This is a genomic window from Streptomyces sp. NPDC000594, from assembly GCF_040299965.1.
Taxonomy (GTDB): domain Bacteria; phylum Actinomycetota; class Actinomycetes; order Streptomycetales; family Streptomycetaceae; genus Streptomyces.
The window spans coordinates 57,672-115,073 of sequence record NZ_JBEPCY010000025.1 but is presented as its reverse complement, the minus strand read 5'-3'; the positions used below and the strand labels follow the sequence as shown (position 1 = coordinate 115,073).

Genomic DNA, 57,402 nt, shown 5'->3' with positions numbered 1-57,402 from the left:
TCCCGCCCCCCGGTCTCCCGGGATTCGGACCTTTCGGATCCAGCGGCCAGTTGGACCGGCCTTTTGCCTTTCGGCTGCTCCGACTTTATCAGAAGTTCTGAGTCGGAATTTCCCGCCCGTTCGGTTCTTTGGTTCCGATGCTGGAAAGCTTCGGGTTCCCCGTGGGCGGAGCCGTAAACCTACTGGGCCGGGCGCCCCGATGCAAATCGAGGCGCCCGGCTCCAGGAAGGGCCACGTCAGACGGGTCGTGAGGTCAGACCTCGACCACAACCGGAAGGATCATCGGGCGTCGCCGATAGGTGTCGGAGACCCACTTGCCCACCGTGCGGCGGACCAGCTGCTGGAGCTGGTGGGGCTCGCCGACCCCGTCGGCGGCGGACTTGGCGAGGACCTCCTCAAGACGGGGGATGACCCCGACGAAGTCCGCGTCGTCGATACCCGAGCCCCGTGCCTGGACATGGGGGCCGGCGGTGATCTTGCCGGTCGAGGAGTCGACCACGATGAAGATCGAGATGATGCCCTCGTCGCCGAGGATGCGCCGGTCCTTCAGGGAGGCGTCGGTGACGTCGCCGACCGAGAGGCCGTCCACATACACATAGCCGGCCTGCACCTTGCCGGTGATCCTGGCCTTGCCGTCCACCAGGTCGACCACGACACCGTCCTCGGCGATGACGATGTGGTCCTTGGGGACCCCGGTCAGCGCGCCCAGCTCGGCGTTGGCCCGCAGGTGGCGCCATTCGCCGTGGACCGGCATCAGGTTCTTCGGGCGGCAGATGTTGTAGAAGTACAGCAGCTCGCCCGCCGAGGCATGGCCCGAGACATGCACCTTGGCATTGCCCTTGTGCACGACATTCGCACCCCAGCGGGTGAGGCCGTTGATGACGCGGTAGACCGCGTTCTCGTTCCCCGGGATGAGGGACGAGGCCAGGATGACGGTGTCGCCCTGGACGATCCGGATCTGGTGGTCGCGGTTGGCCATCCGGGAGAGCGCGGCCATCGGCTCGCCCTGGGACCCCGTGCAGACCAGGACGACCTTCTCGTCCGGCAGATCGTCGAGGGTCTTGACGTCCACGACCAGCCCGGCGGGGACGCGGAGGTAGCCCAGGTCCCGGGCGATGCCCATATTGCGGACCATGGAGCGGCCGACGAAGGCCACCCGGCGCCCGTACTCATGGGCGGCGTCCAGGATCTGCTGGATGCGGTGGACATGGCTGGCGAAGCTCGCCACGATGATCCGCTTCTGGGCGCCGGCGAAGACCTGCCGCAGGACATTGGAGATGTCGCGCTCGGGCGGGACGAACCCCGGTACCTCGGCATTGGTCGAGTCGGAGAGCAGCAGATCGATGCCCTCCTCGCTGAGCCGTGCGAAGGCGTGCAGATCGGTCAGCCGGCCGTCGAGCGGCAGCTGGTCCATCTTGAAGTCGCCGGTGTGCACGACCATGCCCGCGGGGGTGCGGATGGCGACGGCCAGGGCGTCCGGGATGGAGTGGTTGACCGCGATGAACTCGCAGTCGAAGGGGCCGATCCGCTCCCGGTTGCCCTCGGCGACTTCCAGGGTGTACGGGCGGATGCGGTGCTCCTGGAGCTTCGCCTCGATCAGGGCGAGGGTCAGCTTGGAGCCGATCAGCGGGATGTCCGACTTGAGCCGGAGCAGATAGGGGACACCGCCGATGTGGTCCTCGTGGCCATGGGTGAGGACGATGCCCTCGATGTCGTCCAGCCGGTCCCGGAGGATGGTGAAGTCCGGCAGGATCAGATCGATGCCGGGCTGCTCCTCCTCCGGGAAGAGGACGCCGCAGTCGACGATGAGCAGGCGGCCTCCGTACTCGAAGACCGTCATATTGCGGCCGATCTCTCCGAGACCGCCGAGGGGTGTGACGCGCAGGCCGCCCTTGGCGAGCTTCGGAGGGGCGCCGAGTTCAGGATGCGGATGGCTCAAAAGACTCTCCTCACGACGTACGCCACGTGCCGCGGGGGCACGTGGCGTACGTGACATTCGTGCACTTGCTGGTGTGGTCCCTGTCCGGCCGTCCTCCGGTGGACAGGGTCAGGTATTCAGTTGGTGGGGATGTTCAGTTGGTCGGGATATTCAGTTGTGAAGTCTCGGTCAGAGCTGGATGCCGCCGGCCGCCAGATCGATCTTGAGCTGCTCGGTCTCCGCCGGGGACAGCTCGATCAGCGGCAGCCGCAGCGGGCCCGCCGGGAGCCCCTGGAGGGCGAGGGCGGCCTTGGTGGTCATGACGCCCTGGGTGCGGAACATGCCGGTGAAGACGGGGAGGAGCCGCTGATGGATCTCGGCCGCCTTCTCCATGTCGCCGTTGAGGTGGGCGTCGAGCAGGGCCCGCAGCTCGGGGGCGGCGACATGGCCGACGACGGAGACAAAGCCGACGGCGCCGATGGAGAGCAGCGGGAGGTTGAGCATGTCGTCGCCGGAGTACCAGGCGAGGCCGGTGCGGGCGATGGCCCAGCCGGCCCGGCCGAGGTCGCCCTTGGCGTCCTTGTTGGCGACGATACGGGGGTGCTCGGCGAGCCGGACAAGGGTCTCGGTGTCGATCGGGACGCCGCTGCGGCCGGGGATGTCGTAGAGCATCACCGGGAGGCCGGTGGCATCGGCGACGGCCGTGAAGTGGCGGCGCAGGCCCTCCTGGGGGGGCTTGTTGTAGTACGGGGTCACCACGAGCAGGCCGTGCGCTCCGGCGCTTTCGGCCGCGCGGGCGAGTTCCAGGGTGTGGCGGGTGTCGTTGGTGCCGACACCGGCGACGATGTGGGCCCGGTCTCCGACCGCCTCCAGCACGGCTCGGACGAGCCGGTCCTTCTCCGCGTCGCTGGTGGTCGGGGACTCGCCGGTGGTGCCGTTGACGATCAGGCCGTCATTGCCCGCGTCCACAAGGTGGGTGGCGAGGCGCTGGGCGCCGTCGAGGTCGAGTGCGCCGTCCGCCGTGAAGGGCGTGACCATCGCGGTGAGGACCCGTCCGAAAGGGGTCTGCGGGGTGGAGATCGGAGCCATGGGTTACACGCTACTCGTTGCTCAGCACGCTGTGTCCCCTCCCGGACGTGACGTACGTCGTGGGATGAGCGGATGCGGAGCCCGGCGCTGTCTGCTCGGGGGTTCAAACAGCGCCGGGTCCGTTTGATCAGCCTAGATGAACATCGTGAAATACCGCAATGCGGACACTTCCGGTGTTATTGGGTGATCTCGGGACCGCCACTTGGGTGGTCGGCGGCCGGTGGGGATCCGGCCGGTGCCCGGGGGGGATCAGGGGGCGACCCGGCCGTTCGCGTTGAAGGCGCTGTGGGTGAGCGGCATGAGCCCGGCCCACTCCCGCTCCATCAGCTCGCCGACCATCTCGATCTCGCGCTGCGGGAAGGAGGGCACCTTGGCCAGCTCGTGCTGGGTGCGCAGCCCCAGGAAGTGCATCAGCGAGCGGGCGTTGCAGGTCGCGTACATGGAGGAGAAGAGGCCGACGGGCAGCACCGCGCGGGCCACCTCCCGGGCGATCCCGGCGCCCAGCATCTCCTGGTAGATCTCGTACGAGCGGCGATAGGAGTCGATCATCGCATCGGAGACGACCTTGTGCTGCTCCGGGCTGCCGTCGACGAAGACGTACTTGCCGGGGCGGCCCTCCTGGACCAGCTTGCGGTCCTGGCCGGGGACGTAGAAGACCGGCTGGAGCTCCCGGTAGCGGCCCGACTCCTCGTTGTAGGACCAGCCGACGCGGTGCCGCATGAACTCCCGGAAGACAAAGATCGGGGCGCTGATGAAGAAGGTCATCGAGTTGTGCTCGAAGGGGCTGCCGTGGCGGTCCCGCATCAGGAAGTTGATCAGGCCCTTGGAGCGCTCCGGGTCCTTGGTCAGCTCCTCCAGGGACTGCTCACCGGCGGTGGAGACCCGGGCGGCCCAGAGCACATCGCTGTCGGAGGCGGAGTGCTTCACCAGCTCGACGGTGACATCGCTGCGGAAACTGGGTGTCACGGCCTCGGCGGGGGTGTCGGTCACCGGGTGGGTCCTTCCATGGCTGCTGGCGGGGCGGTCCGGCGGACCACTCTAGTCCACCCCTTCTGTCCGTTCCCCGCGCTCCCGCCTCAGTCGTTTCATGGGTTTGGCGCCGTATACCCTTCTTGTCGGATATCCCGTGTATTCCCCTGCCCCCTCCTCGGGGGAGATCGGCCGGATCGCGGGGAAGATCGGCCCGATACCGGCGGAGAGTGCACCGAAACGGCGTTCCCCGCGTCTGTACGGGTAGCAGCGCCACCGATACCGATGGCGCCACCCGGACGCGGCGGAGGCCGCCTCCCGGGACCGAGCACCCTGACGCGCAGAGGAGAGTGCCCCCATGTTCCGCCGGCGAGAAGCCGTCCCCTTCGCCTTCGTCGCACGGGCGGAGGCCGACCGCTTTGAGAGCAATGTCGCCCCTCCGCCACGGCAGCGTCCTTCGTTCTCCCAGCTCACGGGCCGTACGCTGATCGGGCTCACGGTCGTGGCCGGACTCGTCGGCTCGCTGCTCCTCGGGGTGCCCGCCCTGGAGTCCGGAAACACGCCGGAGAAGGCCCAGCAGTCCGAGGCGACCGAGCGCCACTGAACTCGTACGGCCCCCTGGGGTGGTCGGCCGGGAACCACCTCGGTAGCCTCACCCGTCACAGCAACCGATCGAGTGTGCTGGTGAGTGAGGATCAAGTCGTGCCCCTGCCCTTTTTGACGGCCGACCGTACGTTTGACGCCACCGCGGATGATGCGGCCCTTCCCTATGACGATCACGATCAGTGGCGTCGCCCCTATCGGCCGGGCCCCTGGCGGGTGGGGGCCGCGGCGATCCTGCTGCTGCTCGCCGCGTTCGTCCTGCTCGCCGCGATGGTCATCGTCTTCGCCGGGGCGTTCTCCGGGGCGATGGCCTGCCTGGCCGTGGCGGGCGCCGCGATCGGCGGCGCCCTGCGGCTGCTGCGGATGGGAGTCTGGGTGAGCCGCCACGGGCTGCGCCGGGTCGGCTTTCTGACCACCTCGACCGTGCCCTGGGGGCAGGTCGCCTCGGTACGGACGGTGCAGCAGCCGGTGCGCTGGCTGGGGCTGCCCCGCACGGTGCAGGGCCAGGCGCTGCTCCTGGTGCGCCGGGGGCGGAACGAGCCGCTGCCGCTGCTGACCGACCACAACGCGGACTTCCTGGGCCGGCTGGAGGGCTTCGACCGGGCCACGGACATGGTGGAGGCCTGGACCTCGGAGTACGGCTCCGCCTGACGGCGCGACCCGCACCGGCACCCGCCCCCGTACACGTACACGTACACGTACACGTACACGTACACGTACAGGAAAACGGCCCGGATCGCTCAGGGTGAGCGGTCCGGGCCGTTCTCTGTGCGCGTCCGTCTCAGCGGGCGCTCTCGCGGAGTCTGATCGCGCGCTGCATCGCGTGCCGGGCGCGCGGGGTGTCCCGGGCGTCGTGGTAGGCGACCGCCAGCCGGAACCAGCAGCGCCAGTCGTCCGGGGAGTCCTCGGCCTCGGCCCGGCGGCGGGCGAAGACCTCGTCGGCGGCGTCCCGGTCGATCCGGCCGCTGGGGGTGCGGGCGAGATCGTCCACCGGAAGTCCGCCCTCCGCCTCCAGCTCCGCCGCGAGCCGGTTGGCCCGGGTGACGAACTGGGTGTTCTTCCAGAGGAACCAGATACCGATCACCGGCAGGATCAGGACCGCGATCCCGAAGGTGACGGTGAGCAGGGTGCCCTGCTGGAGGAGCATCACTCCGCGGCTGCCGACCAGGACGAAGTAGACGACGAGGACGGCGGCCGTGATCAGATAGGTGATTTTCGCGCGCATGCGATCAGCCCAGGTCGAGGAAGTGTTCCAGCCCGAAGGTGAGGCCGGGGGTGTCCACCACGCGGCGGACGCCGAGCAGCACACCGGGCATGAAGCTGCTGTGGTGCAGCGAGTCGTGCCGGATGGTGAGGGTCTCGCCCTCGCCGCCGAGGAGCACCTCCTGGTGGGCGAGGAGCCCGCGCAGCCGGACGGAGTGCACCGGCACCCCGTCGACATCGGCGCCGCGGGCGCCGTCCAGGGCGGTGACCGTGGCATCGGGCTGGGCGCCGAGCCCGGCCTCGGCACGGGCGGCGGCGATCAGCTGTGCGGTACGGGTGGCGGTGCCGCTCGGGGCGTCGGCCTTGTTCGGGTGGTGCAACTCCACCACCTCGGCGGACTCGAACCAGCGGGCCGCCTGGCGGGCGAAGACCATGGTCAGCACGGCGCCGATGGAGAAGTTCGGGGCGATGAGCACGCCCGTCCCCGGGGAGGCGTCGAGAGCGGACCGCAGTCGCGCGAGCCGGTCGTCGGTCCAGCCGGTGGTGCCGACGACGGCGTGGATGCCGTTGCGTACGCAGAAGTCCACGTTGGCCATCACCGAGTCGGGGTGGGTCAGCTCGACGACGACCTGGGCCCCGGCCTCGGTGAGGGACTCCAGCCGGTCGCCGCGCCCGAGGGCGGCGACCAGCTCCAGGTCCCCGGCGGCCGTCACGGCCCGTACCGCCTCGGAGCCGATCCGGCCCTGGGCGCCGATGACCGCCACGCGCAACTTGCTCATCAGTTCTTCCTTCGGGGTGGGAACTCTCGGGGGGATCGGCCGGCCGCCTCGGGGAGCGGGGTCAGGAGACCGTCTCGTGGAGCCGGTCGGCCTGGCGGTCCTTGAGCGGGCCGATCACCGCGAGCGAGGGGCGGCGGCCGAGGATCTCGCCCGCGACCTCCCGTACCTCGTCGGGGGTGACGGCCGCTATCCGGGCGAGCATGTCGTCCACGGACATCTGCGTGCCCCAGCACAGCTCGCTCTTGCCGATACGGTTCATCAGCGCGCCGGTGTCCTCCAGGCCGAGCACCGTCGAGCCGGAGAGCTGGCCGATCGCGCGGCCGATCTCGTCGTCGTCGAGCCCTTCGGAGGCGACCCGGTCCAGTTCGTCCCGGCAGATCTTGAGGACGTCGTGGACCTGGTTGGGGCGGCAGCCCGCGTAGACGCCGAAGAGGCCGCAGTCGGCGAAGCCGGAGGTGTACGAGTAGACGCTGTAGGCGAGGCCGCGCTTCTCCCGTACCTCCTGGAACAGCCGGGACGACATGCCGCCGCCGAGGGCGGTGTTCAGCACGCCCAGCGCCCAGCGGCGTTCGTCGGTACGGGCGAGACCGGGCATCCCGAGGACCACATGGGCCTGCTCGGTCTTCCGGTTGACCAGCTCGACCCGGCCCGCGGTGCGCACGGTGCGCAGGCCGTCCCGGGGCGCCAGCGGGGTGGCGTCGGTACGGGTGAGGGCGTCCGCGCGTTCGAAGGCGCGGCGGACCTGGCGGACGACGGTCGCATGGTCCACATTGCCCGCCGCGGCCACGACCAGATGGGTCGGGTCGTAGTGCTTGCGGTAGAAGCGGCGGATGCGGTCGGCGGTGAGGGCGTTGACGGTGTCGACGGTGCCGAGGACCGGGCGGCCCAGCGGGGTGTCGCCGAACATCGTCTGCGCGAAGAGGTCGTGCACACAGTCGCCGGGGTCGTCCTCGGTCATGGCGATCTCTTCGAGGATCACCCCGCGCTCGGCGTCCACGTCCTCCTGGCGGATCAGTGAACCGGTGAGCATGTCGCAGACCACGTCGATGGCGAGCGGCAGATCGGTGTCGAGCACCCGGGCGTAGTAGCAGGTGTACTCCTTCGCCGTGAAGGCGTTCATCTCGCCGCCGACCGCGTCGATCGCGGAGGAGATGTCGAGGGCGGAGCGGCGCTCGGTGCCCTTGAAGAGGAGGTGCTCCAGGTAGTGGGTGGCTCCGTTGAGGGACGGGGTCTCGTCCCGGGAGCCCACATGGGCCCAGATGCCGAAGGTGGCGGAGCGTACGGACGGCAGGGTCTCGGTGACCACGCGCAGCCCACCGGGGAGGGTGGTGCGGCGGACGGTGCCGATGCCGTCGTCGCCCTTCAGAAGTGTTTGGGTACGGGCGACGGCCCGCGCCTGGGAAGAGGCGCGGGCCGTCGCACGGGAACTACGCGACGTCACTTGTCGGTGTCGTCCTTCTTGTCGGCATCGGCGTCCTCGCCCTCGATCACGGGGATCAGGGAGAGCTTGCCGCGGGAGTCGATCTCGGCGATCTCGACCTGGACCTTGGAGCCCACACCGAGCACGTCCTCGACGTTCTCCACGCGCTTGCCGCCGGCGAGCTTGCGGATCTGCGAGATGTGCAGCAGGCCGTCCTTGCCGGGGAGCAGGGAGACGAAGGCACCGAAGGTGGTGGTCTTGACGACCGTACCCAGGTACCGCTCGCCGACCTCGGGCATGGTCGGGTTGGCGATGCTGTTGATCGTGGCGCGGGCGGCCTCGGCGGCCGGGCCGTCGGCGGCACCGATGTAGATGGTGCCGTCGTCCTCGATCGTGATCTCGGCGCCGGTGTCCTCCTGGATCTGGTTGATCATCTTGCCCTTGGGGCCGATGACCTCACCGATCTTGTCCACGGGGATCTTGACGGTGATGATCCGCGGGGCGTTGGGGGACATCTCGTCCGGGGTGTCGATCGCTTCCATCATCACGTCGAGGATGTGGAGGCGGGCGTCACGGGCCTGCTTCAGCGCGGCGGCCAGGACGGAGGCGGGGATGCCGTCCAGCTTGGTGTCGAGCTGGAGGGCGGTCACGAACTCCTTGGTGCCGGCGACCTTGAAGTCCATGTCACCGAAGGCGTCCTCCGCACCGAGGATGTCGGTGAGGGCGACGTAGTGCGTCTGGCCGTCGATCTCCTGGGAGATCAGACCCATGGCGATACCGGCGACGGGGGCCTTCAGCGGCACACCGGCGTTCAGCAGCGACATGGTGGAGGCGCAGACCGCGCCCATGGAGGTGGAGCCGTTGGAGCCGAGCGCCTCGGAGACCTGGCGGATGGCGTACGGGAACTCCTCGCGCGTCGGCAGCACCGGCACGATGGCGCGCTCGGCGAGAGCGCCATGGCCGATCTCACGGCGCTTGGGCGAGCCCACGCGGCCGGTCTCACCGACGGAGTACGGCGGGAAGTTGTAGTTGTGCATGTAGCGCTTGCGGGTCACCGGGGAGAGGGTGTCCAGCTGCTGCTCCATGCGGAGCATGTTGAGGGTGGTGACGCCCAGGATCTGGGTCTCGCCACGCTCGAACAGGGCGGAGCCGTGGACCCGCGGCAGGGCCTCGACCTCGGCGGCCAGCGTACGGATGTCCGTGACGCCGCGGCCGTCGATGCGGACCTTGTCCTTGATGACGCGCTCGCGCACCAGGGCCTTGGTCAGGCTGCGGTAGGCGGCGGAGATCTCCTTCTCGCGGCCCTCGAAGGCCGGGAGGAGCTTCTCGGCGGCCAGCTCCTTGACGCGGTCCAGCTCGCGCTCGCGGTCCTGCTTGCCCGCGATGGTGAGGGCCTGGGCCAGCTCGTCGCGGACGGCGGCGGAGAGCGCCTCGAAGACGTCGTCCTGGTGGTCCAGGAAGACCGGGAACTCGCCGACCGGCTTGGCGGCCTTGGCGGCGAGGTCGGCCTGGGCCTTGCAGAGCACCTTGATGAAGGGCTTCGCGGCGTCCAGACCGGCGGCGACGATCTCCTCGGTCGGCGCCTCGGCACCGTCCTTGACCAGCTGGATGGTCTTGTCGGTGGCCTCGGCCTCGACCATCATGATCGCGACGTCGCCGTCGTCCAGGACACGGCCGGCGACGACCATGTCGAAGACGGCGTCCTCCAGCTCGCTGTGGGTCGGGAAGGCGACCCACTGGCCCTTGATCAGCGCGACGCGGACGCCGCCGATCGGGCCGGAGAAGGGCAGGCCGGCCAGCTGCGTCGAGGCCGAGGCGGCGTTGATCGCCACGACGTCGTACAGGTGGTCGGGGTTGAGCGCCATGATCGTGGCGACGACCTGGATCTCGTTGCGCAGGCCCTTCTTGAAGGAGGGGCGCAGCGGGCGGTCGATCAGGCGGCAGGTGAGGATGGCGTCCTCGGAGGGACGGCCCTCACGCCGGAAGAAGGAGCCGGGGATCTTCCCGGCGGCGTACATCCGCTCCTCGACGTCGACCGTGAGGGGGAAGAAGTCCAGCTGGTCCTTGGGCTTCTTCGAGGCGGTGGTCGCCGACAGCACCATGGTGTCGTCGTCCAGGTAGGCCACGGCGGAGCCGGCGGCCTGCTTGGCGAGGCGGCCCGTCTCGAAGCGGATGGTGCGGGTGCCGAAGGAGCCGTTGTCGATGACGGCCTCGGCGTAGTGGGTCTCGTTCTCCACCAGTGTTTTCTCCGTTACGTTGCGTCTTTGTGTCCCCGGCGCCCGTGTGGCGGGGGGACCTGCGGAGAAGCTCTCGTGCGGGGCCGGTCTTCGATCGAAGCACCCGGGGACGGCTGGTCTCCGGGGGCCACTACCGAGGACCGGCGGGCGAGTCTGCTTCCCAGGTCTAGGGGTGTGACGGTATTGCGTTGTGCGACCAGACTAAATGGCGTCCGGTGGCTCGCGCACGTACAGCGGGTCAGGCATGTACGGCGTGTACAGCCTGTACGGGGTGGTGCCGCGGGTGCGGTGCCGTCCGTACGGGCCGGTCCGCTGCGGCGCCGGCGGGGTGGCCGGTGCGGCAACAGCAAAAGGGAGCGGTCCCCGCTGGGTGGGAACCGCTCCCTTCACGGCGTCTTACTTGGCGCCGCCGGCCGCACCGCGGCGGATGCCGAGGCGGTCGACCAGCGTACGGAAGCGCTGGATGTCCTTCTTGGCCAGGTACTGGAGAAGGCGGCGGCGCTGGCCCACGAGGATCAGCAGACCACGACGGGAGTGGTGGTCGTGCTTGTGGGTCTTGAGGTGCTCGGTGAGGTCCGAGATGCGGCGGGAGAGCATCGCGACCTGGACCTCGGGGGAGCCGGTGTCGCCCTCCTTGGTGCCGAAGTCGGCCATGATCTGCTTCTTCGTGGCGGCGTCGAGAGACACTGGTACTCCTCTTGGGTGTTCGAAGCGCCTGCGAGTGCCCCTGGTCTCGATCTCAGGTGGCTTCCATGACTCGGAGGCGGAGGTCCGATGGGCGCGGCTCCCAGGGAGTCCGGGAGAGCGTACACAAACGGCCGTCACACAGCGTACCAGCCCCGGCCGGCTCCCCGGGTCCGGGGTCCGCTGTCCGGAGGCTGATGTCCGGGGTCCGAGGTCCGGTCGGGGGTTCCGGGCCAGGTCGGGGTTCCGCGTCAGGTCGGGGGTCCCGGGTCAGGAGGTCGTCGCGCGGATGGCGTGGTAGACGTCGAAGACGGCCAGGCTCAGCGGGATCAGGGTGAGCAGGACACAGGTCTCGGCGATCTCCAGGAAGCGGCCCCAGAAGGGGGTGACCCCGGCGCGCGGGACGATCAGCCCGATGGCGGTGACCAGCGCGGCGACGCCCGCGACGGCGGCGGCGAGCCAGATGGTGCGCAGGTCGAGCGCGCCGCTGTCGCCCCGGAGGGCGTCGCGCAGGAGCGCGGCGGGCGGGTTGAGGCTGAGTCCGAGGCCGAGCAGGACCAGGGAGGCGAGGCCCGCCGCGAGCGCGCAGCCGACCTGTGCGGTGTAGCGGAAGAGGTGGGCCCGCATCAGCAGGGCGATCCCGGTGGCGAGGGCGAGGAGCTGGGCCCAGGGGTTGTCGGAGAAGCCGAGGACGGCGACGGCGCCGACGGCGACCAGGGCGCAGCCGCCGACGAGGCCGACGAGGAGTTCATGGCCGCGGCGGGCCTGGGCGGCGATGCGGGTGGAGTCGACGGGGCCCGGCTCGGTGTCGCTGTCGTGGCCGCTGCCGATGGCGGTACGGGGCGGGTCGAAGCCGATGGGGAGCCGGGCGAAGCGGGTGGCGAGGCCGGGGAGGAAGGCGAGGGTGCCCACGGCGAGCGGGGCGCAGATCGCGGCGGTCTCGATGGGCTCCAGCCGGAAGGAGAGGGCGGCGAAGGTGGCCAGGGCGCCGAGGGCGGAGGCGAGGACGAAGGCGACGAAGGGGCCGTCGCCGCCGGGGGAGACGATGGTGAGGACGACGGCGACGACGAGGACGGCGGCGCAGGCGAGCAGGAAGTGCAGCCGTCCGATGCCCTGTCCGTCGGCGGGGGGCAGCAGTCCGGAGCCGGCGACGGCCGCGTTGGCCATGGCGCCGAGGCCGAGGGCGACGGCGGCGGCGCGGTCGTCGTAGACCCTGGCCCGGACGCAGGCGAGGGCGAGCAGCAGGACGGCGGCGACGGCGGCGAGGATGCCCTGGAGGCCGTTCATGTCGTGGCCGGGCTCGGAGGACCAGAGGACGAAGGCGAGCAGCAGCAGGAGGACGGAGCCGGCGAGGAGTCCGGCGCCGCGCATCAGGGCGTCGCTCCAGAGGCTGCGGTCGCGGACGACGGCGGTGGCGACGGCGTCGGTGACATCGTCGAAGACGGCGGGCGGCAGGGATTCGGCGAAGGGGCGCAGGGAGAGGAGTTCGCCGTCGAGGATCCGCTGGGTGCCGAGGGAGCGGGCGCTGTCGAGGACGGTGCCGTCGCGGCGGACCAGGTGGTAGCCGACGGGTGCGCCGGGGGTGGGGCTCTGGCCGGAGAGCCGCAGGATCTCCGGGTAGAGGTCGGCGACGGGGATGTCCTCGGGCAGGGCGACGTCGACCCGTCCGTCGGGGGCGACGACGGTGACCCGGCAGAAGCCGGTCGCGCTGGGCGACGGGGTGGTCTGGCCGGGGTGGCCGCTGCCGCCGGCCGTTGCCCGCGCTGTCGCTGAGGCCGTCATGCTCACCTGCTGCATCCCCTCGTGATTCGGTGGGCGTGGCCGTTCCGGTGGGCGCGGCCGGGGGCCGTGCGGGTGGTGACCGGACGGTCCGTCACGCCGGTGTGCCCGGTCATGGCCGGGGCCCTGGCGGGTCCGTGGTCCTGGCGGGTCCATGGTCCTTGGCGGGTCCGTGGTCCCGGCCCGGGGGCCGGGCGGTGCGGGGCGGGCCGCTGTGCCCTCGTACCCCCTCCGCGGACTCCGCGTCACCCTACCGCCCGTGTCCGCCGGGTGCCGCAAGTAGGATCCGTCCCCGCGGACGGATCCGTCGCCACGGGGGCGCCGATAGGAACATTTCCGTCCGGCAAGGGAATTGGTGAGCTGGTGAGTCAGATCGTCGTCAAGCGCCCGCCCCGGGCGCTGCCTGCCGAGGTGCCCAGCGAGCAGATGCGGCTGCAACCCCCTCCCGAGCTGCCGCGCGGGCAGCAGGAGGGCGCGCTGATGCAGTTGCTGCCCATGCTGGGCATGGGTGGTTCGGTGGTCTTCTTCTTCATCACGCCGAACCCGGTGATGCGGATCATGGGCATGGTCATGATCGCGTCGACGGTGGCGATGGCCATCGCGATGCTGGTCCGCTACCGCAGAGGCACCCAGGGCGAACTGGCCGATCTGCGCCGGGACTATCTCAAGTATCTGACCCAGACCCGTAAGGGCGTGCTGCGCACCGCCCGGCTCCAGCGGGACTCGGCGTACTATCTGCACCCCTCGCCGGAGCAGCTGTGGGCGCTGGTCGCCGAGGGCAGCCGGCTGTGGGAACGGCGGATCGGGGACGCGGACTTCGCGCAGGTACGGATCGGTCTGGGCAGTCAGCGGCTGGCGACCGAGCTGGTGGCGCCGGAGACCGCGCCGGTGGACGAGCTGGAGCCGTTGACGGCGGGGGCGATGCGGCAGTTCCTCGCCGCCCACGGCACGGTCGAGGGGCTGCCGCTCGCGGTGTCGCTGCGGGCTTTCTACCACGTGACGGTGGGCGGTGAGGCGGGGGCGGTACGGGCCACGGCCCGGACGGTGGTGGGTTCGCTCGCCGCGCTCCACTCCCCCGAGGATGTGGTGATCGCCGTGGCGGTGGCGCCGGAGACGGCGGAGCACTGGGAGTGGGCCAAGTGGCTGCCGCACGCGCAGGCGTCGGGGCCGGGGGACGGTGCGGGCAGCCGTCGGCTGATCACCACCGACGCGCGGGAGCTGGACGAGCTGCTGACGGAGCTGCTGGAGGGCCGTCCCCGGTTCCAGGGCGGCGGGCAGCCGCTGTTGGACCGGCCGCATGTGGTGGTGGTCCTGGACGGCCGTTCGGTCCCCGGGGATTCGGTGCTGGCGGCGGCCGAGGGGATCCAGGGGGTGACCGTCGTGGAGGTGCTGTCCTCCGGGGCGGGCGGGCCGCTCGGGGATCTCTCGGTCACCGTCACCCCGGACGGCCTGCGGCTGGAGTCGGGGCACGGGCTGGTCTACGACGGGGTGCCGGACCGGCTGAGCCCGGCCGCCGCGGAGGCGCTGGCCCGGCAGCTGGCCCCGATGCGGGTGGGTACGGGCGGCGACGACGATCAGCCGCTGCTGGCCAATCTGGACTTCACGGACCTGCTCGGCCTGGGCGATCCCGCCTCGATCGATGTGGCGCGGACCTGGCGTCCCCGGTCCCTGTCGGAGCGGCTGCGGGTGCCCATCGGGGTCGGTGTGGACGGCGCCCCGGTGATGCTGGACCTGAAGGAGGCGGCGCAGGAGGGCATGGGTCCGCACGGTCTCTGTGTCGGCGCGACGGGTTCCGGCAAGTCGGAGCTGCTGCGGACGCTGGTCCTGGGCCTGGCGGTCACCCACTCCTCCCAGACGCTGAATTTTGTCCTCGCGGACTTCAAGGGCGGCGCGACCTTCGCGGGGATGTCGCAGATGCCGCATGTGGCGGCGGTCATCACCAACCTCGCGGACGATCTGACGCTGGTGGACCGCATGGGCGACTCCATCCGCGGTGAGCTGAACCGCCGCCAGGAGATGCTGCGCGACGCGGGCAACTACGCCAATATTCATGACTACGAGAAGGCCCGGGCGGCGGGCGCGGCGCTCCAGCCGATCCCCTCACTGGTGCTGGTCATCGACGAGTTCAGTGAGTTGCTGACGGCGAAGCCGGACTTCATCGAGATGTTCGTCCAGATCGGGCGGATCGGCCGGTCGCTCGGGGTCCATCTGCTGCTGGCCTCGCAGCGGCTGGAGGAGGGGCGGCTGCGCGGTCTGGAGACCTATCTGTCGTACCGGGTGGGGCTGCGGACCTTCTCGGCGGCGGAGTCCCGGGCCGCGCTGGGTGTCCCGGACGCCTACTCGCTGCCGAATGTGCCGGGTTCGGGGTATCTGAAGTTCGGCACGGACGAGATGGTGCGTTTCAAGGCCGCCTATGTCTCCGGCACCTATCGGGCCGAGGGCCACCGGCCGGTGTCGGGCGGGCCGCTCCCGGTGGACCGCCGGCCGGTGCCGTTCACGGCGGCGCCGGTACCGGTGCGCTATGTCCGGCCGGCGGGCGGCCCGGCCGTCCCGGACGCGCGGACCCCGGAGGACGACGCGCTCGCCGACTCCGTCCTCGATGTGGTCGTACGGCGGCTGGAGGGGCGCGGCGCGGAGGCCCACCAGGTGTGGCTGCCGCCGCTGGACAACCCGCCCGCGCTGGACGAGCTGCTGCCGGGGCTGACCCCGGTGGAGGGCCGGGGCCTGACCCGGCCCGGGTTCGAGGGGGCGGGCCGGCTGGTCGTCCCGCTGGGCGTCGTGGACAAGCCCTTCGAGCAGCGCCGCGACACCCTCTACCGGGACTTCTCCGGGGCGGCGGGCCATATGCAGATCGTGGGCGGCCCCCAGTCGGGCAAGTCGACCCTGCTGCGCACCCTGGTCGCGGGCTTCGCGCTCACCCACACCCCGCAGGAGGTGCAGTTCTTCGCCCTGGACTTCGGCGGCGGCGGACTGTCGGCCATAGCGGGGCTGCCGCATGTCGGCGGGGTGGCCTCCCGGCTCGACCCGGAGCGGGTCCGGCGTACGGTCGCGGAGGTGTACGGGGTCCTCTCCCGGCGGGAGGAGTACTTCCGCACCTCCGGCGTCGACTCCATCGCCACCTATCGCCGGATGCGGGCGAGTGGCGCGATATCGGCGCTGGAGCAGCCGTTCGGTGATGTGTTCCTGCTGATCGACGGGTGGGGGAACTTCCGTACCGACTACGAGGGCCTGGAGCCCGCGGTCCTGGACATCGCGGCCCGGGGTCTCGGCTACGGCATCCATCTGGTGCTGACGGCCTCCCGGTCGATGGAGGTCCGGGCCAATCTCAAGGACCATCTGATGAACCGTCTTGAGCTGCGGCTCGGTGACACGATGGACTCGGAGCTGGACCGCAAGGCGGCGGTCAATGTGCCGCAGAACGTCCCCGGGCGCGGGCTGACCCCGGAGAAGCTGCACTTCATGGCGGCGGTGCCGAGGATCGACGGCATCAGCTCCAGCAGCGAGCTGCTGGAGGCGACCTCGGCGATGAACGACGAGGTCACCCGTCACTGGCGGGGGCCCGCCGCCCCGCAGGTCCGGCTGCTGCCGCGCGAGCTGCCCGCCGCGGACCTCCCCGCCGGGCTCGCCGCGCCGGAGCGGGGGGTCGCCTTCGCCATCGACGAGAACAATCTGGAGCCGGTCTTCGTCAACTTCGACCGGGATCCGTTCCTGCTGGTCTTCGGTGACAGCGAGTCGGGCAAGTCGAATCTGCTGCGGCTCCTGATCAAGCAGCTGAGCGAGCGGTACGACGGCGACTCCTGCAAGTTCTTCGTCATCGACAACCGGCGGGCGCTGCTGGATGTCACCCCGGCGTCGCACCTGGCCGAATATGTGCCCATGTCCAATGCCATGGAGCACCATGTGGACGCGCTCACGGATCTGATGCAGCGGCGTACCCCGTCGGCGGATGTCACGGCGCAGCAGCTGCGGGACCGCAGCTGGTGGCGCGGGCCCTCGGTGTTCGTGGTGGTGGACGACTACGACCTGGTGTCGACGTCGAGCGGCAATCCGCTGTCGCGGCTGACGGAGCTGCTGCCGTTCTCCCGCGATGTGGGGGTGCGGTTCATCATCGCGCGCAGCTCGGCGGGGGCGAGCAGGGCGTCGTACGAGGGTTTCCTCCAGCGGATGATGGAGCTGGGCGCGCAGGGGGTGCTGCTCTCCGGCGACCCGCAGGAGGGCGATGTCCTGGGCGGGGTACGGATGCGGCCGATGCCGCCGGGGCGGGGCGTCTTCGTCTCCCGGCAGCGCGGGAACCCGCTGGTGCAGACGGGGCTGCTGCCCGAAGTGTACTGAGCGCCGGCCGCCTCGGGGCGCAGGACACAGGGCGAGGGCCCGCCGTACTCGTACGGCGGGCCCTCGCCCTGTGTGCGCTGTGCCGGGCCGGGGCGGCGGACGGTCGCTCCGCCGGGCCGTGCCCGGGTGGGCATCTCCCGCGCATGCCCACCCCTGTGCCGGTCCGGCGGGCCCGTTGGATCCGCCGGTGCTCCTAGAAGAAGCCGGCCGCCCTGCGGTCACCGGCCTGGTAGGCGGGGGCCGCCTCGCGCACGGCCCGGGCGATGCCCTTGAGGGACTCGTGGATCATGCGCGTCTCCTTGTCCCACTGCTTGTGGTAGGTGTCCGCGGCGGTGGCCGCCTCACCCTCGAACCCGTCCGAGATGCTGCGCAGCTTGGTCTGGATCGCGTCCAGTGACTCGGAGAGCTTCTGTGCCTGCTTCTCGATCGTGCCCGCCGCCTGGTCCAGCGAGGCGTATGTGACGACGAGCTGTCCCGCGCTGTCCGACATGAGTCCTCCGACTGCTGTGGTGCTGAGTGGTGTGGTGGTACGTGGTGTGTCCGGTGCGTGGTGCACCCGGTGCACCTGGTGTGCTCTGTGCCTGGTGTGCTCGTGCCTGGTGCGGTGGCGCGTCGGCGAACGGCCCGGCGAGGGCCGGTGGACGCGCCGCCGGGCTCAGTAGCTGCTCAGGTTGGAGGTGGCCCGCTGGGTGGCCCCGGCGTCGCCGGAGTACCCCGGGGTGACATCGACGCCCTGGAGCGCGGCGCGCACCTCGTCGTCGGTGTTGCCCGCGGTCACCCGGGTGACCTGGACGGCCTCCTGGAAGTGGAGCAGCATCTTCGCGACGCGCACCATGCCCTGGTTGATCTCGGCCTGCTTGACGTCGAAGGCGCCGTGGCCGATGCCCTTCCAGTTGCCCTCCAGGCTGTCGATGACGCCCTGGAGCTGCTGGAGCTGGCCCTTCACGCTCTCGAAGTTCTCGGTGATCTCCCGCTGGAATTGGTCGAGGTACTCGTCTGTGACCTTCTGCACGGCCATGCCGGTCGTTCCTTCCCTGTGGCCCCGTTCGAGGGGGCGATGGTGACTGTGGTGGCTGTGGTGCGGTGGTGTGCGGCTCGGTGGTGGCGTCAGGCGGAGCGGCGGCGTACGAGGAAGAAGGCGACGGCCCCGACGATGGCGACGGCGGCGACACCGCCGATGACGAGGCCGGTGTTCCCGCCGTCGTCCTCGGCCTTGCCGGCGGCCTCGGTCGCCCCGGGCTTCTCTCCGGATCCGCCGGTGGAGGACTTGTCCTCGCCCTTGTCCTCGCCCTTGTCCTCGCCCTTGTCCTCGCCCTGCTTCGGCTCCGGGGACGCGCCGGAGTCACCGCCGGATTCGCCGCCGGGAGCGGCGGAGGCGGCGGAACCGTCGGTGCGCTTGTTGGTCAGCGGGCTGATGTCCGGGTCGCCGGGCTTCCCGATCCCCCGGTTGAGGTGCGCCCCGGGCCGGACGACGCCATAGCCGGAGTAGCGGCTCATGCCCTTGGCCTTGCCGTCCTTGCCCTTGGCTGCGCTCTCGAACATGACCCTCAGGACCTGGTTCGCGGTCCAGTCAGGGTTCGCGGACCAGATCAGCGCGGCGGTGGCGGAGGCGACGGCGGAAGCACTGCTCGTTCCGTCCCGGTCGCAGTAGCGGGTGAACGTGGTGTCGCACCAGCCGGGGATGTCACTACCGGGAGCGGTGAGATCGACGACGTTCCCGTGCTGGGAGTAGTCATCGACCTTTCCCTCAGGGGAGGATCCCGAGACTCCGACCACTTCTGGATACATTGCCGGGTAGCCGGGCTTGTTGTCCTTGTCGCCCGTGTTGCCGACTGCGGCGAAAAGTAGCTTGCCCTTGCTCATCGCGTACTTGACCGCCCTGTCCTCCTTGGCCTCTGGGAATTCGCTGCCGTAAGACAAGTTGATGATCTGTGCGTCGCTGTCGGCGGCAGCCCGGATCGCGTCGGCACTGTCCCAGACGTTGGTCTTGTGGCGCTCCTGGAACTCGTCTAGAGCGATCCGGTAGGGAATGATCTTGGACTCAGGTGCAAGTCCCTGAAGGCCGCCGCCCTTGCCGGTGCCCGCGATCAACTCCGCCATGCTGGTCCCATGGCCCCTGTAGTCATCGGTCTCGTCTCCAGGCGCACCCGAGGTATCGAGGCCCTTGAGGACCTGCCCTTTCAGGGAAGGAGTCGACGGATTGACACCGGTATCGATGACCGCGACCGTGATGCCCTTCCCGGTGGCCTTCTCCCAGATCCTGTCCACCTTCATGGCGTCCAGATACCACTGCTTGGCCCGTACGTCCTCGGCCGCGACGGCCATCGGCGCGGTACCGACGACACCCACGGCCCAGGCACCGGCCGCAGCGACCGCGCAGACCAGCCCACGCCTGACGGCGTACTTTCCCGACGACATCCTGGCTTCCGAACCTTCCGCTGTCCCTAATCGATCACCGGTGGGACGACCCGTCGCCGAACCACCCATGTCTCTTCGTCTTCCGTCAGATAGTCCGGCCGTGTGGATCCGTTCTGCTCCTGCTCCTCGGGACGGGCCTGCTGCCGACGGCCACCGGCCAGCCCGGCGCCGCCCGTCGTGAACCCGCCCGCGCCGGAGCCCCGGCCAGCCGCTCCACCGGTCGGGGTTCCGACGATGCCATGGCTCCCGGGCGTACCCCGGAAGGCTCCCGGCGCACCGCTCGCTCCCCTTCCGGCCGTGGCTCCGGACTCGGCGCCGACGACCCCCCGGGCGAAGCGGGAGGCCGCCGAGCCACCCGCCGCACGCTGTGGCGTACCGCCGACGATGCCTCCGGCACCACCGGCCGCCCTGCCCGCCGCAGGCCCCTGGGACATCGGGCCCATGGGCCCCGTACCACCCGGGCGCCCGGCGGCGGGAGAGCCGCCGCCCGGGCCCATGGGGCCCATGGGACCGGTGGCTCCGGCACGACCCGCCTGACCCGCGCCCATGCCTCCGGCGGAGGGTGCTCCCCCGCCCATGACACCCGGCCGGGCGGCCGAGTCGACGGGACGGACCGTCGGGGCACCACCACTGACCGGACCGGGCCGGCCCACGGTCGGAGCGGTGGGCGTACTACCGCCGCCGGCCTTCGGTGCGAGGGGCGGAGTCCTGGTGGGGACGGTCTTCGCGGGCGTCGCCTTGTTCTGGCCGAGCCCGGGTCCCGGGGCCATGGGGGGAACCGGACTGATGGCGGGTCCGCCAGGGCCGGAGCCCGGCGGAGCCGACGGAGTGACGGGTGCGGTGGGCGGAGCCGGTGGTGCCGTGACGCTGTCGATCTGCATCGAGGTGTCGGGAGCCGACGGAAGGACAGGGGCCATCGGAGCCGTCGTCCCCAGATCAACAGAGCTCACCGGCCTTGTCGGCGCGGGTGCCCCCATGACATCGCCGGTCGGGTCGGGCCCGGAAGTCGGCTGCTGGGGAAGACCGCTCGACCGACTGGCCGGAGAGGCATCACCACCTGTCGGGTCCCACTTTCCCCCTTTGGGCCGAGGAACCTCCGCACCCAGCCTCGACGGAAGCTTCGGCGCCTCCCGCCCCGCCAGCGACTGCTCCGACACCGCGTAGAACGACGCCAGCCGGTTCATCTGGTTGATGGCCTCCTGGCGGTTCTTCTCCGCCTTCACCGCCGCCACATAATCCGGATTGTCCTGCTTACGCTCGTCCGGCGGGAACTCCTCCGCCTTGCGCGGATCGGCGCGGCCGTCGCGCGGGGGCTTGGAGTTGCGGACGGAGGTCAGGCCCTCACTGGCGACCTTCATCTGGCTGCCGACGGCATTGGCGTAGGTGGCCAGGTCGGAGGTGTACCGCACGAGTTCCTGGCCGTAGCGCTGGAACTCGGAGGCGCCGACACCCTTCCACTCGGTGCGGTCGACCTGCTTACGCAGCTCCTCCGCCGCGTTGTTGAGCGCCGTGGTCGCCCGCTCCAGGGCGTTGCCCGCGTTCTCCAGGTCGGCCGGGTTGGAGCTCTCCAGGAGGTCCAACATGTCGTTGAGCCGGGCGCTCTCGAAGTCCGTACGGCCGAAGAGGCCACCGGGGCCACGGGTGTTGAAGCCCATGCGGTCGAGGACCGAGGTGACCTTCTCGGCGACATTGACGGCGGTCTGCCGGTTCTCGATGTCGGTGGTGTCCGCCGCTTGCTGCTGCTGAGGCGTCAGGCTCTTGTTCTTCTCGTCGCTCATAAGGGTTACCCCAGATCCGTCGGAACGTAGGACTCGTCCGTGGCCTTGGGCTGCTGGACCGCCGTCTTGTCGTGTTCCCGTTGCAGTTCGGCCTGGATGGAGTGGAAGCGCTGACGCATCTCCTCCTCCACATTGTCGTAGCCGACATCAGCCGCGTGGACGCCGATGGTCAGGGCCTCGATCTGGCGGCCGAGGGACTGCGACAGCTCGATCAGGGTCGTGTGCACCCGCTCGTACTGGCTGAAGAATCCGTCCGCCTCGGCGAAGGGCAGGTTGGCGCCGCTGAAAGAGCCGCGTGGCACCCGGTGTTCGGCGACTTTGGAACTGCCGCCCTCTCCGCTCTCGAATTCCGACAGGAGCTTGGTGACCTGCTGATGAAAAGTCTTCAGAGCGCCGATACCGCGCTGAAGGTCACCGCCGGCCCCTCCGACCGCACCGCTCTCCGCATCGAGCACGATGCCCGTTCCTCCCCGTTTGTTACTGCCGTTCCTACTGTTCCCGCTGTTACCGCTGATCCTGGTGTTACCGCTGATCTGCGCCCAGTTCAGGGGAATCAGCCCGCGAATCATCGGGTAAGCACACTCTATCGACTGCCTATGACAGCCCCAAGCAGGTTGCCGGAGCGGGCGCTCAGCGGTGCCCCCATCCGGCCGCCGGGGGTCATCCCCCGGTGATACGGGCGCGTCTGCGGCGGGCGTCGCGCACGGCGACGGCGCCGCCGCCGATGGCCGCGACCAGGACCGCGCCGCCGACGACGACATAGGTGGCGAGGCGGGCGTCGCGTTCGTCGGCGGACTCGCCGAGGTGTACCTCGGCCGGGGTGGGCGCCTTGGCCCGGGTCAGCCCCTCGCGGGCGACGGGCCGTTCGAGGGGCCGGTCGTCCTCGGTGAGGGCGCGGACCGGGTCCACCACACCCCAGCCGACCAGCCGGTCGTACCCCGGCGTCGAGCGCTCGGCCGTCTGCTGGATCTGGGCCACGATCTGGCGCGCGGTCCACTTGGGGTGCTTGGCCTTGATGAGCGCGGCCACGGCGGCAACATAGGGGGCGGAGAAGCTGGTGCCGTTGTCGGCGCAGTGCCCGCCGCCGGGCACGGTGGTGACGATGTCGACCCCGGGCGCGGCGACCCCGACGAAGTCCCCGGACTGGGAGAACGCGGCGCGCTCGTTGTCGCGGTCGGATGAGGCCACCGCCAGCACCCCCGGGTAGGAGGCGGGGTAGGTCTTCTTGACGTTGCCGCCGAGGCCGTCGTTCCCGGCGGAGGCGACCACCACGACCCCGGCGGCGAGGGCCCGCTTCACGGCGTCGCCCAGCAGCTGGGTGGGTTCCTCCGCGTTGGCGGTGTCCTGGGAGATGTTGATGACTCCGGCGCCCTGTTCCACGGCGTGGTCGATGGCCTCGGCGAGGGTGACCGCGGTGCCGTTGCCCTCGGCGTCGTTCTGCTGGATGGGGATGATGGTGGCGCCGGGGGCGAGGCCGGTGAAGCCGGTGCCCGGCCGGGGGCGGGCGGCGATGATGCCGGCGACCTTGGTGCCGTGGCCCACGGTGTCGGTGGTGCCGTCCTCCTTGCCGCGCTCGGTCGTGCGGCCGTTCTCGTCCTTGATGTCCCGGGGCATCAGATTGATGCCCCGGGAGGTGTCCACGGCGCCTTTGAGCTGGGGGTGGCGGACATCGACCCCGGTGTCCACGACGGCGACGCGGACCCCTTTCCCGGTGGACTGCTTCCACACCTCGTCCAGCAGGACCCGCTGGAGCGCCCAGGGTTTGCCCGGGTAGGTCTCACCGGGGTAGCTGCACTGGACGGGGGAGTCGGCGGCGGCCTGCGGCAGGGGCAGGCCGAGGCCGGTGAGCGAGGTGGCGGCGGAGACCGCGGTGAGGGCGGTCAGGAGGGCCACTCGTCGGGTCCGTGCGTCGGCCGACGCACTTCCCACAGGAACGGTACGAGGGGTCATGGCCGCGCTCACGACCCCTGCGGCTGGCTCGCGGACCCGGTGGAGAGCCGGGGCCCGGTCGGCAGGAAGGTCGACCACGCGGCGGGCACCGGGTGGGGGTCGACGCCCTTGTACCCGAGGCGGTTCTGCGCGATCTGGACCTCCTGGAGGTCCGCCCGGCGCTCCTCGGCGCTGCCGGACGAGCCGATGCCGGAGGGGTCCGCCCCGCTGTCGCTGTTGGACTGCATGGCGTACCGCAGTCCGGTGTCGGTGACGAGGAAGAGGAATCCGGTGTCGGTCCTGGTCCCCTTGAACTGCCGGTAGAGCTGTCCGGATCCGGGGGTCACATAGGCGCTGGAGGACCCGGCGGGCAACTGCTCCGGGAAGTCGGTCCCCGCCCAGGTGCTCAGGGTGGTCCGGCCGCCGTCCCGGTCGACGTCACGGAGCACATTGCAGATGGCGTTCCGGGGGCTCCCGCCGCCGGTGGAGTTGACGGCCTCGGGGAGCCGCTGGGGCCACCGCTTGTCCTGGTGGAAGGGCTTGCCCGGGGTGAAGGCGCCGCCGCTGATGCGCTGGGCCCGGCCACCCTGGTCGAGGGTGACCAGGGCCTCGCTGTTGAGCAGGAGGTGGGCGGTGAAGTCGGAGACGGGGGCGACCCGGCCGGGGAGGACCACGTACCGGCGCTGGCTGGAGCCCGCGCTGGCCTCCAGGACCATGCCGACCTTGTTGAACTCGGCGGGGAGGTCGGCGGCGGGGATGCCCGCGTCGCTGCCGGGGATCCCGTCGATCCCCGGGAAGTCGACCCGTTCACCCGGGTGGAGGGTGGCCAGCCAGGACTGGGAGACCCGCTGGGGCGCCCGGTTGTCGCCGATGACCACCCGGCGCAGCACTTCGCTGTCGGCGATGGGGTAGGCGGTGCCGGTGGCGTCGACGATGTGGCGGGTCCGGTCGGGGCCCTCGACATAGAGGAGTTCGCCGCCCCGGAGGCGGTTGGAGCCGTCGGTCTTCCCCTTCTCGCGGTCGGCGAAGAGGAAGGAGGCCTTCTGGATGGTGCGGCCGCCGTCGCCGGGGCTTTCGCACACCGCCCAGCGCTTGGTGGCGCCCGCTTCCTCCGCGGAGGGCAGCCGGTCGGGGGCATAGGGAATACCGAGGGTGGCGCCCCGGGGAATGTCCCCCTTGTCGAGAACGGATTCGGCCACCTTGATGATCTTTCCCTTGTCCGGGTCGAGGAGCAATTTCGCCGAGGACATGTTCAGAACGGGGTGGAGTCTTTTCTCGCCGTCGGTCTCCAATACCACATAACGGGTGGTGGACTTGCTGGCGATGATGACATTCTCGGCGGGCTTGTCCCAGCCCTTGGGGGCGACCGGCCGGAACATTCCCCAGGCGGCGAATCCGGCGAGAATGACGACGCCGACAATGGCACCGGGGACGACCGCGCGAAGGGGACGCGGGGCGCCCTCTTCCGACCCTGTCGTACTCGGCTGGAGGAACTGCGCGATCAGCCTTCGTTTCGCGAAGGTGTAGGCGTTGAGTTCGTCCCGGCGTGATGCCATCTGTCTGTTGTCCCTCTCCCCGCTGGGCGGTCAGCCCTCGTACCGCGGGCCCCTACTATGCCTGCTGGGATCGGGGGGTCATCGCTCAGGTAGGGTGATCGCCCGGTCAACGCCCATATGAATTTGGTGATTACGGACAGAGGGGGCAACGCGGGGATGGGTACGGCGACGCGTGCGCGCGATGGGCGGACTTCCGAGCGGCGCCGTGGAGCCCCCCGCGGGCGCGCCGGGAGAGGGGCGGTGCCGTCGGGGCCGCCCGCCTCGACCACGCTGCGGCCGTTGGCCCGCACCCGGCGGATCGGCCCGCTCCAGCTGCGTCAGCTGGCACTGGTGGAGATCGCGCTGGCCCTGGTGGTGATCGGGGCGGCGCTCGGGGAGCTGTGGCTGGTGCCCGCGGCGGCGGTCGGCGCGCTCCTGGTGCTGCTGGCCTTTGTCCGCCGGCGCGGTCAGGCCGTGCAGGACTGGGTGTCGACGGCGCTGGCGCTGCGGTCGCGCGGCCGGGCCACCGACGCGGCGCCCGCCGGATGCGATCCCACCCTGGCGCCGGTCGCGGAGGGTGTCCCGGGCTTCGGCCCGTATCCCTATGTGGACCGCCGCCGCCGTACGGTCGGCATGGTCGGTGACGGAACGTTTCTGACGGCGGTGGTACGGGTCGAGGCGAGCGGCGACGGGCTGCGTCCCGCGTTCGGCGCGCGGGCCTTCCCGCTGGCGGTGCTGGGCGACGCGCTCACCGTGGACGACATCGTGGTGGAGTCGGTGCAGCTGGTGCAGCAGGTGCGCCCGGCGCCCGCGCCCCATCTGCCGCAGCAGGCCCCGGCCCGGCTCTCGTACGCGCCGCTCCAGGAGCGGACGGGCGCCCCCGCCCTCCGGCTGACCTGGGTGGCGGTGAAGCTGGACGCCGAGCTGTGCCGGGACGCGGTCCAGGCGCGCGGCGGCGGTCTGGAGGGGGCGCAGCGGGCGCTGGTGCGGGTGGCGGACCATGTGGCGAGCCGGGTCACCGGCGCCGGGTTCCAGGCCGTGGTCCTGGACCAGGAAGAGCTGAACACCGCGCTGGCGACGGCGGTCTGCGCCCATCCGGGGCTCACCGCGCGCGCGGGGCGGCCGGACGCGACGCCCCAGCGGCGGACGGCGGAGACCTCGCGGGTGTGGCGCTGTGACGACCGCTGGCACACGACGTACGCGGTGGCGCGCTGGCCCGAGCTGGGCCGGGGGTCGGCGCCGCTGCCGAAGGTGGTGTCGCTGCTGATGTCGGTTCCGGCGTACGCGACGACGTTCAGTCTGACGCTGCGGCGGGGCACCCACCGGGGGGACACGGCGGTCTCGGGGCATGTACGGGTGACGGGCCGTTCGGACACGGAGCTGGTGGGGGTGCGGCGGGTGCTGGAGGCGGCGTCACGGACGGCCGGGGTGGGGCTGGTGCGCCTGGACCGTGAGCAGCTGCCGGGTGCGCTGGCGACGCTGCCCCTGGGGGGTACGCGATGAGGCGCGCGGTACGGGCGGCGCGCGGGCTGCTGGGTCCGCGGCATCCGGGCCATGTCGTGCCCACCGCCGAGCTGGGCGCGCTGTCGCTGCCGGTGGGGGACGACGGTGTGGTGATCGGCGACGATGCCGAGGGGCGTTCGCTGACGCTGGGTCTGCACCGGGCGACGCGGTACGACGTGGTGCTGATCGGCGGTCTGTGGACGGCGCAGGTGCTGGCGCTGCGGGCGGCGGGCACCGGGGCCAGGGTGGCGGTGGAGACGGGCCGGGTCGAGGCGTGGACGACGCTGGCGCAGTCGGCGGGCGCGGGCCTGGAGTGTGTGACGCTGCACCAGGTGGGGCGGGTGCCGCCGATGGGGGCGATCGTCTCGGATCCGGTGGTGGTGGTGCGGGACTGCGGGATGCGTCCGCCGCGCGGCCGGGTGGTGTCCTCGCCGTGGCAGTCGGTGGTGACCCTGCTGCCCTATCTGAGCCCGGTGGCGCCGCGGCTGCTGCGGGACGCCACGCTGGTGGGGGTGCAGCAGGTGTCGCCGCAGGAGGCGGAGCAGATCGGCAGGATCCTGGGGCTGTCGCGGGACGAGGTGGCGACGCTGCCGACGCTGACGGACGGCGTCACCCTCTGGTGTTCGGGGCGGGAGCGGCACTGGGTGCGGACCGCGCCCACCGATCCCGAGGTGGGGCTGCTGGGGTCGCCGCGCCGGATGGACTGACCGCCGCCCGGCGGCCGTTCCGCTGTTTTCGTATGTTTGTCCACCGGTCCGTTCGTACGGTTGATTTTCCCTCGGGTGGCCGGGTGCGGTCGGCATAGGATGCGCCGTGATGCGGCCCGACGCCGGGCCCGGGTGCCCGATGGGCGCGGGGCGGGGCGGCGGGGCCGGCCGTCTCGACCGGAAAGGGAACAGGACGATGGGCAGCGCGCAGGAGAGGGACGAGCTGTACTCCCTCGACATCTCGGACGTGGAATGGCTCAGTGCGCCGGGTACGGAGGAGCACGAGGAACGGGTCGAGATCGCCCATCTGCCGGGCGGCGGGGTCGCGATGCGGTCGTCGCTCGACCCGGAGACCGTGCTGCGGTACACGGAGGCGGAGTGGCGGGCCTTTGTGCTCGGGGCGCGGGACGGCGAGTTCGATCTGACCTGAGCGGCCTCCGGCGCGGGTGAGCGGGGGCCGGGGCGCGGCTGACACGCCGTCCGGCCCCCGCGACGGGGGTACGGGAGGACGGCACCCCGGTGGTCGGCCTGCCGGGTGGGGTGTGTCGGCGACTAGGGTCTGTCTGACGGATCAGGCTGGATCAGGGAGCGGGGTCTGGTGCCGTGCATCGCAAGGCGGAGGATTGAGTCCATGCGGAGCATCGGCGATTGACGAGAACGCAGCGAGGTGCGGTGCCAGGGCACGTGAGCCCGGCAAGTTCCGTCAGACAGGCTCTAGGCTGGTGCGAGCAGCGGCACGAGAACCGCGGGAAGGCACCACCGCGCTGACCCGGGTGGCCGGTGGACCGGAGGGACCGCAGGGATGCGGTCGCCCGTTCCGCCGTGGCGCCAGGGTGTTCAACCATTCCAGGAGGCACAGTGAACAGCGATCGGGACGAGTTCCGCGGGGAGTGGGACCTTTCCGCCGACGAGTCCGACGCGGAGCCCGCCGAGCTGACGGGTGAGTTCACCATCGACTACACCCCGCCGGCCTGGTACACGCAGAACGCCTCGGGCGAGACCCCGGCGACCCGGCCGGCCGCGCAGGTACCGCCGGTGCCGCAGCCCGCGCCGCCCCAGGTTCCGGTGGCACCGCCGGTGCCGATGGAGCCGCAGGCCCCGGTGACCCCGGCGCCCGCTCCCCCGCCGACGACCGGTGCACCCGCGCCGAGCGCGCCCGCGGCCGAGCCGCTGGGCGGGGGCGATGGGGAGCCGGGGGCGACGATGCGTTTCTCGCCCAGTGCGCTGAAGCGCGAGTTCGCGGCGCTGGACGCGGCGAAGAAGGCGATGGAGGCCAAGGAGGCGGCGAAGACGGCCGAGTCCGGCCCTGCGGAGGCGCCCGCCGCGTCCGACGCCCCCGCCGAGCAGCGGGAGGCCACCCCGGACACCGGCACCGGCACCGACCCGGTGGAGGCCCCGGCGCCCGACGCCGCCGCGCCGCAGCCGCCCGTACCGCAGCAGGCAGTGCCCGCCGTGCCCCAGCAGCCCGGCCCCGACGTACCGGTCCCGGACGCGGCGCCGCACGGCGGGATGCCCTGGGCCCCGCAGCCGGGCCCCGGCGTATCGTCACCGGAAGTGCCGCCGCTGCCGCCCGCCTTCCAGCCCGCCGCTCCCCCGCCGGTCCAGGGGTGGCCCGCGCAACCGCCCGTACAGCCACCCGTACAGCCGACCGCGCAGGAGGGGCCGGGGGCCTTTCCTCCCGTACCGCCGGTGCCGCACCAGGCCGGGCCGCCCCCCGGGCCGTTCGGTCCGCCGCAGCCCGGTCCGCACGCGGGTCCGCACTCCGGCGGGTACGGCTTCCCTCCGCCGCACGGCGACGGCGGTGCGGCCTACCCCCTGCCGCCGCAGCAGCAGGGCGCCCCGCAGCCCCCGCCCGGCTACGGCTATCCGCAGCAGTCGCCGCACGGCGCGGTGCCGCCGCCCCCGTACCAGCAGCAGTACCCCGCCCAGGGGCAGCAGTTCGACCCGCAGACCGGGGCGCAGTGGCCCACGCCCGTCGCCCATGACCCGCGCGAGCGCGCGGTGCCGGGGGCGCCGCTCGGCTACACCGCCGCCGTGGAGCTCTCCTCGGACCGGCTGCTGCGCAACAACCGGCAGAAGCCGCGCTCCAGCCGCAACCCCTCCGGGGCGTCCCGCTTCCGGCTGGGCGGCAAGCGGGAGGAGGCGGAGCGCCAGCGCAAGCTGGAGCTGATCCGTACGCCGGTCCTCTCCTGCTACCGGATCGCCGTGATCAGCCTCAAGGGCGGGGTCGGCAAGACCACCACGACCACCGCACTGGGCTCGACCCTGGCCACCGAGCGGCAGGACAAGATCCTGGCGATCGACGCCAACCCGGACGCGGGCACCCTCGGGCGCCGGGTGCGCCGGGAGACCGGTGCCACCATCCGCGATCTGGTGCAGGCGATCCCGTACCTCAACTCGTACATGGACATCCGGCGGTTCACCTCCCAGGCGCCGTCCGGCCTGGAGATCATCGCCAATGATGTCGACCCGGCGGTCTCCACGACCTTCAACGACGAGGACTACCGGCGGGCGATCGAGATGCTGGGCCGCCAGTACCCGATCATCCTCACCGACTCGGGCACCGGGCTGCTCTACAGCGCGATGCGCGGGGTGCTGGACCTCGCCGATCAGCTGATCATCGTCTCCACCCCCTCGGTGGACGGCGCGAGCAGCGCGTCGACCACGCTGGACTGGCTCTCCGCGCATGGGTACGCGGAGCTGGTGCAGCGGTCGGTCACCGTGGTCTCCGGGGTGCGCGAGACCGGCAAGATGATCAAGATCGAGGACATCGTGGCGCACTTCCAGACCCGTTGCCGCGGGGTGGTGGTGGTGCCGTTCGACGAGCATCTGTCGGCGGGCGCCGAGGTCGATCTGGATCTGATGCGGCCGAAGACCCGGGAGGCGTACTTCAATCTGTCGGCGCTGATCGCGGAGGACTTCATCCGCGCCCAGCAGCAGCAGGGGCTGTGGACGGCCAATGGCAATCCGCCGCCGACGATGGCGCCGCCGATGCCGGGGTATCCGCAGCCGCAGCAGGGGGTTCCGCCGCAGGCCGCCTATCCCCCGGCCCCCGGACCGGGACCGGGACCGGGACCGGCCCAGGGTCAGCCGCCGGGGCCGTACGGGCCGCCGCCCACCGACCGGCCGGGAGTGCCACAGCAAGGGGTGCCGCAGCAGGGGGTACCGCACCAGCCCATGCCGCCGCAGATGCCGCCCGCGCCGCCCCAGACCGGGATGCCCCAGACCGGGGTGCCGTATCCGCCGTCGGCCCCGTACGGCGCTCCGGCGCCCTACCCGGGCCCGGTCCCGCAGCAGCCCGAGCCGGGCGACCCCCGGGCGCAGCAGCAGGTACCGCAGCCGCCACAGGCACCGCAGTCACCGGCCGGCTGGCCCTTCCAGCCGCCGCCCGTGCCACCGGGCCGGCCGCCCGCCCCGGAACAGCGGGAACAACAGGAACAGCGGGATCAGCCGGAGCAGCAGCCCCCCGCCGGTTCCTGACCCTCCCGGTATCACCCGGTATCACCGATGCCGCCCTCACCTCCGGGTGCGGGCGGCATCGGCGGTACGGGCCGTGCACGCCCCCTCCCGCGCTCCGTTGACGGGGCCGGACCGGCCCTGGTACATCTCGCAGTCACCCTTCCGTGAAGGACGACACGAGGTCACCGTCATGGTCATTGAGGTCTCGTCCCGCACCCGCGTCCTGTCGATCCTCCTCTGCGGGGTCGCCCTGCTGACGGCCGTCCCCCAGGCAGCGGCGGGGGCGGACAGATCCGCGGACGGCGGGAAGAGCGGGGACGGCGGGCGCAAGGTCCTGACGATCGCGCTCTCGCAGAGTGTGGACTCGCTCAGCCCCTTTCTCGCCCAGCGGCTGGTCTCCACCTCCGTCCACCGGCTGACCTACGAGAATCTGACCAACTACGACGCCGGGGACGGGCGGACGATCCCCGGGCTCGCCACCGGCTGGAGATCGTCGCCGTCCAAGCTGACCTGGACGTACACCATCCGCGCCAACTCCACCTGGTCGGACGGGAAGCCGGTCACGGCCCATGACGCGGCCTGGACGTTCACCAGGATGATGAAGGACGAGAAGGCGGCCACGGCCAACGGGAACTTCACCGCCAACTTCCGGAAGGTGACCGCCCCCGACGCCCGGACCCTGGTGGTCGAGCTGCGGAAGCCCCAGGCGACGATGGTCGCGCTGGATGTCCCGATCGTGCCGCGCCATGTCTGGGAGAAGGTCGGCGACCTCGGTTCCTTCAACAACGACAAGGAGTTCCCGATCGTCGGGAACGGCCCCTTCGTCATCACCGACTTCAAGGTGGACCAGTACATCCGGCTGAAGGCGAACACCTCCTTCTGGCGGGGGGCGCCCCGCTTCGACGAGCTGCTGCTGAAGTTCTACAAGGACGGTGACGCGGCGGTCGCGGCGCTGCGCAAGGGCGAGGTCTCCTTTGTGCAGGGGCTGGTCCCGGCGCAGGCGGCGGCGTTGCGGAAGGCCGGGAGGATCAAGGTGAACGACGCTCCCGGGCGGCGGTTCCTGGCACTCGCGGTCAACCCGGGGGCGCGCTCCCGGGACGGCCGGGGCTTCGGTACGGGGCATCCGGCGCTGCGGGACCCCGCGGTGCGTTCGGCGCTCTTCCGGGCGGTGGACCGGCGGGAGATCGTGGACACCGTGTACCGGGGTCACGCGGTCGAGGGCGAGGGGTATGTGCCGCCGAGGTTCGGCGCCTACCACTGGCGCCCCGGCGCGGAGCAGAAGCGGGCGTACGACCCCCGGCGGGCCGCCGCGCTGCTGGACGGGGCGGGCTATCGCCGCAGCGGTGGCGGGCCGCGCCTCGGCAAGGACGGGAAGCCGCTCTCCTTCCGGCTGCTGTGCCATGCGACGGATCCGCTGGAGACCCATATCGGGAAGTACCTCGGCAGCGTCTGGGACGATCTGGGGATCGATACCCGGCTGGAGTGTCTGGACAATGTCACCGACCCCTGGCTCAAGGGGGACTACGACCTCGCGTTCGACGGCTGGTCGGTCAACCCGGACCCGGACTATGTCCTCGCCATCCACACCTGTGCCGCGCTGCCCGCCACCCCCCGGGCCACCGGCTCCACGGACAACTTCATCTGCGACCGGGTCTACGACCGGCTCTACGCCCGGCAGATAGCCGAGTACGACCCGGTGAAACGGGCGGATCTGGTGCGCCGGATGCAGTCCCGGCTCTATGACACGGGGCTGATGAACATCCTGCTGTATCCGAACGCGGTGGAGGCGTACCGCACCGACCACATCGCCTCGATGACCACGATGCCGGCCGCGGCGGGGAATCTCTGGGGCCAGGACGGCTACTGGAGCTGGTGGTCGGCGGTGCCCGCCGAGGGGCACGGCGAGGACACGGACGGCGGCTCGGCGACCGGGGTCGTGGTGGGCGTCGGGGCGGCCCTCGCGGTCGCGGTCCTGGTGGGGGTGGCGGTGGTGCTCCGCAGGCGGGCCACGGCCGATGCCCGTGAGTAGCCCCGGCGCGGCACGGCGGGATCACCCCGGAGGCACACGGCGGGATCACCCCGCAGGCCGGCACCCCGCAGGCCGGCACTCCGGAGGCCGGAACTCCGGAGGCGTACGGCGGCGGCGCGGCGGACCGGGCCGGCGCGCGCGGTGACCGCCGGGGGGAGCACGGGATCCCCGGTGGTACGGGGTGGTGTGCCGCGCGCCTATCCCCGGTACGCGGCGGGCAGGCTCGGCGGGGCCGCGGTCTCCCTTCTCGCGGTGCTCGTCACCGGCTTCTTCCTCTTCCGGATCATCCCGGGGGACCCGGTGAAGGTGCTCACCCAGGGCACCCCCACCACGGCGGAGGAGCTGGCCTCGCTGCGCCGCCAGTTCGGCCTGGACCAGCCCCTGTGGCGGCAGTTCACGGAGTACGCGGGGCAGGCGCTCACCGGGGATCTGGGGATGTCGTACCAGTTCCGGGCGCCGGTCGGGGAGCTGATCGCCCAGCGGCTCCCGGCGACGCTGCTGCTGACCGGGGTGGCCGTGGTGCTCTACTCGGCGCTCGGACTCTGGCTGGGCGCGCGGAGCGCCTGGCGGCACGGCGGCCGTGCGGACCGGGTGCACACCGGGATCGCCCTGGTCCTGTGGTCCGTCCCCTCCTTCTGGCTGGGGCTGCTGCTGATCGTGGTCCTCGGGGTGGGGGCCGGGCCCGTCCCGGGACTCTTCCCCACCGGCGGGATGGAGTCCGGCGACACCGCCGGGGCCGCCCGCGTGGTCGATGTGGCCCACCACATGGTGCTGCCGGTGCTGACCCTGGTGGCGGTGGGGTACGCACAGACCCTGCTGGTGATGCGGTCGTCGCTGCTGGACGAGCGGGGCGCCGACTATCTGACCACCGCACGGGCGAAGGGGCTGCGGGACGCCGTGGTACGGCGCCGGCACGCGGTGCCCAACGCGCTGCTGCCCACAGTGACGATGGTCTTCATCAATCTGGGCCATGTGGCCGCCGGGTCCATCCTGGTGGAGACGGTGTTCTCCTGGCCGGGCCTGGGCGGGCTCTTCTACCAGGCCCTGAGGGTGCCCGATCTGCCCCTGGTGCAGGGGCTGTTCATGGTCTTCGCGGGGGCGATGATCCTGATGAACCTCCTGGCCGATCTGGTCTATCCGTTCCTGGACCCCCGGGTGGCCCGATGAGCGGGTCGTCCCTGGTGTGGCGGCGGCGCCGGGCGACGGCGGCGCGGCTGGGGCGGGCCTATCTGGCGCAGCGCGCCGGGCTGTTCGGGCTGGCCGCGCTGGTCCTGACGGGGGTGCTGGCGCTGACGGCGCCGCTGCTGGTCGACCCGGACATCCGGGAGGTGACCGGGGCACCGGGCGAACCGCTCCAGCCGCCGGGCGGGCGCTTCTGGCTGGGCACCGACCAGTTCGGGCGGTCGCTGCTGGAGCTGCTGCTCATCGGGGCGCGGGTCTCCCTGGCGGTGGGGCTGCTGGCGGCGGCGCTCTCGGTGGCGATCGGCACCCTCGTCGGGATCGTCGCGGGGCACTACGGCGGCTGGTGCGCCACCGTGCTGATGCGGGTCACGGACTGGTTCCTGGTGATGCCGACGCTGGTCCTGGCGATCGTGCTCGCCACCGTGCTGGACCGGGGCCTGGGGACGGTGGTCCTGGCGATCGGGGTGACCAGCTGGCCCACGACGGCACGGCTGGTACGGGCGCAGACCATCGCGGTCGAGGCCCGCCCGTACATCGAACGCGCGCGGGCGCTCGGCGGCGGGGACCGGCACATCATGGGCCGCCATGTCCTGCCGCAGGTGATGCCGCTGGTGCTGGCGCAGACCACGCTCGGGATCTCGGCGGCGATCCTCACCGAGGCGACCCTCGCCTTCCTCGGGCTCGGCGACCCGACGGTGATCTCCTGGGGCGGGATGCTCCAGGAGGCGCGGGCCGCCGGGGCGGTCTCCTCCGGCCACTGGTGGTACCTCGCCCCGCCGGGGGTCGCCATCGCGCTGGTGGCGCTGGCCTTCACGCTCTGCGGGCGGGCGATCGAGCGGATCCTCACCCCGGAACCGGGGGCGGGACGGTGACCCTGCTGGAGATCGAGGAGCTGCGGGTGACCTATGGGTCGGGGGCGTCGGCGGTGCCCGCCGTGCGCGGGGTGGATCTGCGGCTGCCCGCCGGGCGGAAGCTGGGGCTCGCCGGGGAGTCGGGGTGCGGCAAGACCACGGTGGCCCTGGCGCTGCTGCGGCTGCTGCCGCCGTCGGCGCGGATCGAGGGCCGGATCCTGCTCGACGGCGAGGATGTGCTCACCCTGGGCTGGGGGCGGCTGCGGGCGGTGCGCTGGGCGGGGGCGTCGATCGTCTTCCAGGGGGCGATGCACGCACTGAACCCGGTACGGAGGGTGGGCGAGCAGATCGCCGAGCCGATGCTGCTGCACCGGCGGGCGGCGACACCCGGGGCCGCCCGGCGGCGGGCCGGTGAGCTGCTGGCCCAGGTCGGTCTCGCCCCGGCGCGGGCGGCGGCCTATCCGCATGAGCTGTCCGGCGGGCAGCGCCAGCGGGTGATGATCGCCATGGCGCTCGCCTGCGACCCCGGGCTGATCGTCGCGGACGAGCCCACGACCGCGCTGGATGTCATGGTCCAGGCGCAGATCCTGGGGCTGATCGGCGGGCTGGTGGAGCGGGAGCGGATCGCGCTGCTGATGATCAGCCACGATCTGGCGGTGCTGGCGGAGGTCTGCGACCGGCTCGCGGTGATGTACGCGGGGCGGGTGGTCGAGGAGGGGCCCGCCCGCGCGGTGCGCTCCGGGGCGCTGCACCCCTATGGGCGGGCCCTCGCCGCCGCCTTTCCCCGGGTCGGGGACCCCGCGTCCCGGCACGCTCCCCGGGGCCTGCCGGGCGACCCGCCCGACCCGTCGGCGCTGCCCTCCGGCTGCGCCTTCCGGCCCCGCTGCACCCTGGCGGTGGACCGCTGCGCCCAGGAGGACCCGCCCCTGGCCCGCCACGGCCCGGCCCCGGTCCCGGGGGCTCAGGAGGCAGGGGCGGAGGAGCGCGTACCGCAGGGCACCGCCCGGGACGACACCCCGGGGGTTCCGGAAGCGGGGCCGTCGGAAGCGGGGCCGGAGCGTCCCGTACCCCCGAAAGGCGAAGCCGAAGCGCGGTGGGTGGCCTGTGTACGGGGTGGGGCCGGGCAGGAGGACGGGGGTACGGCATGAGCATCGCGGGCGACGGGGCGCTGCTGGCGGCCGAGGGGCTGTGTGTCGGCTTCCCCGGGCGGCACGGGGGGCCGGGGGTACGGGCCGTGGACGGGGTGGATCTGGAGATCGGGCGGGGCGAGATCGTGGCCCTGGTCGGGGAGTCCGGCTGCGGGAAGACCACCCTGGCGCGGGCGCTGCTCGGGCTGGTGGCCCCGGAGCGGGGCCGGGTGCTCTTCCGGGGCGAGCCGCTGGACCGGTCCGCGCGCGGGCTCACCGCGTACCGCCGGCGGGTGCAGCTGGTGCTCCAGGACCCGCGCGGGGCGCTCAACCCCCGGCACACCGTCTACGACGCCGTCGCCGAGGGGCTGCGGATCCATCGCGTCGGCGGTGACGAGCAGGCGGCGGTGACCGCCGCCCTGGCCCGGGTCGGGCTGCGGCCCGCCGAGCGTTATCTGCTGCGCTACCCCCGGGAGCTGTCCGGCGGGCAGCTCCAGCGGGTGGTGATCGCGGGCGCCCTGGTGCTGGCGCCCCGGCTGCTGGTCGCGGACGAGCCGGTCGCCTCCCTCGACGCGTCGGTGCGCGGCGAGATCCTGGCGCTGCTGCTGCGGCTACGGGCCGAACTGGGGCTGTCCGCGCTGGTGGTGACGCACGATCTGGGGCTGGCCTGGAACATCGCGGACCGGGTCGCCGTGATGTACCTGGGGCGGATCGTGGAGTGCGGCACGGTGGAGGAGGTCCTGACCGCGCCCCGCCACCCGTACACCCGGGCGCTGCTCTCGGTGCTGCCCGAGGCCGCCGGGGAGCCGGTGGTGCTCACGGGGGAGCCGCCGGACCCGGCCGCGATCCCCCCGGGGTGCCGTTTCCACCCCCGCTGCCCGGTCCTGGCGTCGGGCGGGGCCGGGGGGCGCGGGGTCGCGGAGCGCTGTCGTACGGAGGATCCGGCGGTGCTCACCGGGGCGGGCGCGGCCTGTCACTGGGCCGAGGGCCCCGTACCGCCCCACCCTCCGAGGGGGTCATGACCGCCTCGGTCAGCGGCCCGCCGTCAGCTCGCGGCACTCCTTGACGTCCGCCGCCATCGCGACCAGCAGCGCGTCCACGGACTCGAACTTCCGCTGCCCCCGGACGTACGCGAGGAAGTCGACCGCGACATGGAGCCCGTACAGATCGAGGCCGACCCGGTCGATGGCGTACGCCTCCACCGTCCGCTCGGTCCCGTCGAACTGCGGGTTGGTGCCCACCGAGATCGCCGCGGGCATGCGTTCGCCGTCGGCCGTCAGCCAGCCCGCGTACACCCCGTCCTCCGGGATCGCGGTATGCGGCAGGGTCTCCACATTGGCGGTGGGGTAGCCGAGTTCCCGGCCGCGCTGGGCGCCCCGGACCACGATGCCCTCGACCCGGTGCGGACGGCCCAGGATCTCCGCCGCGCCCGCGACATCGCCCTCGGCGACCAGCCGGCGGGTGAGGGTGGAGGAGAACGGCTGCCCGCCGCCCGCGTCCCCGGAGACAAAGAGGTCGACGACCTCCACCGCGTAGTCGTAGGTGGTGCCCAGCTCGGCCAGGAACCCCACATTGCCCGCCGCGCGGTGGCCGAAGCGGAAGTTGGGGCCCTCCACCACCAGCCGTGCGTGCAACTTGTCGACCAGGACCTTCACGATGAAGTCGGCGGGCGACAGCTTCGAGAACTCGGCCGTGAACGGCAGTACCAGGACCGCGTCCACACCCAGCTCGGCCATCAGCTCGGCCCGCCGGTGGTGCGGGGCGAGCAGCGGCGGATGGCTGCCGGGGCGGACGACCTCGCTGGGGTGCGGGTCGAAGGTGACGACGACCGACGGCACCGAGAGTTCACGGGCGCGCTCCACCGCCCGCCCGATGATCAGCTGGTGTCCGCGGTGCACCCCGTCGTAGGAGCCGATGGTGACGACGCTGCGTCCCCAGTCCTGGGGGATGTCCTCCAAGCCACGCCAGCGCTGCACTGTGACCGCTCCTCGCCCGAACCTGTTACGAATGCCGCTTCCACGACTGCCGACTATGCAGGTCTAAGACTGCCATGCCCGGGTCCGTCGTTCGGCATCGGCACCGGACCGCCGCCCGAGCCGCCCTCGGAACCCCCGTCGGAACCGCCCTCCGAACCGCCCTCGGGACCCCTGTCGGAACCGCCCCCCGGAGCGAGCACCGAGGCGAAGCCGGGGCACTCCTCGGCGAGCCGGTGGACCCGCCGTCGCAGCCGGTCCACGCCCTCGGGGGTACGGGCGAGCGCCTGTGCGGTACGGCGCAGCAGCTCACGGGTCTCGGCGGGCGGGCGGTGCGGATGGCCGAGGGCGAGGGCGCGCAGCACGGCGTCCAGGGCCTGGTGGGCCTCCCGGTGTTCCGGGTGGCCGGGGTCGGCGGCGCGGTCGCCGCAACGGTCGAGGAGCAGGCCGAGGAGTTCGGCGCGCAGCGGGCGCGACGCGGGGCGGCCGGGGGCGGCGAGGACCGGGGCGAGGGCGGCGCGCACCCCGCCGGGTCCTTCCCGCAGCCAGTCGCTGACCAGGGGGAACAGTACGGCTCTGGCGCGGGGGCCCTGGTCGAGGCGGCGGTCGGCGAAGACGGCGGCGTGCGGCGCTCCTTCGGGGTGCCGCGCTAGGTACTCGGCGACGAGGGCGGCGGCGCGGCGGGCCGGTGCGGGGTCGGTGGGCCGGGCCAGGGTCCGGACCACCTCGGCCGCTCCCTCGTCGGCGAGGAGCCGGGCCCGGAAGGCGGCGAGCACCTGTTCGGGGTGGTCGGCCAGGGCGGTGGCGAGCGCGTCGGGCGGCAGTCCGGGGGTGCGGGCGGCGAAGGCGGCGAGGGCGGTGGGGAGGGCGCGGTCGCGGGTGTGCGGGTCGTACAGGAGCAGGGCGAGCGCGCTTCCCCGTACCTCCGGCTCCTGGGGGTCGGGGTGGTGGGGCAGGGCGGGTACGGGCAGCCGCGGCAGTGCCGGTACGGGCTCCAGCAGCGCGTAGGCGGCGTAGCGCAGCAGCCGGCGGTCGGCGTCGGTGGTGACCCGGGGGCGGACGGCCCGCGCGTATCCGGCCGCCGCGGCCCGGCGCCGGGGGTCGGGGCCGTGGGCCCAGCGGTCGACGGCGCGGCAGAGGGCGGAGGGTTCGTTCTCGGCGAACGCCAGCAGCAGTTCGGTGGCGCGGGGGTGGGCGGTGTCGACGAGGGTGTCGGCGAGGTCGTCGAGGGCGAGGGTGCGGCGGGCCCAGAGGACGGCCTGGGCGGCGCTGCCGACCGTGGGCCAGGGGGTGCCGGGGCGGGCGCCGGGGAGGGGGGTGCGGTCGGTGAACCAGCGGCAGAGCAGGGGCTGTACGGCGGCGGGGTCGGCCTCCAGGCAGAGCACGACGGCGTCCAGATAGCGCGGCGCCCGCCCGGCGCTCCCGTCACTCCCGGGTCCGCTGGGATCGCCCGGAGCGCCATGGTCGCCGGGAGCGGTCCGGCGGGCGGGAGCCAGGGGGGTGCCCCGGGGCGGCGGGGCCGGGCGGTCGGGCGCCCGGTCGGCCGGGAGGAGCAGCCGCAGCAGCTCCAGGCGGTCCGCGAGGGGCAGCGGCAGCAGCAGCCAGAACGACGGGTCGAAGGGGGCGAGGGCGGCCCGGCGGGAGGTGTGGGCGATCCGGGTGGCGAGGAGCCGGAGCATCGGCAGATATCCGCCGGGGTCGGGGAGCCCCAGCAGGGTCCCGCTGAGCAGCCGTACCGCCCAGCCATGGGCCTCGGTGCCCGGGTCGAGCCGTTCCGCCGCCTCGATCAGCTCCTTGAGCCGGCGGGTGAGGGCCGCCGGGCCGTGCACCCGGTCGACCCGGAGCAGGGCCTGGACGACCGGCCCGGACCGGTGGCGGGGGACGGGCAGCGCGGGCGGGGGCCGCAGTACGGCGGAGCCGGGGGGCGGCGGCACATATCCCTCGGTGCGGATGTGTCCGGGCCGGGCGGGCAGTCCGGCGGGCGGGGCGCCGCCCGGCCGGTGGACCAGGGAGCGCAGGGCCGCGGCCAGGTCGAGACGGTCCCCCTGGAGCCACTCGGCGACCTCCTCGTGGGCGAAGCGGTACCCCGCGCCCGCCGGGACGATCACCCCCTCGGTGAGGACCGCCGCGGCCCATCCGGCCCGCCAGGGGAACAGCTCCTCGAAGGACTCCCGGTCGAGTTCGCCGTGGCGGGGTCCGAGGCAGCGGCGGGCGGCCTCGTGGATCCGTCCGGCGACGGTGGCGGCGAGTCTGCGCACCCCCGTACCGCGCGGCACGGCACCGGTACCCCGCGGTGCGGGGCGGGCGGAGGCGGCGATCCGTACCGCGATCCGCAGCGCGACCAGGTCCAGATGGGCGGTGAGGATCTCGGCGCGGCCGGGGCATCCCGGGGTGTCGGGCGGCAGCGCCTCCCGTACCTCCGCGAGCAGCCGCAGCGCCAGGGGGTGGCGTTCGGCGTCGGGCGCGACGGAGCCCGGGGGCAGTCCGTAGCGCGCGCGGGCCGTGTCCGCCTCCGCCGGGGTGAGGGCGGCGATCCGGACGGCGGGCCGCTGGAGGGCGCCGGGCGGGTGCAGGGGCGCGGCCCGCTCCCAGTGCTCGGGGCGGCAGCCGACGACCATGCGGACGCCCCGGCTGACGAGCCAGTGGACGGTCGCGGCGGTCCACTCGTCCAGCCGGTGGGCGAGCGGGGCGGGCATCTCCTCGGGACCGTCCAGGACCACCAGCAGGGGACGGCCCGCCTCCCGGGCGAGATGGGCGGCGCGCTCCGGGGTGATCGGTCCGGCGCCGGTGGAGCCCGAGGCGGCGAGGATCCGTCCGGAGCGCTTCAGGGCGCGGGCCACGGCGTCGGCGACGGAGAGATCGGCGGCCCGCAGGTCGGCGCCGCGCAGCCAGACCGTGGGCGCGGGGACGGGGCCGTGGGTGCGGCGGGCGGCGAGGGCCACCAGTTCGGTGGTGCGGCCGGTGCCGGGGGAGCCGACGAGCGCGAGGACGGGCGCCGCGCAGCCGTCGAGGGCGGCGAGGACCCCGTACCGCGCCACCGGCCGGAAGCGGGCGGCCGGGCCGGCCGGGGAGACCAGCGGCCCCAGGGAGGTGGCGGTCAGCTCCAGGACGGCGGCGAGGTTGAGGTCGTCGCCGTAGCCGGGGACGGTGGCCGCGTTCCGCCGCAGCAGGGCGTCGAGCGGCTCCTCGCGCGCGGCGGGGGTGCGCAGCGGGAAGGCGAAGCCGACGGCCTGCCGGGGGGCGTGCAGGGCGGTGCCGAGGACGGCGAGGGCGGCGCCGGTGGTCGCGTCGAGGACGGGTCCCCCGGTGGCGCGGCTGCCGAGCCGCAGCGCCCGTCCGGCGTCGGGGGCGAGGCCCAGCTCGACGGCGTCCTCGATGAGGTGGTAGCGGTCGGTGGCGGTGTAGGTGGCCTGGACCGAGCCGAGGGCGCGGGCCTCGTGCCAGCCGCGCAGGGAGAGCCGTAAGCGGGTGCCGGGGACGATACGGCGGCGGGCGCTGATGGGGACGGGCCGCACCGCGAGCCCCTCGCTGCGGACCAGGGCGAGACCGCTCGCCGGGAGCGGCACGATGGCGTCGGCCTCGGCGAGGCAGATCCGCTCCCCCGGGGCCTGGAGCACCACCCGTACCAGCCCGTCGACGCTCTCATGGCTGGTGACGACCGTGCCGAGCTGATCGGCGACAAACCCGGTGCCCCGGGGCCGCCCCGCGAGATCGCGGAGATGTACGAGGATCGCCGGTTCGCCGCATGCCATGGACCGACGGTAGGGCGCGGCGGATCACCGGGTGAAGACTGCCGGGGGAAAGCGCCCCCGGGGCGCGCCTCGGTTCGCTCCGAGCGCCGCTCGCCCGGGGTGCGGGGCACGGGTTTCCGCGGTACGGGTGTGCGGAGGCACGGAGGTGCCGGGGCACGGGCGTACCGGGCACGGACCCACGCCGGTACGGGGGCACGGGCGTACGGATGTACGGGCATGCCCGGGGTACGGGGGTGCCGCGGTACGGGCATGCCGGGGTACGGGCGTACCGCGCTACGGGGGTGCGAAGGGTGCCGGGGTGGGACGGGGCCGCCCCCGGCACCGTGCGCGGGGCGGGTCAGGCGAAGACGGCGAGGCTCTTGGCCTTGCCGCGCTCCTCCTTGACCAGGGCGAGGAAACGCCCGTCCGGCCCGAAGACGGCGACCGGGTCGCTGTCGTACGCGGGCATGTCCAGCCGTACACCGTTCAGCAGCAGCCGGGCGCGGCGCTCGTCCACGTCCCAGCGGGGGAACGCGGCGGCGGCGGCCTCGGCGATCGGCATCACGGTCAGCTCCTCCTGGAGCTGTTCGAGGGTCCGCGCGCCGTCCAGGCCGTACGGGCCGACCCGGGTACGGCGCAGCGCCGTGAGGTGGCCGCCGACGCCGAGCCCGGCGCCGAGGTCACGGGCGAGGGCGCGGATGTACGTACCGGAGGAGCAGACGACGGAGACCACGACGTCCTTGACGGGGGTGCCGTCGTCGGCCCGCTCGTCGCGGACGTCGTAGACCCGGAAGGAGGAGACGGTGACCGGCCGGGCCGGGATCTCGAACTCCTCGCCGCCGCGGACCCGGGCGTAGGACCGCTTGCCGTCGATCTTGATGGCGCTGACCTTGGACGGGACCTGCATGATCGCGCCGGTGAGGGCCGCGACCCCGGTGTCGACGCCCTCGCGGGTCACCCCGGAGGCGTCGGTGGACGCGGTGATCTCGCCCTCGGCGTCATCAGTGACCGTGGTCTGGCCGAGCCGGATGGTGCCCAGGTACTCCTTCTCCGTGAGGGCGAGGTGCCCCAGGAGCTTGGTGGCGCGCTCCACCCCGAGGACCAGCACACCGGTGGCCATGGGGTCGAGCGTCCCGGCGTGTCCGACGCGGCGGGTCCGGGCGATCCCGCGCATCTTGGCGACGACGTCGTGCGAAGTGAAGCCCGACGGCTTGTCGACGATGACAAGGCCGTCGGGCGTGGTGGGACGCTGTGTCATGCGGAGGCTTCGTCCTCGTCCTCGTCCCCCGGCTTGCGGTACGGGTCCGCTTCACCGGCGTAGGCGGCGCCGGAGGATGCCTCACGGACCTTGGCGTCGGAGGCCCGCGCCTGGTCCAGCAGGTCCTCGATGGTCTTGGCGGTCTCGGGGAGCGCGTCGGCCACAAAGGTCAGGGTGGGGGTGAACTTGGTCCCCGCGGCGGCGCCCACCGCGGAGCGCAGCACTCCCTTGGCGCTCTGGAGTCCGGCGGCGGCACTGGCACGGGCCTCGTCGTCGCCGTAGACCGTGTAGAAGACCGTGGCCTCCCGCAGATCTCCGGTGACCCGGGTGTCCGTGATGGTCACATGGGTGCCGAGCCGCGGGTCCTTGACGCCGCGCTGTAGCTTCTCGGCGACCACTTCCCTGATGAGGTCCGCCAGTTTCTTCGCCCGCGCGTTGTCGGCCACTGGTCCTTCTCCTTCGTTACCGCTGCTTGCTGTGCCATCAGTCTTCGTCGCTGTGGAGCCTGCGTCGAACCGACAGCAGTTCCACCTCCGGCCGGGCGGCGACCAGCCGCTCGCACCGGTCCAGGACATCGGTGAGGTGTCCGGTGTCGCCCGAGACCACCGCGAGGCCGATCTCGGCCCTGCGGTGGAGGTCCTGGTCCCCGGTCTCCGCCACGCTCACCGCGAATCTGCGGTGCAGTTCGGCGACGATCGGGCGGACCACGGAGCGCTTCTCCTTGAGCGACCGTACGTCGCCGAGAAGCAGATCGAAGGAGAGCGTCCCCACATACATGGTGTACCCGGATGTCCCGCCGGTTCGGGTTCATGACGCCTGCCAGCGCTTGGCAGGGACATCTGAACCGTACACGCAGGGCCGGGGCCGATCGACGGAGTTTCTCCCGCCGACCGGCCCCGGGTGCAGTCCTTCGCCGGCCGTCGGGAGCCGCGCCTCTCGGGCGGCTCCCCACGGCCTCGTACGATCCGGCGATCAGCCTCGCGGCTTCTCGCGCATCTCGTACGTCGCGATGACATCGTCGACCTTAATGTCGTTGTAGTTTCCGAGGTTGATACCGCCCTCGAAGCCTTCACGAATCTCGGTGACGTCGTCCTTGAAGCGGCGCAGACCCTCGATGTTGAGGTTCTCGGCGACCACCTTGCCGTCGCGGATGAGACGGGCCTTGGTGTTCCGCTTGACCTCGCCGGAGCGGATGAGCACACCGGCGATGTTGCCCAGCTTGGACGAGCGGAAGACCTCGCGGATCTCCGCCTTGCCCAGCTCGACCTCTTCGTACTCGGGCTTGAGCATGCCCTTGAGCGCGGCCTCGATCTCCTCGATGGCCTGGTAGATCACCGAGTAGTACCGAACCTCGACACCCTCGCGCTCGGCCATCTGCGAGGCACGACCGGCCGCGCGGACATTGAAGCCGATGACGATGGCGTCGGAGCCCATCGCGAGGTTGATGTCGGACTCGGTGACCTCGCCGACGCCGCGGTGCAGGACCCGGATGTCGACCTCTTCGCCCACGTTGAGCTGGAGCAGAGAGGATTCCAGGGCCTCGACGGAGCCGGAGGCGTCACCCTTGATGATGAGGTTGAGCTGCTGGATCTCGCCCGCCTTGAGCACCTTGTCCAGGTCCTCGATGGAGACCCGGCGGGTGCGCTTGGCGAACGCGGCGTTGCGCTCACGGGCGGCGCGCTTCTCGGCGATCTGACGCGCGGTGCGGTCCTCGTCGACGACGAGGAAGTTGTCACCGGCGCCCGGGACATTGGTGAGACCGAGGACCAGGACCGGGGTCGACGGACCCGCCTCGTCCACGTTCTCGCCCTTGTCGTCGAGCATGGCGCGCACCCGGCCGTAGGCGTCGCCCACGACCATCGTGTCGCCGATGCGCAGCGTTCCGCGCTGGACCAGGACGGTCGAGACGGCACCACGACCGCGGTCGAGGTGGGACTCGATGGCGATGCCCTGTGCGTCCTGGTCGGGGTTGGCCCGCAGGTCGAGCGAGGCGTCGGCGGTGAGGACGACGGCCTCCAGCAGCTCCTCGATGTGGAGGCCCTGCTTGGCGGAGATGTCGACGAACATGGTGTCGCCGCCGTACTCCTCGGCCACCAGACCGAACTCGGTGAGCTGACCGCGCACCTTGGTCGGGTCCGCACCCTCGACATCGATCTTGTTGACCGCGACCACGATCGGCACATCGGCCGCCTTGGCGTGGTTCAGCGCCTCGATGGTCTGGGGCATCACACCGTCGTTGGCCGCCACCACGAGGATCGCGATGTCGGTCGACTTGGCACCACGGGCACGCATGGCGGTGAACGCCTCGTGACCGGGGGTGTCGATGAAGGTGATCCTGCGGTCCTCGCCGTTGACCTCGGTCGCGACCTGGTAGGCACCGATGTGCTGGGTGATGCCACCGGCCTCGCCCGCCACGACGTTCGTCTTGCGGATCGCGTCGAGCAGTCGGGTCTTTCCGTGGTCGACGTGACCCATGACGGTGACGACCGGCGGACGGGAGACCAGGGCCTCGTCGCCGCCCTCGTCCTCGCCGAACTCGATGTCGAAGGACTCCAGCAGCTCGCGGTCCTCCTCCTCGGGGCTGACGATCTGAACCGCGTAGTCCATCTCGCCGCCGAGGAGCAGCAGCGTCTCGTCGGAGACCGACTGGGTCGCCGTGACCATCTCGCCGAGGTTCATCATGACCGCGACCAGGGACGCCGGGTTGGCGCCGATCTTCTCCGCGAAGTCGGTGAGGGAGGCACCGCGCGACAGACGAATGGCTTCGCCGTTGCCGCGGGGCAGCATCACGCCGCCGACCGACGGGGCCTGCATGGCCTCGTACTCCTGGCGCCTCTGCCGCTTCGACTTGCGGCCACGACGGGCCGGACCGCCGGGACGGCCGAACGCGCCCTGTGTGCCACCACGGCCACCGGGGCCGCCGGGACGACCACCGAAGCCGGGACGGCCGCCGCCGAAGCCGCCGCCACCGCCGCCGGGGCCACCGCCACCGGGACGACCGGCGAAGCCGCCGCCGCCACCGGGACGACCGCCGCCGCCACCACCGGGACCGCCGGGGCGGCCCGCGAAGCCGGGACGACCGCCGCCGCCCGGACGGGCACCGGGGCCGCCGGGACGACCGCCCGCACCGGGACCGGGACGCGGTCCGGCAGCGGGACGCTGAGGCATCATGCCCGGGTTCGGGCGGTTGCCCGCGGGGCCGCCACCGGGGCGGGGGGCCTGCGGACGCGGCATCGAGCCGGGAGTGGGACGAGCGCCGCCCTGACCGCCCTGCGGGCGGGGAGCGCCACCGGGACCACCCTGCGGACGCGGGGCGCCCTGGGCGGGACCGCCGGGACGCGGAGCGCCCGGACGCGGCGACTGGGGACGCGCCATTCCGGTGGAGCCACCGGAGGTGAAGGGGTTGTTGCCCGGACGGGGACCGGCCGGACGACCGCCCGGACGGGGACCGCCGTCGCGCTGACCGGGACCGCCCGGACGGGCGCCGGGGCGCTGACCGCCGTCACGGCCACCGTCGCGCTGGCCGCCGTCACGCTGACCACCGTCGCGCTGACCACCGGGAGCACCCGGACGGGCCGGACGCGGGCCGGGGGCGGCGGGACGGGGGGCCTGCGGGGCCGCGGGCTGGGCCGGAGCCGGGGCGGAGAACTCCGCCTGGGGCACCGGGGCCGCGGGACGCGCGGGGGCGGGCTTGGGACCCGGGCGGGGGCCCGGGGAGGGCGCGCTCGCCGCGGGAGCCGCGGGAGTGCCGCCGGCCGGAGCGGCCGGGGCTGCCGAGGCGGCCGGCCGGGGGGCCGGTGCACCGGGCTTGGGCGCGCCGGGACGCGGTGCGGCCGGAGAGGGCGCACCGGGGACAGGGCCGCCCGGACGGGGGGCGGCGGGGGTGGGCGCGGCCTTGCGGGGCGCCCCGGGCTTCGCCGAGGGCTTGCCGGCCGAGCCGGACCCCTGCAGCGCGTCAGTCAACTTGCGTACCACCGGTGCCTCGATCGTCGAGGACGCCGAACGGACGAATTCACCGAGTTCCTGGAGCTTGGCCATGACGACCTTGCTCTCTACACCGAACTCCTTGGCGAGTTCGTATACCCGGACCTTAGCCACTTCGCTCCTTTGAGGTCCGGGTTACGCCGGACCGTCGCTACTTCATGGGCGTACTCATCGCGTACTCATCGAGTGCTCATCGCAATCTCGACCTACTTCCAACTCGCGAGGTACCTGACCGCACGGGGGTATCCGTGCCGTACTTCCTGTTTCACCGCGGGATCGGCGGGGTCTGGAGGACCCGGCGTACCGCGGCGGTGTCGAGCGGTCCCGTGACCCTGAGGGCCCGGGGAAACGCCCGGCGTCGAACAGCCTGATCGAGACAGACCACAGCGGGGTGCACGTACGCACCCCGGCCGGGAAGCGTACCGCGATCGTCGGGGACGCAGTCACCCCCGACCGCCACGATCCGCAGCAGATCGGATTTGGCCGCCCGCTCCCGGCACCCCACACAGGTGCGCTCAGGGCGTGCGCAGGCATGCGTCCGGCCAGACACGATTAAGTCTACCTCCCCGCACCGACCTCACCCTCGCGGGGCAAGAATCGAACATTCGTTGTCCGGATATCGGCGTCGATCCCTGTCACCGAGCGCCCACCGCGGGTCCACGGCGAGCACACCGGCGGCGATGACCGGCAGTCACCACCAGAACACCGCACGCTCCGGATTTCTTCCACCCGTTTTCGGCGGTGCCCCGGGGGTGCCGTTCGAACGGCACCCCCGGGCCCGGCGGTCAGTCCCGCCGGAACGACTCGTCGTCGCCCTGCTCGGTGTCGGGGCGGATGTCGATGCGCCAGCCGGTGAGCCGCGCGGCGAGGCGGGCGTTCTGCCCCTCCTTGCCGATGGCCAGCGACAGCTGGTAGTCGGGGACGGTCACCCGGGCGGAGCGCGCCCCGAGATCCACGACCTCGACCTTGCTCACCCGCGCCGGGGAGAGGGCGTTGGCCACCATCTCCGCCGGGTCGTCCGACCAGTCCACGATGTCGATCTTCTCGCCGTGCAGCTCGGCCATCACATTGCGGACCCGGCCGCCCATGGGGCCGATGCAGGCACCCTTGGGGTTCAGCCCGGAACGGGTCGAACGGACCGCGATCTTGGTGCGGTGACCCGCCTCACGGGCGATGGCCGTGATCTCCACACTGCCGTCCGCGATCTCGGGGACCTCCAGCGCGAAGAGCTTCTTCACCAGATTGGGGTGGGTGCGCGAGAGGGTCACGGACGGACCGCGCACTCCCTTGGCGACCCGGACGACATAGGTGCGCAGCCGCAGCCCGTGCGGGTACTCCTCGCCGGGGACCTGCTCCTGCACCGGCAGGATGGCCTCCAGCTTGTCGTCCAGCTTCACCAGGACGTTCTTGGGGTCCTTGCCCTGCTGGACCTGGCCGGAGACCACATCGCCCTCACGGCGGGCGTACTCGCCGAAGGTGACGTCGTTCTCGGCGTCCCGCAGTCGCTGCTGGATGACCTGGCGGGCGGTGGTGGCGGCGATCCGCCCGAAGTCCGACGGGGTGTCGTCGAACTCCTTGGGCTCCTGCCCGTCCTCCAGATCCGCCGGGTCCTCCTTGGCCCACACCGTCACATGGCCGGTCTGGCGGCTCAGCTCGGCGCGCGCGTGACGGCGGCTGCCCTCGGTGCGGTGGTACGCGATGAGGAGGGCCGACTCGATCGCCTCGACCAGCAGGTCGAAGGGGATCTCCTTCTCCTGTGCCAAGCCCTTCAGGAGCTTTACGTCGATATCCATGGCTACGCCTCCTCTTCCTTCTTCGTGTCCTTGCGGTTGAACTCGATCTCCACCCGCGCCCGCGCGATGTCCGCGAAGGCGATACGGCGGGCGGTGGGCCTGCGCCCCTTGACGCCGGGCACCTCCAGGTCGAGCCCCTCCTCGTCCACGGTCAGGATCCGGGCGACCAGCTCCTCGCCCTCATGAAGGTGGAACTTGGCCAGCCGTCCGACGGCGCGGAGGTAGTGGCGGTGCTCGCTCAGGGGGCGGTCCGCGCCGGGGGAGCTGACTTCGAGGACGTACTCGTCCTCGCCCATCGCGTCGGTCTCGTCCAGCCGCTCGGAGACGGCGCGGCTCAGCTCGGCGCAGGCGTCGAGGGTGGCGCCCTCGTCGGAGTCCACGACGACCCTCAGCTGGCGGCGGCGGCCGGCACGGGAGATCTCGATCTCCTCAAGCTCCAGGCCGGCGGCGGTGACGAGCGGTTCCAGCAGCTCGCGCAGCCTCTCGCTCTGGGTGGTGCTCATCCGGGTGACTCCTCGGCCGCGTGTGCTGTTGTGGGTTCGTCGCGTGTCGCCTCAAAGGGTATCCGGTCCCACAGGGTGTTGCCGTCCACCCGGGGCCGTGCCCACCGGTACGCTCGCCTGCGGCGATGATCACCGAGCGGCCGAGGGAGACACGCGTGGGGCACACCGGGACGACACGCAGGGGTGTGCTGGCGGTGACGGGAGCGGTGGCCGCGGGGGTCCTGACCGGGTGTGCGGACGGGCCGGCGGGCGGCGCCGGGCAGAGCCGTGAGCGGGAGCGGGCGGAGCGCAGGCTGCGGGGCGAGACCGCCGCGGCCAGCGCGGCCCTGCGGGAGCGGTACGAGGCGACGATCGCGGTCCATCCGGGGCTCGGCGGACGGCTGGGCGCACTGCGGGACGCGGTGGCGGCCCATGCCACCGTGCTCGCGCCGGTGCGCGCGGGCGCGGACCGGCACTCCCCCTCGGACGCCCCCTCCCAGGCCCCCTCCCCCGGCGGCCCCGGCGCCCCGGCCGGAGCCGCCACCGCACGCGCCGCCGCCCGTGCCGCCGTCCCCACCGACGGGAAGGCGGCCCTGCGGGCGCTCGCCCGGGCGGAGCGCCGTACCGCCGACGCCCGTACCGCCGCACTGCTGACGGCCGAACCCGAGCTGGCCCGGCTGCTGGCCTCGCTGGCCGCCGCCGGGGCCGCCCACGCCTATCTGCTGACCGCGCCGACCCGGGGAGACCGACGATGACCATGCGCCGGAAGGGGAACGGGGTGATCGCCGCCGCCCGTGCCGCGCTCACCGCCGAACACGCGGCGGTGTACGGGTACGGGGTGGTGGGCGCCCGGGTCGGCGGCGACCGCGAGAGCGAGGCCCGTGAGGCGTACGGGGCCCACCGTGCCCGCCGGGACGCGCTGATCCGTACCGTGCGCGAGCTGGGCGGGGAGCCCCCGGCCGCGGCGGCCGGCTATGAGCTGCCCTTCCCGGTGCCGGACGCCGGGGCCGCGGTCCGGCTCGCCGCGTTCCTGGAGGACCGGGTGGCGGGGGTCTACTCCGATCTGGTGCGCGCCGCCGAGGGCCCGCTGCGGGCCGAGGCGGCGGCCGCGCTGCGCGAGGCGGCGGTGCGGTCCGTGCGCTGGCGGGGCAGCGGCGTAGCCTTTCCTGGGCTCGTCGAGCGGACGGGCCGCCGGTGATCCAGTGCAGTGGCCTGGCCGGGCATTTCGGCGGACAGCCGTACATGCCCGGGGAATCACCGATTTCGCGGGATGTAGCGCGGGAAGAACCGCGGAGAGAAGGACTGTTCGCGCATGGGTTTTGAAGCGCCCCGACGTCTGGTGCGGGCGCTCGGCGAGCACGCCGACCAGCCCGGCCGGCCCGACCGGCTCGACTGGCTGAACGCGCTGCCCGCGCTGGCCGAGGAGACGGTGGCCCGGCTCGGCCTCACCATCGAGCGGGTGGTGGCCCCGGGCGGGCGCTCCAGTCTGATCCTGCTGGTCCGGCTCGCCGACGCCACCCCGGCGGCGCTGAAGCTGGTCCCGCCCGGTGCCGGGGCGGAGCGGGAGCGGGCCGCGCTCACCCACTGGGGCGGCCGTTTCGCGGTACAGGTTCTCGACCGTGCCACCGACACCGCCGAGACCGCCGGTGCCGCCGACACCCTGCTGCTTGAGCGGCTGCACCCGGAGGTCTCGCTGCGGTCGCTGCCGGAGGCGAAGGCACTCCTGGAGGCGGCGGCGACGGTACGGCGGCTCTGGGTGGAGCCCCCGGCGGGCCATGACTTCCCGACGGTGGCCGGGCGGACCGCCCGGCAGGCGGAGGTGCTGCGCACGCAGGACGAGCCGCTGGCGCGGGCCGCGCTCGACGTCCGCGAGGAGCTGGTGGCCGACGGGCCCGAGGAGCTGCTGCTGCACGGCTCCTTCCGCCAGGGCAAGGTGCTGGCCGGGGACCGGGCCCCCTGGCTCACGGTCGGGCCGAAGCCGGTCGTCGGTGAGCGCGCCTACGATCTGGCGCGGCTGGTCCGCGACCGGGCGGAGGACCTAGTGGCGGCCTCGTCGGGGGCCTCGGCGGCCCGCCGCCGGGTGAACAAGCTCGCCGCGTCCCTGGAGGTCGACCCGGACCGGCTGCGCGGCTGGGCCCTCTTCCGGGCGGTCGAGTCGGGTCTGCGGGCCCTCGCGGCGGGCCGGACCCGCGAGGCGGAGTCCACCCTGGAGTTCGCCTCCTGGCTCTGACCCGGGAGGCTCGCACCCCGGGACGGCAGGCACCCGGGACAGCACCGCGCCCCCGGCCCCGGCGGACGACCGGGGGCGGGGGCGCTCAGCTGTACGGGATCAGCCGTGGCAGCCGTTGTACGGGGTCAGCCGCGCAGCCGGGCGATGGCCTCGGCGACCGGCAGCTCCTCGCGCTCACCGGTACGGCGGTCCTTCAGCTCCACGACACCCTCGGCGGAGCGCCGCCCCGCGACCAGGATCGTGGGCACACCGATCAGCTCGGCGTCGGTGAACTTCACCCCCGGGGAGACCCCGGGACGCTCGTCCACCAGCACCCGCAGCCCCGCCTCGGCCAGCCGCTCCGCGACATCGAGGGCCAGCTCGGTCTGGACCGCCTTGCCCGCCGCCACCACATGGACATCGGCCGGGGCGACCTCGGCGGGCCAGCACAGGCCCTTGTCGTCGGCGGTCTGCTCGGCGAGCGCGGCGACGGCGCGGGAGACACCGATGCCGTACGAGCCCATGGTCACCCGGGTGGGCTTGCCGTTCTGGCCGAGGACGTCGAGCTGGAAGGCGTCGGCGTACTTGCGGCCGAGCTGGAAGATATGACCGATCTCGATGGCACGGTCCAGCTTGAGGCCGGTGCCGCACGCCGGGCAGGGGTCGCCGTCCTCGACGACGACCACGTCGACGTACTCGTCCACCTCGAAGTCACGGCCAGCGACGACATGGCGGGCGTGCTTGCCCTCCTGGTTGGCGCCGGTGATCCAGGCGGTGCCCGCCGCGATCCGGGGGTCGGCGAGATAGCGGACCTTCTCCAGGCCCTGCGGGCCGACATAGCCGCGGACCAGGTCGGGGCGGCCGGTGAAGTCCTCGGCGGTGACCAGTTCCACCGAGGCGGGGGCCAGATGGTCGGTGAGCTTGCCGAGGTCCACCTCGCGGTCGCCCGGGACACCCACGGCGACGATCTCCCCGTCCACCTTGACCAGCAGGTTCTTCAGGGTGGCGGAGGCGGGGACGCCCAGGTGCGCGGCGAGGGTCTCGATGGTGGGGGTGTCCGGGGTGTCCAGCTCCTCCACCGCCGGGTGCTCCACCGCCCCGGCCGGCGCGGCGGTGAAGGTCACGGCCTCGGTGTTGGCGGCGTACGCACAGGCGGGGCAGTGGACGAAGGTGTCCTCACCGGCGGCGGCGGGGGCCAGGAACTCCTCGGAGGCCGAACCGCCCATCGCGCCGGAGACCGCGGAGACGATCCGGTGGTCGAGCCCCAGCCGCTGGAAGATCCGGATGTACGCCTCACGGTGCAGGGCGTAGGACTCGGCCAGGCCCTCGTCGGTGGTGTCGAAGGAGTACGAGTCCTTCATCTGGAACTCGCGCCCGCGCAGGATGCCCGAACGGGGGCGCGCCTCGTCCCGGAACTTGGTCTGGATCTGGTAGAGCATCACCGGCAGGTCCTTGTAGGACGTGCACTGGTCCTTGACCAGCAGGGTGAAGATCTCCTCGTGGGTGGGGCCGAGCAGATAGTCGGCGCCCTTGCGGTCCTTGAGCCGGAACAGCTCCGCCCCGTACTCGTTCCAGCGGCCGGTCGCCTCGTAGGGCTCCTTCGGCAGGACGGCGGGGAGCAGGACCTCCTGCGCGCCGATCGCGTCCATCTCCTCGCGGACCACCCGGGCGACGTTCTCCAGCACCTTCTTGCCCAGCGGCAGCCAGGACCAGATACCGGCCGCGTTGCGCCGTACATAACCGGCGCGGACCAGCAGCTTGTGGCTGAGGGTCTCGGCGTCCGCGGGGTCGTCGCGCAGTGTCTTGACCATCAGACGGGACATGCGCTGGACCTGGGCTGCCATGAGGAAATCTCCTGCGTCAAGGAAAGGTGATGTGCAGGAGGTTAGCCGGGGGGCGGGCGCGGGCGGAAATCAGTCGCCGCGCCGCAGCGGCAGCGGGGCGCCCATCACGGCGTACGGGCTGGTGGTGCTGGGGAAGACGATACGGCGGGCGAGATCCTCGTACCCCAGTGCGCGGTAGAGGCGGCGGGCGGGCGACTCGATGTCGATCGCGGAGAGGATCGAGCGCGGCTGGCCGGCCCCGTCGGTGATGGCGGTGATCAGTTCCCGGCCGATGCCCCGGGCCTGGAAGGCGGGGTGGACATGGAGCTCGGTGATGACGAAGGAGTCGTCCAGCCACCGGTCGTGGCCGCACCGGCGCAGCGGGGGTTCGACCACGGTGGACCACCAGTGGCGGCGGTCGTTGGGCATGCCGTAGACAAAGCCGACGAGGACGCCGGGCGGGGTGAGGGCGGCGAGGGCGCGGGCGCCGGGCTGGAGCAGATGCCGCCGGACGATGGGGCGGCGCACCGCGACCTCCTCGGCGGTCAGGCCGAAGGCGAGGGCCTGCACCGTCAGGGCCTCGTCCAGCCGGGCGCCGAGGTCGACCGGCTCGATCACGACTGCGGGAAGTGTCGCCATGCGGGCACCCTACTGGGCGGCGGAGCCGGGGGGTCAGAAGCGGCCGGGGCGGGGGGCACAACCGGCCGGGGCCGGGGGCCGGAAGCGGCGGAGCCAGGGGCAGAAGCGGTGGAGCCGGGGGTCAGAAGAGAACGCTCATGAACGCCCCGACCTCCTGGAAGCCGACCCGGCGGTAGGTGGCGCGGGCGGGGGCGTTGTAGTCGTTCACATAGAGGCTGGCGACCGGTGCCACATCGGCGAGGGCGTAGCGGAGCACGGCGGCCATCCCGCCGATGGCGAGGCCCCGGCCGCGCCGGTCCGGGTCGACCCAGACGCCCTGGATCTGGCAGACGCGGTCGGTGGCGGCGCCGATCTCGGCCTTGAAGAGGACCCGGCCGTTCTCGATCCGGGCGAAGGAGCGGCCGGCGCCGACCAGCTCGGCGACGCGGGCCTGGTAGAGCAGGCCGCCGTCGCCGGACATCGGGGAGACGCCGACCTCCTCGGTGAACATGGCCACACAGGCGGGCATGATCACGTCCATCTCGTCCTTGCGGATGCGGCGGACATAGGGGTCGGGCTCGATGGCGTCGGGGAGCCGGTCGGTGACCATCAGGGGCTGGTGGGAGCGGACGTCCCGGGCGGGTCCCCAGGTCGGTTCGAGCAGCCGCCAGAGCTGGGCGGTGGGCTCGGCGGGTCCGACGATGGAGGAGCAGCGGCGGCCGGCCCGGCGGGCGCGGTCGGCGAAGGCGCGGACCGCCTCGGGGGTGGCGCAGATGGGGACGAGGTTGGCGCCGGAGTAGCAGAGGGAGCGGAGTCTTCCCTCGGTGTACCAGCCCCACATCTCGCCGCCGAGCCGCCAGGGGTCGAGGCCGGCGACCCGCACCCTGGCCGTGACGAAGGCGTTGGTGACGGGGTCGCTCTCCAGGACGGCGAGCGCCGCGCCGAGGTCACCGGGTTCGAGGACCCGGGTGGTCGTCTGCGTCAACACGAGGGGGCCTCACCTGCTCTCTGCCGATTTCCGCACTGTACCCGCCAGGTGGCCGGGGTGCCGAGTGGAGAGCACGGCCCCGCGCACGTGAGGGGCGTGGCGGGGCCGGTTCGACATGATCCATGGCGGTTTCGCCCGCGGGCGGTCCTGAGGGGACGGGGCGGTCCCGGCAGGCGCGGGGCGGTGCCGCGGGGCGCGGAGAGCGGTGCTTCCCCGGCGGGTGCGGGCGCCGTGCGGCAGGGCACGGGGCTCTCCCGGCGGATGCGGAGGCCGTGGCGCGGGGCGTTCCGGGCACGGAAGCCGTGGCGCGGGGCACGGGGTGCACCGGGGCGCGCGGGGTCAGCCGACGGAGACCTCGGGCTCCCCGGACATCACGCCGTCCTTCTCCATCTGCTCGGCGATCTTCATCGCCTCCTCGATCAGGGTCTCCACGATCTTGGACTCGGGGACGGTCTTGATGACCTCGCCCTTGACGAAGATCTGGCCCTTGCCATTGCCGGAGGCGACGCCGAGGTCGGCCTCGCGGGCCTCGCCGGGGCCATTGACGACACAGCCCATCACGGCGACCCGGAGCGGGACCTCCATGCCCTCCAGACCGGCGGTGACCTCGTCGGCGAGCTTGTAGACATCCACCTGGGCCCGGCCGCAGGAGGGGCAGGAGACGATCTCCAGCCGCCGCTGGCGGAGGTTGAGGGACTCCAGGATCTGCATGCCGACCTTGACCTCCTCGGCCGGCGGGGCCGAGAGGGAGACCCGGATGGTGTCGCCGATGCCCTCGCTGAGCAGCGCGCCGAAGGCGACGGCGGACTTGATGGTGCCCTGGAAGGCGGGGCCCGCCTCGGTGACACCGAGGTGGAGGGGGTAGTCGCACTGGGCGGCGAGCTGGCGGTAGGCGTTGACCATCACGACCGGGTCGTTGTGCTTGACCGAGATCTTGATGTCCTGGAAGCCGTGCTCCTCGAAGAGGGAGGCCTCCCAGAGGGCGGACTCGACCAGGGCCTCGGGGGTGGCCTTGCCGTACTTGCGCAGCAGCCGCGCGTCGAGCGATCCGGCGTTGACCCCGATCCGGATCGGGGTGCCGGTCGCGGAGGCCGCCTTGGCGATCTCCTTGACCTTGTCGTCGAACTGCTTGATGTTGCCGGGGTTGACCCGGACCGCCGCACAGCCAGCGTCGATGGCGGCGAAGACGTACTTGGGCTGGAAGTGGATGTCGGCGATCACCGGGATCTGCGACTTGCGCGCGATGACGCCCAGCACATCGGCGTCGTCCTGGGTGGGACAGGCGACCCGGACGATCTGACAACCCGAGGCCGTCAGCTCCGCGATCTGCTGAAGGGTCGCACCCACGTCCGAGGTACGGGTGGTCGTCATCGACTGGACGGAGACCGGTGCGTCACCTCCGACCGCGACCGACCCAACCTGGATCTTCCGGCTGACCCGCCGGTCGGCGAGCTTGATCGGAACGGAAGGCATACCGAGAGAAATCGCGGTCATCAGCTGTGCAACCCCAAGGTGTGGATCGAGGCCCGGCATCGCCCGCCGGGCTCAATAGTCGAGATTACGGCACCACGGTTGTCGTCAGCACATCGTCCGGGAAAACCCGCCGCGAACGGGGCGGCCGGGGGCACAAAGTACACCCGGCCGCCGGAGCACGGGCCGGACCGTCAGGTGATCTTGACCGGATTCACCAGGTCCGCGAGGAGCACCAGCAGGGTGAAACAGATGAAGACACCGGCCACGACATAGGCGACCGGCATCAGCCGGGCCACATCGAAGGGACCGGGGTCGGGCCGTTTCAGCAGCCGGGCCGCACGGCGGCGTACGGACTCCCAGAGCGCCCCCGCGATATGTCCGCCGTCCAGCGGGAGCAGCGGGAGCATATTGAAGAGGAAGAGCGACAGATTGAAGGTCGCGAGGAGCATGAGGAAGCTGGCGACGATGTTCTGCGTGGGGACGTCGAGGTTCATGACCTCGCCACTGATGCGGGCCGCGCCCACGACACCCACCGGGGAGTCGTCCTTGCGCTCACCGTCGCCGAAGGTCGCGTCCCAGAGCGCGGGGATCTTGGAGGGGAGCGCGACGATCGACTCGACGCCGCTCTCGATCATGCCGCCCATGTGGTCGACGGACTGGCCGAAGCTCTGCGGAAGGATCTTCGTCTCGGCGATGAAGCCCAGATATCCGGCCTGGACGTAGTCCTCGGGGACCACCTCGCCGTCGGCGTCCTTCCGGACGACCGTGTTCTCGATGAGTTTGGCGTGAAGGATGTGCTCGGTGCCGTCACGCTCGACGGTGAGGGTGGCCGGGCCGATGGTGTCCCTGATGCGGTCGGACAGCTGCGGCCAGCTGGTGATCTCCTGGCCGTTGAAGGCGGTGATCCGGTCGCCCGCCTTGAGGCCGGCGGCATGGGCCGGGGAGACGTCGTCGCCCTTGGCGCACTTGTCGCGCTTCTCGCTCTGGTCGATGACGCACTTCTGGACGCCCGCGACCGCCGTGGTCTGGGTCTGGGTGCCGAAGGTCATCATGACCCCGAGGAAGATCACGACCGCGAGGACCAGATTCATGAACGGCCCGGCGAACATCACGACCACGCGCTTCCAGGGCGCGCGGTTGTAGAAGAGCCGTTTCTCGTCGCCGGGCTCCAGCTCCTCGTAGGCGGCGGAGCGGGCGTCCTCGATCATCACCCGCCAGGGCGAGGTGGAGCGCGCCTCGATCCGTCCGTCCTCGCCGGGCGGGAACATCCCGATCATGCGGATGTAGCCGCCCATGGGGATGGCCTTGATGCCGTACTCGGTCTCGCCCTTGCGCCGGGACCACAGGGTCGGCCCGAAGCCGACCATGTACTGGGGCACCCGGATGCCGAAGAGCTTGGCGGTCGACAGATGGCCCAGCTCGTGCCAGGCGATGGAGATCAGCAGGCCGACGGCGAACAGCGCGATGCCGAGAACCGTCAACAACACCGTCATGCGCGCGCCTCCGCTGTGGCCTTCCCCGCCATTTCCCGGGCCCGCG

46 protein-coding genes (1 of these 46 cut by a window edge) are annotated in these 57,402 nt (G+C 72.4%); 15 read left to right on the top strand and 31 right to left on the bottom strand.

Annotated features, from left to right (window positions below; all coding sequences use genetic code 11):
• Nucleotides 1–253: 253 nt before the first annotated feature.
• The 3 genes from ABT354_RS27665 to thyX form a co-directional block, all read right to left on the bottom strand.
• The gene (locus ABT354_RS27665) at nucleotides 254–1,939 is read right to left on the bottom strand and encodes a ribonuclease J (protein ID WP_351498601.1); all 1,686 of its coding nucleotides are present in this window, start codon (nucleotides 1,937–1,939) and stop codon (nucleotides 254–256) included.
• Between the two features lie 168 nt (nucleotides 1,940–2,107).
• On the bottom strand, nucleotides 2,108–3,007 hold the full coding sequence (gene dapA, locus ABT354_RS27660; protein ID WP_351498599.1) for a 4-hydroxy-tetrahydrodipicolinate synthase: 900 nt from the start codon (nucleotides 3,005–3,007) through the stop codon (nucleotides 2,108–2,110).
• Between the two features lie 249 nt (nucleotides 3,008–3,256).
• Nucleotides 3,257–3,997 carry an FAD-dependent thymidylate synthase gene (gene thyX, locus ABT354_RS27655; RefSeq protein WP_351498596.1) on the bottom strand — a complete coding sequence of 247 codons (741 nt, stop codon included), beginning with the start codon at nucleotides 3,995–3,997 and terminating at the stop codon, nucleotides 3,257–3,259.
• 337 nt (nucleotides 3,998–4,334) lie between these two features.
• On the opposite strand from thyX, the gene ABT354_RS27650 reads away from it, so the two are divergent.
• Nucleotides 4,335–4,580 (top strand): hypothetical protein, encoded by a 246-nt coding sequence (locus tag ABT354_RS27650; RefSeq protein WP_351498595.1) that lies wholly within the window; start codon nucleotides 4,335–4,337, stop codon nucleotides 4,578–4,580.
• 98 nt (nucleotides 4,581–4,678) lie between these two features.
• Nucleotides 4,679–5,230: an SCO5741 family PH domain-containing membrane protein gene (locus tag ABT354_RS27645; protein WP_351498593.1), complete on the top strand. Its 552-nt coding sequence runs from the start codon at nucleotides 4,679–4,681 to the stop codon at nucleotides 5,228–5,230.
• A gap of 130 nt (nucleotides 5,231–5,360) precedes the next feature.
• Here ABT354_RS27645 and ABT354_RS27640 read toward each other — a convergent pair whose 3' ends face one another.
• The 6 genes from ABT354_RS27640 to eccD all read right to left on the bottom strand — a co-directional run bounded on the left by ABT354_RS27640 (nucleotide 5,361) and on the right by eccD (nucleotide 12,684).
• Nucleotides 5,361–5,804 (bottom strand): tetratricopeptide repeat protein, encoded by a 444-nt coding sequence (locus tag ABT354_RS27640; protein WP_351498591.1) that lies wholly within the window; start codon nucleotides 5,802–5,804, stop codon nucleotides 5,361–5,363.
• Nucleotides 5,805–5,808: 4 nt separating this feature from the next.
• Nucleotides 5,809–6,561 (bottom strand): 4-hydroxy-tetrahydrodipicolinate reductase, encoded by a 753-nt coding sequence (gene dapB / locus ABT354_RS27635; protein WP_351498588.1) that lies wholly within the window; start codon nucleotides 6,559–6,561, stop codon nucleotides 5,809–5,811.
• A gap of 61 nt (nucleotides 6,562–6,622) precedes the next feature.
• Nucleotides 6,623–8,002, bottom strand: coding sequence for a M16 family metallopeptidase (locus tag ABT354_RS27630; RefSeq protein ID WP_351498586.1), 1,380 nt, complete (start codon nucleotides 8,000–8,002; stop codon nucleotides 6,623–6,625).
• Nucleotides 7,999–10,218: a polyribonucleotide nucleotidyltransferase gene (locus ABT354_RS27625; protein ID WP_351498584.1), complete on the bottom strand. Its 2,220-nt coding sequence runs from the start codon at nucleotides 10,216–10,218 to the stop codon at nucleotides 7,999–8,001. The genes ABT354_RS27630 and ABT354_RS27625 overlap by 4 nt, the downstream gene beginning before the upstream one ends.
• 396 nt (nucleotides 10,219–10,614) lie before the next feature.
• Nucleotides 10,615–10,905, bottom strand: a complete 291-nt coding sequence (gene rpsO, locus ABT354_RS27620) for a 30S ribosomal protein S15 (RefSeq protein ID WP_323370980.1) — start codon at nucleotides 10,903–10,905, stop codon at nucleotides 10,615–10,617.
• Nucleotides 10,906–11,172: 267 nt separating this feature from the next.
• Nucleotides 11,173–12,684, bottom strand: coding sequence for a type VII secretion integral membrane protein EccD (gene eccD / locus ABT354_RS27615; protein ID WP_351498581.1), 1,512 nt, complete (start codon nucleotides 12,682–12,684; stop codon nucleotides 11,173–11,175).
• 360 nt (nucleotides 12,685–13,044) lie between these two features.
• On the opposite strand from eccD, the gene eccCa reads away from it, so the two are divergent.
• Complete coding sequence (gene eccCa / locus ABT354_RS27610) at nucleotides 13,045–17,013, top strand: type VII secretion protein EccCa (protein WP_351498579.1); 3,969 nt, start codon at nucleotides 13,045–13,047, stop codon at nucleotides 17,011–17,013.
• A 193-nt stretch (nucleotides 17,014–17,206) separates the two neighbouring features.
• Here eccCa and ABT354_RS27605 read toward each other — a convergent pair whose 3' ends face one another.
• From ABT354_RS27605 to ABT354_RS27575, 7 genes are all read right to left on the bottom strand, one after another.
• The gene (locus ABT354_RS27605) at nucleotides 17,207–17,503 is read right to left on the bottom strand and encodes a WXG100 family type VII secretion target (RefSeq protein ID WP_351498577.1); all 297 of its coding nucleotides are present in this window, start codon (nucleotides 17,501–17,503) and stop codon (nucleotides 17,207–17,209) included.
• Between the two features lie 165 nt (nucleotides 17,504–17,668).
• Nucleotides 17,669–18,031, bottom strand: coding sequence for a WXG100 family type VII secretion target (locus ABT354_RS27600; RefSeq protein ID WP_351498575.1), 363 nt, complete (start codon nucleotides 18,029–18,031; stop codon nucleotides 17,669–17,671).
• A gap of 89 nt (nucleotides 18,032–18,120) precedes the next feature.
• A complete protein-coding gene (locus ABT354_RS27595; protein WP_351498573.1) occupies nucleotides 18,121–19,431 on the bottom strand; it encodes a S8 family serine peptidase in 1,311 nt (436 codons plus the stop codon).
• A 26-nt stretch (nucleotides 19,432–19,457) separates the two neighbouring features.
• A complete protein-coding gene (locus ABT354_RS27590) occupies nucleotides 19,458–21,209 on the bottom strand; it encodes a hypothetical protein (protein WP_351498571.1) in 1,752 nt (583 codons plus the stop codon).
• Between the two features lie 5 nt (nucleotides 21,210–21,214).
• Nucleotides 21,215–21,664: a DUF2563 family protein gene (locus tag ABT354_RS27585; protein ID WP_351498569.1), complete on the bottom strand. Its 450-nt coding sequence runs from the start codon at nucleotides 21,662–21,664 to the stop codon at nucleotides 21,215–21,217.
• 205 nt (nucleotides 21,665–21,869) lie between these two features.
• A complete protein-coding gene (gene mycP, locus ABT354_RS27580; protein ID WP_351498567.1) occupies nucleotides 21,870–23,159 on the bottom strand; it encodes a type VII secretion-associated serine protease mycosin in 1,290 nt (429 codons plus the stop codon).
• 8 nt (nucleotides 23,160–23,167) lie between these two features.
• Complete coding sequence (locus ABT354_RS27575; protein ID WP_351498565.1) at nucleotides 23,168–24,694, bottom strand: type VII secretion protein EccB; 1,527 nt, start codon at nucleotides 24,692–24,694, stop codon at nucleotides 23,168–23,170.
• Nucleotides 24,695–24,850: 156 nt separating this feature from the next.
• Here ABT354_RS27575 and eccE point away from each other — a divergent pair, with 156 nt between their 5' ends.
• The 9 genes from eccE (at nucleotide 24,851) to ABT354_RS27530 (ending at nucleotide 36,553) form a co-directional block, all read left to right on the top strand.
• A complete protein-coding gene (eccE, locus tag ABT354_RS27570; protein ID WP_351498563.1) occupies nucleotides 24,851–26,176 on the top strand; it encodes a type VII secretion protein EccE in 1,326 nt (441 codons plus the stop codon).
• Nucleotides 26,173–26,883 carry a hypothetical protein gene (locus tag ABT354_RS27565; RefSeq protein ID WP_351498561.1) on the top strand — a complete coding sequence of 237 codons (711 nt, stop codon included), beginning with the start codon at nucleotides 26,173–26,175 and terminating at the stop codon, nucleotides 26,881–26,883. The genes eccE and ABT354_RS27565 overlap by 4 nt, the downstream gene beginning before the upstream one ends.
• A gap of 196 nt (nucleotides 26,884–27,079) precedes the next feature.
• A complete protein-coding gene (locus tag ABT354_RS27560) occupies nucleotides 27,080–27,313 on the top strand; it encodes a DUF397 domain-containing protein (RefSeq protein WP_351498559.1) in 234 nt (77 codons plus the stop codon).
• 428 nt (nucleotides 27,314–27,741) lie between these two features.
• The gene (locus ABT354_RS27555) at nucleotides 27,742–30,363 is read left to right on the top strand and encodes an SCO5717 family growth-regulating ATPase (protein ID WP_351498558.1); all 2,622 of its coding nucleotides are present in this window, start codon (nucleotides 27,742–27,744) and stop codon (nucleotides 30,361–30,363) included.
• A gap of 169 nt (nucleotides 30,364–30,532) precedes the next feature.
• Entirely contained in the window at nucleotides 30,533–32,371 is a 1,839-nt protein-coding gene (locus ABT354_RS27550) for an ABC transporter substrate-binding protein (RefSeq protein ID WP_351498556.1), read from the top strand.
• Between the two features lie 141 nt (nucleotides 32,372–32,512).
• Nucleotides 32,513–33,538 carry an ABC transporter permease gene (locus ABT354_RS27545; protein ID WP_351498554.1) on the top strand — a complete coding sequence of 342 codons (1,026 nt, stop codon included), beginning with the start codon at nucleotides 32,513–32,515 and terminating at the stop codon, nucleotides 33,536–33,538.
• Nucleotides 33,535–34,425, top strand: a complete 891-nt coding sequence (locus ABT354_RS27540) for an ABC transporter permease (protein WP_351498552.1) — start codon at nucleotides 33,535–33,537, stop codon at nucleotides 34,423–34,425. The genes ABT354_RS27545 and ABT354_RS27540 overlap by 4 nt, the downstream gene beginning before the upstream one ends.
• Nucleotides 34,422–35,552, top strand: coding sequence for an ABC transporter ATP-binding protein (locus ABT354_RS27535; RefSeq protein WP_351498550.1), 1,131 nt, complete (start codon nucleotides 34,422–34,424; stop codon nucleotides 35,550–35,552). The genes ABT354_RS27540 and ABT354_RS27535 overlap by 4 nt, the downstream gene beginning before the upstream one ends.
• The gene (locus ABT354_RS27530) at nucleotides 35,549–36,553 is read left to right on the top strand and encodes an ABC transporter ATP-binding protein (protein WP_351498548.1); all 1,005 of its coding nucleotides are present in this window, start codon (nucleotides 35,549–35,551) and stop codon (nucleotides 36,551–36,553) included. The genes ABT354_RS27535 and ABT354_RS27530 overlap by 4 nt, the downstream gene beginning before the upstream one ends.
• Nucleotides 36,554–36,562: 9 nt before the next feature.
• Here the strand turns inward: ABT354_RS27530 and ABT354_RS27525 are convergent, their stop codons facing one another.
• The 9 genes from ABT354_RS27525 to rimP all read right to left on the bottom strand — a co-directional run bounded on the left by ABT354_RS27525 (nucleotide 36,563) and on the right by rimP (nucleotide 48,773).
• Entirely contained in the window at nucleotides 36,563–37,507 is a 945-nt protein-coding gene (locus ABT354_RS27525; RefSeq protein ID WP_351498546.1) for a bifunctional riboflavin kinase/FAD synthetase, read from the bottom strand.
• Between the two features lie 53 nt (nucleotides 37,508–37,560).
• A complete protein-coding gene (locus tag ABT354_RS27520) occupies nucleotides 37,561–41,256 on the bottom strand; it encodes a serine protease (RefSeq protein ID WP_351498544.1) in 3,696 nt (1,231 codons plus the stop codon).
• Between the two features lie 337 nt (nucleotides 41,257–41,593).
• Nucleotides 41,594–42,493 (bottom strand): tRNA pseudouridine(55) synthase TruB, encoded by a 900-nt coding sequence (gene truB / locus ABT354_RS27515; protein ID WP_351498542.1) that lies wholly within the window; start codon nucleotides 42,491–42,493, stop codon nucleotides 41,594–41,596.
• Nucleotides 42,490–42,939 carry a 30S ribosome-binding factor RbfA gene (gene rbfA, locus ABT354_RS27510; RefSeq protein WP_351498540.1) on the bottom strand — a complete coding sequence of 150 codons (450 nt, stop codon included), beginning with the start codon at nucleotides 42,937–42,939 and terminating at the stop codon, nucleotides 42,490–42,492. The genes truB and rbfA overlap by 4 nt, the downstream gene beginning before the upstream one ends.
• Before the next feature lie 37 nt (nucleotides 42,940–42,976).
• Nucleotides 42,977–43,270: a DUF503 domain-containing protein gene (locus ABT354_RS27505; RefSeq protein WP_351498539.1), complete on the bottom strand. Its 294-nt coding sequence runs from the start codon at nucleotides 43,268–43,270 to the stop codon at nucleotides 42,977–42,979.
• A 195-nt stretch (nucleotides 43,271–43,465) separates the two neighbouring features.
• A complete protein-coding gene (gene infB, locus ABT354_RS27500; protein ID WP_351498537.1) occupies nucleotides 43,466–46,591 on the bottom strand; it encodes a translation initiation factor IF-2 in 3,126 nt (1,041 codons plus the stop codon).
• Between the two features lie 151 nt (nucleotides 46,592–46,742).
• Nucleotides 46,743–47,027 (bottom strand): YlxR family protein, encoded by a 285-nt coding sequence (locus ABT354_RS27495; RefSeq protein ID WP_351498535.1) that lies wholly within the window; start codon nucleotides 47,025–47,027, stop codon nucleotides 46,743–46,745.
• Nucleotides 47,028–47,262: 235 nt separating this feature from the next.
• On the bottom strand, nucleotides 47,263–48,270 hold the full coding sequence (nusA, locus tag ABT354_RS27490; RefSeq protein WP_351498533.1) for a transcription termination factor NusA: 1,008 nt from the start codon (nucleotides 48,268–48,270) through the stop codon (nucleotides 47,263–47,265).
• A gap of 2 nt (nucleotides 48,271–48,272) precedes the next feature.
• A complete protein-coding gene (rimP, locus tag ABT354_RS27485; protein ID WP_351498531.1) occupies nucleotides 48,273–48,773 on the bottom strand; it encodes a ribosome maturation factor RimP in 501 nt (166 codons plus the stop codon).
• Between the two features lie 155 nt (nucleotides 48,774–48,928).
• Here rimP and ABT354_RS27480 point away from each other — a divergent pair, with 155 nt between their 5' ends.
• The 3 genes from ABT354_RS27480 (at nucleotide 48,929) to ABT354_RS27470 (ending at nucleotide 50,982) form a co-directional block, all read left to right on the top strand.
• Complete coding sequence (locus ABT354_RS27480; protein WP_351498529.1) at nucleotides 48,929–49,507, top strand: hypothetical protein; 579 nt, start codon at nucleotides 48,929–48,931, stop codon at nucleotides 49,505–49,507.
• 2 nt (nucleotides 49,508–49,509) lie between these two features.
• Complete coding sequence (locus ABT354_RS27475; protein ID WP_351498618.1) at nucleotides 49,510–49,950, top strand: ferritin-like domain-containing protein; 441 nt, start codon at nucleotides 49,510–49,512, stop codon at nucleotides 49,948–49,950.
• 114 nt (nucleotides 49,951–50,064) lie between these two features.
• Nucleotides 50,065–50,982, top strand: a complete 918-nt coding sequence (locus tag ABT354_RS27470) for an aminoglycoside phosphotransferase family protein (RefSeq protein ID WP_351498527.1) — start codon at nucleotides 50,065–50,067, stop codon at nucleotides 50,980–50,982.
• Nucleotides 50,983–51,107: 125 nt separating this feature from the next.
• Here ABT354_RS27470 and ABT354_RS27465 read toward each other — a convergent pair whose 3' ends face one another.
• The 6 genes from ABT354_RS27465 to dxr form a co-directional block, all read right to left on the bottom strand.
• A complete protein-coding gene (locus tag ABT354_RS27465; RefSeq protein WP_351498525.1) occupies nucleotides 51,108–52,805 on the bottom strand; it encodes a proline--tRNA ligase in 1,698 nt (565 codons plus the stop codon).
• A gap of 69 nt (nucleotides 52,806–52,874) precedes the next feature.
• Nucleotides 52,875–53,423: a GNAT family N-acetyltransferase gene (locus tag ABT354_RS27460; protein ID WP_351498523.1), complete on the bottom strand. Its 549-nt coding sequence runs from the start codon at nucleotides 53,421–53,423 to the stop codon at nucleotides 52,875–52,877.
• A gap of 121 nt (nucleotides 53,424–53,544) precedes the next feature.
• Entirely contained in the window at nucleotides 53,545–54,390 is an 846-nt protein-coding gene (locus tag ABT354_RS27455; protein WP_351498521.1) for a GNAT family N-acetyltransferase, read from the bottom strand.
• Between the two features lie 339 nt (nucleotides 54,391–54,729).
• Nucleotides 54,730–55,884, bottom strand: coding sequence for a flavodoxin-dependent (E)-4-hydroxy-3-methylbut-2-enyl-diphosphate synthase (gene ispG / locus ABT354_RS27450; protein ID WP_351498519.1), 1,155 nt, complete (start codon nucleotides 55,882–55,884; stop codon nucleotides 54,730–54,732).
• A 170-nt stretch (nucleotides 55,885–56,054) separates the two neighbouring features.
• The gene (locus tag ABT354_RS27445; protein WP_351498517.1) at nucleotides 56,055–57,356 is read right to left on the bottom strand and encodes a M50 family metallopeptidase; all 1,302 of its coding nucleotides are present in this window, start codon (nucleotides 57,354–57,356) and stop codon (nucleotides 56,055–56,057) included.
• On the bottom strand, nucleotides 57,353–57,402 hold the final stretch of the coding sequence (dxr, locus tag ABT354_RS27440) for a 1-deoxy-D-xylulose-5-phosphate reductoisomerase (protein ID WP_351498515.1). 1,201 nt of this gene lie beyond the right edge of the window; only the last 50 of its 1,251 coding nucleotides appear in the window; its start codon lies beyond the right edge, outside the window; it ends in the stop codon at nucleotides 57,353–57,355. The genes ABT354_RS27445 and dxr overlap by 4 nt, the downstream gene beginning before the upstream one ends.

What these genes read in the sequence shown, in the direction of transcription:
- nusA (WP_351498533.1), bottom strand. Translation starts at nt 48,270, where the DNA reads ATGGATATCGACGTAAAGCTCCTGAAGGGCTTGGCACAGGAGAAGGAG.
- rimP (WP_351498531.1), bottom strand. Translation starts at nt 48,773, where the DNA reads ATGAGCACCACCCAGAGCGAGAGGCTGCGCGAGCTGCTGGAACCGCTC.
- ABT354_RS27465 (WP_351498525.1), bottom strand. Translation starts at nt 52,805, where the DNA reads ATGGCAGCCCAGGTCCAGCGCATGTCCCGTCTGATGGTCAAGACACTG.
- dapA (WP_351498599.1), bottom strand. Translation starts at nt 3,007, where the DNA reads ATGGCTCCGATCTCCACCCCGCAGACCCCTTTCGGACGGGTCCTCACC.
- ABT354_RS27475 (WP_351498618.1), top strand. Translation starts at nt 49,510, where the DNA reads ATGCGCCGGAAGGGGAACGGGGTGATCGCCGCCGCCCGTGCCGCGCTC.
- ABT354_RS27590 (WP_351498571.1), bottom strand. Translation starts at nt 21,209, where the DNA reads ATGAGCGACGAGAAGAACAAGAGCCTGACGCCTCAGCAGCAGCAAGCG.
- ABT354_RS27505 (WP_351498539.1), bottom strand. Translation starts at nt 43,270, where the DNA reads ATGTATGTGGGGACGCTCTCCTTCGATCTGCTTCTCGGCGACGTACGG.
- ABT354_RS27605 (WP_351498577.1), bottom strand. Translation starts at nt 17,503, where the DNA reads ATGTCGGACAGCGCGGGACAGCTCGTCGTCACATACGCCTCGCTGGAC.
- dapB (WP_351498588.1), bottom strand. Translation starts at nt 6,561, where the DNA reads ATGAGCAAGTTGCGCGTGGCGGTCATCGGCGCCCAGGGCCGGATCGGC.
- ABT354_RS27550 (WP_351498556.1), top strand. Translation starts at nt 30,533, where the DNA reads ATGGTCATTGAGGTCTCGTCCCGCACCCGCGTCCTGTCGATCCTCCTC.
- eccE (WP_351498563.1), top strand. Translation starts at nt 24,851, where the DNA reads ATGGGTACGGCGACGCGTGCGCGCGATGGGCGGACTTCCGAGCGGCGC.
- ABT354_RS27575 (WP_351498565.1), bottom strand. Translation starts at nt 24,694, where the DNA reads ATGGCATCACGCCGGGACGAACTCAACGCCTACACCTTCGCGAAACGA.
- ABT354_RS27600 (WP_351498575.1), bottom strand. Translation starts at nt 18,031, where the DNA reads ATGGCCGTGCAGAAGGTCACAGACGAGTACCTCGACCAATTCCAGCGG.
- ABT354_RS27595 (WP_351498573.1), bottom strand. Translation starts at nt 19,431, where the DNA reads ATGTCGTCGGGAAAGTACGCCGTCAGGCGTGGGCTGGTCTGCGCGGTC.
- ABT354_RS27540 (WP_351498552.1), top strand. Translation starts at nt 33,535, where the DNA reads ATGAGCGGGTCGTCCCTGGTGTGGCGGCGGCGCCGGGCGACGGCGGCG.
- ABT354_RS27530 (WP_351498548.1), top strand. Translation starts at nt 35,549, where the DNA reads ATGAGCATCGCGGGCGACGGGGCGCTGCTGGCGGCCGAGGGGCTGTGT.
- ispG (WP_351498519.1), bottom strand. Translation starts at nt 55,884, where the DNA reads ATGACCGCGATTTCTCTCGGTATGCCTTCCGTTCCGATCAAGCTCGCC.
- ABT354_RS27460 (WP_351498523.1), bottom strand. Translation starts at nt 53,423, where the DNA reads ATGGCGACACTTCCCGCAGTCGTGATCGAGCCGGTCGACCTCGGCGCC.
- ABT354_RS27445 (WP_351498517.1), bottom strand. Translation starts at nt 57,356, where the DNA reads ATGACGGTGTTGTTGACGGTTCTCGGCATCGCGCTGTTCGCCGTCGGC.
- ABT354_RS27650 (WP_351498595.1), top strand. Translation starts at nt 4,335, where the DNA reads ATGTTCCGCCGGCGAGAAGCCGTCCCCTTCGCCTTCGTCGCACGGGCG.
- ABT354_RS27565 (WP_351498561.1), top strand. Translation starts at nt 26,173, where the DNA reads ATGAGGCGCGCGGTACGGGCGGCGCGCGGGCTGCTGGGTCCGCGGCAT.
- truB (WP_351498542.1), bottom strand. Translation starts at nt 42,493, where the DNA reads ATGACACAGCGTCCCACCACGCCCGACGGCCTTGTCATCGTCGACAAG.
- ABT354_RS27470 (WP_351498527.1), top strand. Translation starts at nt 50,065, where the DNA reads ATGGGTTTTGAAGCGCCCCGACGTCTGGTGCGGGCGCTCGGCGAGCAC.
- ABT354_RS27640 (WP_351498591.1), bottom strand. Translation starts at nt 5,804, where the DNA reads ATGCGCGCGAAAATCACCTATCTGATCACGGCCGCCGTCCTCGTCGTC.
- mycP (WP_351498567.1), bottom strand. Translation starts at nt 23,159, where the DNA reads ATGACCCCTCGTACCGTTCCTGTGGGAAGTGCGTCGGCCGACGCACGG.
- eccD (WP_351498581.1), bottom strand. Translation starts at nt 12,684, where the DNA reads ATGACGGCCTCAGCGACAGCGCGGGCAACGGCCGGCGGCAGCGGCCAC.
- ABT354_RS27560 (WP_351498559.1), top strand. Translation starts at nt 27,080, where the DNA reads ATGGGCAGCGCGCAGGAGAGGGACGAGCTGTACTCCCTCGACATCTCG.
- ABT354_RS27520 (WP_351498544.1), bottom strand. Translation starts at nt 41,256, where the DNA reads ATGGCATGCGGCGAACCGGCGATCCTCGTACATCTCCGCGATCTCGCG.